This is a genomic window from Paenibacillus sp. BJ-4, from assembly GCF_020404765.1.
Lineage (GTDB): Bacteria > Bacillota > Bacilli > Paenibacillales > Paenibacillaceae > Paenibacillus.
In genome coordinates this window covers 1-57,671 of sequence record NZ_JAIVEM010000057.1, presented here as the reverse complement: position 1 = coordinate 57,671, position 57,671 = coordinate 1, and the positions used below count along the sequence as shown (strand labels likewise).

The 57,671-nt window shown below is 47.1% G+C and carries 52 protein-coding genes, 1 tRNA gene and 2 other annotated features (1 of these 55 running past the window's edge); of the genes, 4 read left to right on the top strand and 49 right to left on the bottom strand.

Annotated elements, in window-relative coordinates; genetic code table 11:
* From pheA to LCF57_RS10545, 43 genes are all read right to left on the bottom strand, one after another.
* Positions 1–368, bottom strand: the beginning of a protein-coding gene (pheA, locus tag LCF57_RS10755) for a prephenate dehydratase (RefSeq protein ID WP_226000680.1). It extends 532 nt beyond the left edge of the window; only the first 368 of its 900 coding nucleotides appear in the window; it begins with the start codon at positions 366–368; the stop codon falls past the left edge of the window.
* The gene (thrB, locus tag LCF57_RS10750; protein ID WP_226000679.1) at positions 365–1,333 is read right to left on the bottom strand and encodes a homoserine kinase; all 969 of its coding nucleotides are present in this window, start codon (positions 1,331–1,333) and stop codon (positions 365–367) included. Before thrB ends, pheA begins: the two co-directional genes overlap by 4 nt.
* Before the next feature lie 27 nt (positions 1,334–1,360).
* Positions 1,361–2,647, bottom strand: coding sequence for a homoserine dehydrogenase (locus tag LCF57_RS10745; protein ID WP_025718675.1), 1,287 nt, complete (start codon positions 2,645–2,647; stop codon positions 1,361–1,363).
* A 43-nt stretch (positions 2,648–2,690) separates the two neighbouring features.
* Positions 2,691–3,128: an ACT domain-containing protein gene (locus LCF57_RS10740; RefSeq protein WP_007431685.1), complete on the bottom strand. Its 438-nt coding sequence runs from the start codon at positions 3,126–3,128 to the stop codon at positions 2,691–2,693.
* Between the two features lie 155 nt (positions 3,129–3,283).
* On the bottom strand, positions 3,284–4,594 hold the full coding sequence (gene obgE, locus LCF57_RS10735) for a GTPase ObgE (RefSeq protein ID WP_226000678.1): 1,311 nt from the start codon (positions 4,592–4,594) through the stop codon (positions 3,284–3,286).
* Between the two features lie 13 nt (positions 4,595–4,607).
* Positions 4,608–5,345, bottom strand: a complete 738-nt coding sequence (locus tag LCF57_RS10730) for a Spo0B domain-containing protein (protein ID WP_318840666.1) — start codon at positions 5,343–5,345, stop codon at positions 4,608–4,610.
* 147 nt (positions 5,346–5,492) lie between these two features.
* A complete protein-coding gene (rpmA, locus tag LCF57_RS10725) occupies positions 5,493–5,810 on the bottom strand; it encodes a 50S ribosomal protein L27 (protein ID WP_068500009.1) in 318 nt (105 codons plus the stop codon).
* 5 nt (positions 5,811–5,815) lie between these two features.
* The gene (locus LCF57_RS10720) at positions 5,816–6,154 is read right to left on the bottom strand and encodes a ribosomal-processing cysteine protease Prp (protein WP_226000676.1); all 339 of its coding nucleotides are present in this window, start codon (positions 6,152–6,154) and stop codon (positions 5,816–5,818) included.
* A gap of 13 nt (positions 6,155–6,167) precedes the next feature.
* Positions 6,168–6,479, bottom strand: coding sequence for a 50S ribosomal protein L21 (gene rplU / locus LCF57_RS10715; RefSeq protein WP_013311592.1), 312 nt, complete (start codon positions 6,477–6,479; stop codon positions 6,168–6,170).
* 13 nt (positions 6,480–6,492) lie between these two features.
* Positions 6,493–6,580 (bottom strand) — a sequence feature (ribosomal protein L21 leader region).
* 98 nt (positions 6,581–6,678) lie between these two features.
* Positions 6,679–7,863: an Rne/Rng family ribonuclease gene (locus tag LCF57_RS10710; RefSeq protein WP_226000675.1), complete on the bottom strand. Its 1,185-nt coding sequence runs from the start codon at positions 7,861–7,863 to the stop codon at positions 6,679–6,681.
* A gap of 49 nt (positions 7,864–7,912) precedes the next feature.
* A complete protein-coding gene (locus LCF57_RS10705; protein WP_226000674.1) occupies positions 7,913–8,791 on the bottom strand; it encodes a M50 family metallopeptidase in 879 nt (292 codons plus the stop codon).
* A complete protein-coding gene (locus tag LCF57_RS10700; protein ID WP_226000673.1) occupies positions 8,784–9,629 on the bottom strand; it encodes a M23 family metallopeptidase in 846 nt (281 codons plus the stop codon). The genes LCF57_RS10705 and LCF57_RS10700 overlap by 8 nt, the downstream gene beginning before the upstream one ends.
* A 366-nt stretch (positions 9,630–9,995) precedes the next feature.
* Complete coding sequence (gene minD, locus LCF57_RS10695) at positions 9,996–10,793, bottom strand: septum site-determining protein MinD (RefSeq protein ID WP_025718690.1); 798 nt, start codon at positions 10,791–10,793, stop codon at positions 9,996–9,998.
* 3 nt (positions 10,794–10,796) lie between these two features.
* On the bottom strand, positions 10,797–11,459 hold the full coding sequence (gene minC / locus LCF57_RS10690; protein ID WP_226000672.1) for a septum site-determining protein MinC: 663 nt from the start codon (positions 11,457–11,459) through the stop codon (positions 10,797–10,799).
* A gap of 82 nt (positions 11,460–11,541) precedes the next feature.
* Positions 11,542–12,072, bottom strand: a complete 531-nt coding sequence (mreD, locus tag LCF57_RS10685; protein WP_226000671.1) for a rod shape-determining protein MreD — start codon at positions 12,070–12,072, stop codon at positions 11,542–11,544.
* Entirely contained in the window at positions 12,072–12,890 is an 819-nt protein-coding gene (mreC, locus tag LCF57_RS10680; RefSeq protein WP_025718696.1) for a rod shape-determining protein MreC, read from the bottom strand. Before mreC ends, mreD begins: the two co-directional genes overlap by 1 nt.
* Positions 12,891–12,945: 55 nt before the next feature.
* Positions 12,946–13,980 (bottom strand): rod shape-determining protein, encoded by a 1,035-nt coding sequence (locus tag LCF57_RS10675; protein ID WP_013311600.1) that lies wholly within the window; start codon positions 13,978–13,980, stop codon positions 12,946–12,948.
* A gap of 105 nt (positions 13,981–14,085) precedes the next feature.
* Positions 14,086–14,778, bottom strand: coding sequence for a RadC family protein (gene radC / locus LCF57_RS10670; RefSeq protein WP_025718700.1), 693 nt, complete (start codon positions 14,776–14,778; stop codon positions 14,086–14,088).
* A 13-nt stretch (positions 14,779–14,791) separates the two neighbouring features.
* Positions 14,792–15,400 carry a Maf family protein gene (locus LCF57_RS10665; protein WP_226000670.1) on the bottom strand — a complete coding sequence of 203 codons (609 nt, stop codon included), beginning with the start codon at positions 15,398–15,400 and terminating at the stop codon, positions 14,792–14,794.
* A gap of 22 nt (positions 15,401–15,422) precedes the next feature.
* Complete coding sequence (locus tag LCF57_RS10660; protein WP_007431701.1) at positions 15,423–15,665, bottom strand: DUF4321 domain-containing protein; 243 nt, start codon at positions 15,663–15,665, stop codon at positions 15,423–15,425.
* A 121-nt stretch (positions 15,666–15,786) separates the two neighbouring features.
* Positions 15,787–17,058, bottom strand: a complete 1,272-nt coding sequence (locus tag LCF57_RS10655) for an SPOR domain-containing protein (RefSeq protein WP_226000669.1) — start codon at positions 17,056–17,058, stop codon at positions 15,787–15,789.
* 167 nt (positions 17,059–17,225) lie between these two features.
* Positions 17,226–18,605: a UDP-N-acetylmuramate--L-alanine ligase gene (gene murC / locus LCF57_RS10650; protein WP_226000685.1), complete on the bottom strand. Its 1,380-nt coding sequence runs from the start codon at positions 18,603–18,605 to the stop codon at positions 17,226–17,228.
* A gap of 6 nt (positions 18,606–18,611) precedes the next feature.
* A complete protein-coding gene (locus LCF57_RS10645; protein WP_226000668.1) occupies positions 18,612–19,988 on the bottom strand; it encodes a bifunctional folylpolyglutamate synthase/dihydrofolate synthase in 1,377 nt (458 codons plus the stop codon).
* Between the two features lie 36 nt (positions 19,989–20,024).
* Positions 20,025–22,691: a valine--tRNA ligase gene (locus tag LCF57_RS10640; RefSeq protein ID WP_226000667.1), complete on the bottom strand. Its 2,667-nt coding sequence runs from the start codon at positions 22,689–22,691 to the stop codon at positions 20,025–20,027.
* A gap of 53 nt (positions 22,692–22,744) precedes the next feature.
* Positions 22,745–23,029: a binding site (T-box leader), on the bottom strand.
* Between the two features lie 71 nt (positions 23,030–23,100).
* Entirely contained in the window at positions 23,101–24,366 is a 1,266-nt protein-coding gene (locus LCF57_RS10635) for a LysM peptidoglycan-binding domain-containing protein (protein ID WP_318840664.1), read from the bottom strand.
* A gap of 125 nt (positions 24,367–24,491) precedes the next feature.
* Complete coding sequence (locus tag LCF57_RS10630) at positions 24,492–25,421, bottom strand: RluA family pseudouridine synthase (RefSeq protein ID WP_226000665.1); 930 nt, start codon at positions 25,419–25,421, stop codon at positions 24,492–24,494.
* Positions 25,418–26,722, bottom strand: coding sequence for a glutamate-1-semialdehyde 2,1-aminomutase (hemL, locus tag LCF57_RS10625; protein ID WP_226000684.1), 1,305 nt, complete (start codon positions 26,720–26,722; stop codon positions 25,418–25,420). The genes LCF57_RS10630 and hemL overlap by 4 nt, the downstream gene beginning before the upstream one ends.
* Before the next feature lie 32 nt (positions 26,723–26,754).
* Complete coding sequence (gene hemB / locus LCF57_RS10620; protein ID WP_226000664.1) at positions 26,755–27,753, bottom strand: porphobilinogen synthase; 999 nt, start codon at positions 27,751–27,753, stop codon at positions 26,755–26,757.
* Positions 27,754–27,801: 48 nt separating this feature from the next.
* Positions 27,802–29,358, bottom strand: a complete 1,557-nt coding sequence (cobA, locus tag LCF57_RS10615) for a uroporphyrinogen-III C-methyltransferase (RefSeq protein WP_226000663.1) — start codon at positions 29,356–29,358, stop codon at positions 27,802–27,804.
* Positions 29,359–29,362: 4 nt separating this feature from the next.
* Positions 29,363–30,289, bottom strand: a complete 927-nt coding sequence (gene hemC / locus LCF57_RS10610) for a hydroxymethylbilane synthase (protein WP_152379204.1) — start codon at positions 30,287–30,289, stop codon at positions 29,363–29,365.
* Position 30,290: 1 nt separating this feature from the next.
* Positions 30,291–30,938, bottom strand: a complete 648-nt coding sequence (locus tag LCF57_RS10605; RefSeq protein WP_318840663.1) for a bifunctional precorrin-2 dehydrogenase/sirohydrochlorin ferrochelatase — start codon at positions 30,936–30,938, stop codon at positions 30,291–30,293.
* A 7-nt stretch (positions 30,939–30,945) separates the two neighbouring features.
* Positions 30,946–31,773, bottom strand: coding sequence for a cytochrome c biogenesis protein CcsA (gene ccsA / locus LCF57_RS10600; RefSeq protein ID WP_226000661.1), 828 nt, complete (start codon positions 31,771–31,773; stop codon positions 30,946–30,948).
* A gap of 16 nt (positions 31,774–31,789) precedes the next feature.
* A complete protein-coding gene (hemA, locus tag LCF57_RS10595) occupies positions 31,790–33,184 on the bottom strand; it encodes a glutamyl-tRNA reductase (RefSeq protein WP_226000660.1) in 1,395 nt (464 codons plus the stop codon).
* 247 nt (positions 33,185–33,431) lie between these two features.
* A complete protein-coding gene (gene speD, locus LCF57_RS10590; RefSeq protein ID WP_226000683.1) occupies positions 33,432–33,830 on the bottom strand; it encodes an adenosylmethionine decarboxylase in 399 nt (132 codons plus the stop codon).
* 268 nt (positions 33,831–34,098) lie between these two features.
* Positions 34,099–34,686, bottom strand: a complete 588-nt coding sequence (locus tag LCF57_RS10585) for a non-ribosomal peptide synthetase module (RefSeq protein WP_226000659.1) — start codon at positions 34,684–34,686, stop codon at positions 34,099–34,101.
* Positions 34,687–34,992: 306 nt separating this feature from the next.
* Positions 34,993–35,604: a ribosome biogenesis GTP-binding protein YihA/YsxC gene (gene yihA / locus LCF57_RS10580; RefSeq protein WP_226000658.1), complete on the bottom strand. Its 612-nt coding sequence runs from the start codon at positions 35,602–35,604 to the stop codon at positions 34,993–34,995.
* 18 nt (positions 35,605–35,622) lie between these two features.
* Positions 35,623–37,959, bottom strand: coding sequence for an endopeptidase La (gene lon, locus LCF57_RS10575; protein ID WP_226000657.1), 2,337 nt, complete (start codon positions 37,957–37,959; stop codon positions 35,623–35,625).
* Positions 37,960–38,069: 110 nt separating this feature from the next.
* Positions 38,070–39,797, bottom strand: a complete 1,728-nt coding sequence (gene lonB, locus LCF57_RS10570; protein WP_226000656.1) for an ATP-dependent protease LonB — start codon at positions 39,795–39,797, stop codon at positions 38,070–38,072.
* A 218-nt stretch (positions 39,798–40,015) separates the two neighbouring features.
* Positions 40,016–41,134, bottom strand: a complete 1,119-nt coding sequence (gene ispG / locus LCF57_RS10565) for a flavodoxin-dependent (E)-4-hydroxy-3-methylbut-2-enyl-diphosphate synthase (protein ID WP_226000655.1) — start codon at positions 41,132–41,134, stop codon at positions 40,016–40,018.
* Positions 41,135–41,243: 109 nt separating this feature from the next.
* Positions 41,244–42,500 (bottom strand): ATP-dependent protease ATP-binding subunit ClpX, encoded by a 1,257-nt coding sequence (clpX, locus tag LCF57_RS10560; protein ID WP_025717714.1) that lies wholly within the window; start codon positions 42,498–42,500, stop codon positions 41,244–41,246.
* A gap of 12 nt (positions 42,501–42,512) precedes the next feature.
* Positions 42,513–43,103 (bottom strand): ATP-dependent Clp endopeptidase proteolytic subunit ClpP, encoded by a 591-nt coding sequence (gene clpP, locus LCF57_RS10555; RefSeq protein WP_016324659.1) that lies wholly within the window; start codon positions 43,101–43,103, stop codon positions 42,513–42,515.
* Between the two features lie 405 nt (positions 43,104–43,508).
* A complete protein-coding gene (tig, locus tag LCF57_RS10550) occupies positions 43,509–44,822 on the bottom strand; it encodes a trigger factor (protein ID WP_226000654.1) in 1,314 nt (437 codons plus the stop codon).
* Positions 44,823–44,965: 143 nt separating this feature from the next.
* Positions 44,966–45,901: a hypothetical protein gene (locus tag LCF57_RS10545; RefSeq protein WP_226000653.1), complete on the bottom strand. Its 936-nt coding sequence runs from the start codon at positions 45,899–45,901 to the stop codon at positions 44,966–44,968.
* Between the two features lie 234 nt (positions 45,902–46,135).
* Between LCF57_RS10545 and LCF57_RS10540 the strand changes: the two genes are divergently transcribed.
* A tRNA-Arg gene (locus tag LCF57_RS10540) sits at positions 46,136–46,209 on the top strand.
* Positions 46,210–46,481: 272 nt separating this feature from the next.
* Positions 46,482–47,240 (top strand): exodeoxyribonuclease III, encoded by a 759-nt coding sequence (locus LCF57_RS10535; protein ID WP_226000652.1) that lies wholly within the window; start codon positions 46,482–46,484, stop codon positions 47,238–47,240.
* 93 nt (positions 47,241–47,333) lie between these two features.
* On the opposite strand, the gene LCF57_RS10530 is transcribed toward LCF57_RS10535, so the two are convergent.
* The 4 genes from LCF57_RS10530 to LCF57_RS10515 all read right to left on the bottom strand — a co-directional run bounded on the left by LCF57_RS10530 (position 47,334) and on the right by LCF57_RS10515 (position 51,818).
* Complete coding sequence (locus LCF57_RS10530) at positions 47,334–48,680, bottom strand: GH1 family beta-glucosidase (protein WP_226000651.1); 1,347 nt, start codon at positions 48,678–48,680, stop codon at positions 47,334–47,336.
* Between the two features lie 24 nt (positions 48,681–48,704).
* Positions 48,705–49,523, bottom strand: coding sequence for a carbohydrate ABC transporter permease (locus LCF57_RS10525; protein ID WP_226000650.1), 819 nt, complete (start codon positions 49,521–49,523; stop codon positions 48,705–48,707).
* Positions 49,523–50,416: a carbohydrate ABC transporter permease gene (locus LCF57_RS10520; protein WP_226000649.1), complete on the bottom strand. Its 894-nt coding sequence runs from the start codon at positions 50,414–50,416 to the stop codon at positions 49,523–49,525. Before LCF57_RS10520 ends, LCF57_RS10525 begins: the two co-directional genes overlap by 1 nt.
* Positions 50,417–50,489: 73 nt before the next feature.
* Positions 50,490–51,818 (bottom strand): ABC transporter substrate-binding protein, encoded by a 1,329-nt coding sequence (locus LCF57_RS10515; protein WP_226000648.1) that lies wholly within the window; start codon positions 51,816–51,818, stop codon positions 50,490–50,492.
* 297 nt (positions 51,819–52,115) lie between these two features.
* Here LCF57_RS10515 and LCF57_RS10510 point away from each other — a divergent pair, with 297 nt between their 5' ends.
* Positions 52,116–53,156 (top strand): LacI family DNA-binding transcriptional regulator, encoded by a 1,041-nt coding sequence (locus LCF57_RS10510; protein ID WP_226000647.1) that lies wholly within the window; start codon positions 52,116–52,118, stop codon positions 53,154–53,156.
* A gap of 106 nt (positions 53,157–53,262) precedes the next feature.
* On the opposite strand, the gene glpK is transcribed toward LCF57_RS10510, so the two are convergent.
* Positions 53,263–54,756 (bottom strand): glycerol kinase GlpK, encoded by a 1,494-nt coding sequence (glpK, locus tag LCF57_RS10505; RefSeq protein ID WP_226000646.1) that lies wholly within the window; start codon positions 54,754–54,756, stop codon positions 53,263–53,265.
* Between the two features lie 31 nt (positions 54,757–54,787).
* Positions 54,788–55,609 (bottom strand): MIP/aquaporin family protein, encoded by an 822-nt coding sequence (locus LCF57_RS10500; RefSeq protein ID WP_226000645.1) that lies wholly within the window; start codon positions 55,607–55,609, stop codon positions 54,788–54,790.
* Between the two features lie 409 nt (positions 55,610–56,018).
* Between LCF57_RS10500 and LCF57_RS10495 the strand changes: the two genes are divergently transcribed.
* Positions 56,019–57,497 carry a PTS transporter subunit EIIC gene (locus LCF57_RS10495; RefSeq protein ID WP_226000644.1) on the top strand — a complete coding sequence of 493 codons (1,479 nt, stop codon included), beginning with the start codon at positions 56,019–56,021 and terminating at the stop codon, positions 57,495–57,497.
* Positions 57,498–57,671 lie beyond the last annotated feature (174 nt).

Below are 57,671 nucleotides of genomic sequence, written 5' to 3'. Positions count from 1 at the left end.
AATTCCTTACACTGGGGAAGCGCTACGGGATGAGACATTATTTTGACTATTTTGCTCAAATCCAGCTCGCCCCGGTCATTGGTAAATTCACTACGATGTCCAATAAGGTTTTGAATGGAAGGATATACCCATTCCGCTTGCATCTGAATGTCCACCTCATGTACAAGCCAATCCATGTGTAAACTGACAGAGCCATCAATCGTATTCTCAATGGGAATTACACTATAGTCCGCTTTCCCACTGTCTACAGCCTGAAATACGTCCGCTATGTGCTTATAAAATAGTAATTCACAGGGCGTATCTCTTAGCAGATATTTAATCGCTTCATGAGAAACGGTCCCCTCTGGAAGAAGTGCAATTCGTTTCATTTCGTAAGTTCCCCTTTTATCATATCCATAAAAGGAAGTGTATTCCCTTCCGTATATACTTTAACGCCTTCACTCTCCGGACGCAATTTTAAAACCGAGGCATTGATGCCCTGTTTACTCATCGTATCCGTTAAATACTGTTCCAGCTCTGCCTTCCGATTTTCCCGACGATCGGTCAACGCCAGGAGTGTCGGTCCAGCCCCGCTGAGAGCCACACCCAGGGCACCATGATGGTGCGCATTCTGCAGGATCTCTGTCATACCCGGTACAAGCGCTGCGCGGTAAGGCTGATGAAGCCGATCACTCATCGCTTCAGCGATCAACTCTGTTCGGCCCGATGCCAATGCTGCTACAAGCATCGAAGCATGACTTACATTGTATACAGCATCCTGCAGAGATACATGCTCGGGCAGCACCTCTCTGGCTTTGGACGTAGACAATTGAAACTCTGGAATAACCACCGTAACCTCCAGATTAGCATCCGGCTCAATCCGTAAGTGCTTGGCATGCTTGCCATCCCACACGGCAGTAATAATGCCACCAAACAGAGAGGCTCCAACATTGTCTGGATGCTTTTCAATAGCGCTTGCCATGTCAAACAGCTTGGAATCCGACAGAGGCGAGCCAATCAGCGTATTAGCGGCCACTAGAGCGCCTATAATAGCGGAAGCACTACTGCCCAAACCACGAGTAAGCGGAATATCCGAGTACATCGAAATATCCAGTTCAGGAACAGCTACACCAGCTTCCCGAAAAACCATTTGTGCTACTTTGTAAATTAGATTTGTTTTATCTTGCGGAACACCATTCATTTCATCTCCGTACAGATGAAAAGCCGTCTGTTCTGCCTCTTTCAATTCAATCCATGCATATAAGGACAACGCCATGCCCAATGTATCAAAACCGGGGCCCAAGTTAGCGGTACTCGCAGGCACACGCACTCTTGCTGTTTTCAAAACGGTCATACGGATGATTCCTCCTGCTTTTATTGACTATCCTTCTACCCGATATACACTCTTGATGCGACGGATTACATCCAAAGTTTCAAAATGCTCCAGCACCTTTTTCATACTCGCTTTACTGGCCAAATGAGTCACAATAATAATTTCAGCATCGGGATTAACCTCATTCGGTTGCTGCACGACAGAGGCCAGACTGACGTTGAATTCAGCAAATACCTGCGTAATCCGTGCCAACACCCCGGCTTTATCATCCACATGCAAAAGCACGAAATTTTTAAAATACACATCTTCGTCATTGCTGATTTTTTTGGGGTTGTAAGGTACGATTGCTTTTAGCCCATTTACGCCGAGTTTAAGATTTTTCACAACAGCTACCAGATCCGCCACAACCGATGTAGCCGTCGGCATTTCGCCTGCACCCGCACCGTAAAACATGGTTTCACCCACTGCTTCACCATGCACATACACTGCGTTGAATACCCCGTTCACCGAAGCCAATGGATGCTGCTTGCGTACCATTGTCGGCTGAACGTTGATCGTAAATTCATCGCCCTGACGCTCTGCAATGCCAAGCAGTTTCATTTCGTATCCAAGTTTTTTGGCAAAAGCGATATCCTCACTAGTTACCTTCGAAATACCGCTGACACTCACATCCTTGAGCTCTACATTGGAACGGAAGCCAAGCGTACCGAGAATAGCCATTTTACGAGCTGCATCCAGCCCCTCCACATCTGAAGTCGGATCAGATTCAGCATATCCAAGCTCCTGCGCTTCCTGAAGAACCTCTTCGTACGAGGCTCCCTCCTGGCTCATTTTAGTTAAAATGAAGTTTGTCGTACCGTTCACAATTCCCATAATACGGGTGATGCGGTCGGAGGAAAAACCTTCAATTAACGTACGAATGATCGGAATCCCGCCAGCTACGCTGGCTTCATAAAAAATATCGCATTGCTTTTCCTGCGCCTTAGCTAATACTTCGGAGCCATGCAAAGCCATTAAATCCTTATTTGCTGTTACGATATGCTTTCCTCGCTCTAGTGCTTCCAGAATGTACTCCTTGGTCTGACCAACGCCGCCCATGACTTCGATAATGACATCAATGTCAGGATCACGAATGACTTCCCATGGGTCCTCAGTAAGCTTAGCGCCATCCACTTCAATGGAGCGATATTTGTCTATATTTTTTACAGCAATTTTTTCAATAATGATAGGCGAACCAACTTGTCTGCTCAAATCTTCCTGATTTCCTTCTACGATTCGAACAACTCCCGTTCCTACCGTACCTAAACCCAACAATCCTACTTTGACCGGTTTCATCCATTCCCCTCCTGCTAACTTTTATCTAATGGGCGGTATGCCCTTAACCTTGCCCGATCAGGCGGACACGTTTGACGCCAGAGATGGTCTCCAAGCCTTCCAGCAGAACACCCAGCTCTTCACTCAGTCTGGACATTTCCACCGAGATAACTACGTTGGCTCTGCCTTGCAGCGGAATGCTCTGCTGAATGGTCAGCACATTGCCTCCGTAATCTGCCACCCTTCCAAGCACTCTGGACAACATGCCGGATTGATGTTCCAAATCAATGGAAATATTGACAATTCGCTCACGCTCCAGCTGGTTAACCAAATGAATGCCATCTTTATATTTATAAAAGGCGCTTCGACTTAGCCCAACTTGCTCCACGGCGTCATGCACGGTTTTTACATCTCCTGAAGCCAACAGCAGTTTAACCTGTATAGTTTTAACAATAGCTTCAGGCAAAATATCTTCCCGTACCAAGTAATAGCGCTCTTTCACGAACGTCCTCTCCTCAAAGACTTATGTTTTTGTATAGAGGACATTATATCGAAACTCGTGAAAATCGGCAAGCTAACTTTACAAAAAAAGGCTACTGCCATCTATAGGGGGTTCCTATAGTGCAGTAGCCATTCATCTCAACCATTATTTTATTCCTAGTAGTAGCTGCTGCCTTCCACGAATTCGAACTCGAAATCAGCAATGCGTACAGAGGTACCATCTGTGGCACCACGTTTACGCAGCTCGGCATCCACACCCATATGGCGCAGCGTTCTTGCCAATTTTAAAATGGCATCATGCGAATTCAACTGCATACGCTTCATCATGCGCTCAATTTTGGGGCTGTGCACTACGAATGTGTCGTTCTCACGTACAATTGTAAAGCCTTCGTCTTCTGCCGTATCCAGCTTAAATACCTTACGCTCATTAACTTCTGCTACTTCCTCAACGATCGGCTCGTCCGGTATTTGATCCAGCAAATCAGCGGCCCGATAGAGCAGTTCTTTGACACCTTGGCGTGTCAGTGAAGAGATAGGCATAATTTCCAAGTCTGGACGCACAGAAGCGATCTGTTCTTTGAATTGTGCCAGTTTTTCTTCTGCTTCCGGCATATCCATTTTATTCGCTGCCACAATTTGTGGGCGCTCCTCCAAGGCAGCATTATATTGCTTTAATTCGTCGTTAATTTTAGTCCAATCCTCAAACGGATCACGCCCCTCAGAGCCTGCCATATCTACAACATGGATAATTATTCGTGTCCGCTCAATGTGCCGTAGAAATTCATGTCCCAGCCCAACACCTTCATGGGCTCCTTCAATTAATCCAGGCAGATCAGCCATCACAAAGGTACGATGATCGCCCACATCCACAACCCCCAAATTAGGGGTAATCGTTGTAAAGTGGTATGCGCCAATCTTTGGCTTGGCAGAGGATACGACTGACAGTAATGTGGATTTTCCTACACTAGGGAAACCAACCAGGCCCACGTCTGCCATCACTTTTAGCTCAAGAGTAATATAACGCTCTTGTCCCTCTGCACCATTTTCAGCTAGTTCAGGCGCTGGATTACTAGGCGTAGCAAAACGAATGTTCCCGCGTCCTCCGCGCCCTCCTTTAGCTACGACAACCTGCTGCCCATGGCGCGTCATATCTGCCAATACTTCACCCGTATCATCATCTATGATAACCGTTCCCGGTGGTATACGTACGATCATGTGCTCCGCATTAGCTCCGTGTTGGGCTTTGTTACGACCTTTCACCCCACGCTGGGCTTTAAAATGTCGTTGATATCGAAAATCCATCAACGTACGCAACCCTTCATCTACGCGGAAAATCACATCTCCACCGTTCCCTCCATCACCACCACCTGGTCCACCTTCAGGAACGTATTTCTCACGGCGAAACGCAATTAAACCGTCTCCACCGTCTCCACCTTTAACAAAAATCTTCGCTTTATCTACAAACATGGTTACACCTTCCTTATGTCTGGCACTCCATCCGAATTTGAAGCATTTCACCTGTAGGGAGCTTCTCTGTTCGAATGCGTTCACTTCCTTGTATGGGTTTGACCTGCTTTAATAAATTCGAATCGGCAGGTATATCACTTCCTTCAAAGCGGACAATAACATCATTTTGATCCATACCGAAAAAAAGTGTCAATCTGCGCACTTCTCCCCAGGACGACCGGCCGCCGCCATATTGATACGCACGCACCGTTTCTATGACGGCCGAGGCAAGCGACTCGCCGTCTTCGGGAGACATGACAGCGTCCAACTTTAACTGCTCCTCCACCTGTACCGACAACTGTAAGTTTCCGGCGTTTACGCGAAAAGACTGCAAATAAAATACCAGTGAAGGAATACCCAACTTGGATATTTTACTGTCCTCCGCCACGCGCTCTTTTATTGTTTCCACATAAGCAGCTGATTTATCATGCTTATTCATACGAATATAACCATAAAGCACCTGTAAGTCATTCATCCAGTCATGCCGATGATGGTTAAGCGTTGCGATAGCTGTACGCTCCAAGGAACGCAAAGCAGCTTTCCGCTCATACTCAGCCTGTCTACGTGTATACCACATGCCAAAGCAAGCGGCAACAACAGACCACAAAGCTAATATGATAATCGTTAAACCTTCAGGATAGAGCAGTGAAAAAACCAAAGGAATCAGAATGGAACCCAACGCCAAATAAGGCGCTCTTATCCGCTGGAACATGGCTTCTCTCCGTTCTGCCATAATTAAATGGATTATTGAAAAACCTTAATCCAGTATAGCACAGACTGACTTTCCAGTTCATTACCATCATGCAAAAAAAGCCTCCGACAAAAGTGCCGGAGGCTTTTCAGCGTGTGTAAGCCGCTATTAAGCTTCTACAGTAGCTGCTACTGGAGCAGCGTCGATCGGGTAGATGCTCACCTTTTTGCGATCACGGCCCCAACGTTCGAACTTCACAACGCCGTCCACTTTCGCGAACAGAGTGTCGTCCTTACCGATGCCCACATTCGTGCCCGGATGAATTTTCGTTCCGCGTTGACGAACCAGGATGCTACCGCCGGTAACTGCTTGACCGTCAGCACGTTTCACGCCAAGACGTTTCGATCTGCTATCACGTCCGTTTTTCGTGGAACCTACACCTTTTTTCGATGCGAATAATTGAAGATCCAATGTCAATTTCAACATGATGTCTACCTCCTTCTTTGTTTATTTTCTATTTGAATATACTTACCATATGATTCAGCAATACTTGTCAGCATAATCACCATGGACTCCAGCAACAGTTGAACCTGTGCATTCGCAACATTATGACTTTCAGGGGGAAAACACGCGCTCAAAAAGCCGTTTTCCATTTCTGTTTCCATTTCAACATCCGTAAGAGCTTCAATCGAATTGACGGTTCCTACAGTTACCGCTGAAACGCCAGCACATACAATATCCTCGCCAGACTTGGCGTAATTCGCATGGCCTTTAATAGAAAATCCCTGTATGCTGCCATCCTCCAGTCGTGTAATGCGCACGATAATCACTTATCGCACCCTCTTACGCTTGGATTTTTTCAATCGTCACTTTCGTGTACGGTTGACGATGACCTTGCTTCACATGGTAGTTCTTTTTAGGTTTGTATTTGTATACAATGACCTTTTGACCTTGACCATGCTTCTCAACTTTAGCTGTTACAGAAGCTCCGGAAAGAAGCGGTGTACCTGCTGTCAAGCCATTGTCGCCAGACACTGCCAGAACACGGTCGAACGTTACAGTTTCACCATCATTAGCTTCCAACTTCTCGATGAACAATACGTCGCCCTCTTGAACTTTGTATTGCTTACCACCTGTTTCGATAATTGCGTACATTTGCTTGCACCTCCTTATGTCTCAGACTCGCCTAATAGCAGGTGGCAGATTTCCTTGGGATACTGCACTTCAGTACCTGATTGGAGCGGTTACAGCATGTGCAGCCAATCTTACGCATCACACATACTAAATGATTGTAGCACAAGCTTCGTCCACATTCAACCTCTAATTTTGAAATGGTTATGATTTACGAATTGCTCTACATCGGCGTCTTTTCCTCACGCACCTTTTTACGGGTCATTTCCAGCAGCCCTAAACGCGTCCAGCCCACAACATATGATTTGGTCCGATCCTTCTTCAGCCTAGCCTCCAGCACAGAGGATACTTCCCGACGGTTCTCCTCTTGCTCCATGTCAATAAAATCAATGATGATAATACCACCAATATCACGTACACGCACTAGCCGGGCAATCTCTTCGGCGGCTTCGATGTTAGTTCGGGTCACCGTCTCTTCCAGATTACTGCCGCCCGTAAACTTTCCGGTATTCACATCAATAACGGTCAATGCCTCCGTGTGATCAATGACAATGTATCCGCCGCCCTGAAGCCATACCTTTCGCGCAAAATCACGTTCCAACTGCTCATTGATACCATAGGCATTAAATATCGTTTCTTCTGCACTACTGAATATACTCACATGAGCTTTCGCCGGACCAATCTGTTGCAGCATGATTTCTGCATCCTTTGCTTGCTCCTCGCTGTCAATGACCAGCTCATCCTGTTCTGGTGTAAATACATCCCGAATCAAGCGTTGAACGATACTCAAATCCCTGTGTAATTCACATGGAGCGGAGCATTCACCAGCTTTACGCTGAATGAGTACCCACTGCTGACGTAGCTGATCCAGATCATTTTCAATCGCCTCTATACTCATTTCCTCCGAAACGGTACGGATAATAATCCCTTCCTCACCCGTGCGCAGTTGCTCCCCCATTGCTTTCAAACGGGCACGTTCTCCCTCACGCTCTATTTTCTTGGATACAGCCACATAGTCGGCGCGGGGCATATATACGATCCAACGACCTGGAAGTGAAAAATGAGTCGTCACTCTGGCTCCCTTGCTCCCAACAGCCTCTTTTAATACCTGTACTACAATTTCCTGACCCACCTTTAACAGTTCAGAAATGGACGGCTTTACCTGTGGCTGCTTGTCCAAATGGGCATGAAGTACGTCATCCACATATAAAAAAGCATTCTTTCGTTGTCCAATGTCAACAAAAGCAGCTTGCATACCCGGCAACACATTGACTACCCTTGCTTTGAAGAAGGAACCTAAAATTCCCCGTTTTCGTGGCAGCTCAGCCGCATATTCAACCAATCGTCCCTCTTCCAACAGTGCCATTTGTGTCATCTGCTGCTGGCATTGTACAATCATTTGCTTCATGGTTTTTCAACCTCTCTGAATACAGCCTCTTCCTCAACTCTTAAAACATTTATTTGGGCTTGGGTTCCTCACCATCTGGCGGACGTGCCGCAAAATAAGAGCGAATAAGGCGCTGCTCCGGCAGTACGGCTACAATCCGTCCCTGTTCATTCATCACGTAAACCATATGATACCGATCTCTTCTAAAAAGACGCAAAACAGGCTCCAAATGTTTCACTGGCAAGGAGACAATAGGTAAGGCAATACTTCCCTTAGCTGCTTCGCGGTAAAAAAGCTCGTCCCTCCCCAGCAAAAAACGTATAAAGCGGTAAGGGATATTACGATAATCCACAATATTAGAATAAAGCAAAAAAATCCCTACCGCCAGCAGATTTAAATGCACAGATTCATTTTGTCTTAACAATGGAAAAATTCCGTAGATGCAAAATAGCAAGCTCGTCACGATACTGGCCCGAAAAGTCCACACTAATGTACGGTGATAAGAAAGAAACAAGCTGATCAGCGACTGTAGTATTTTCCCACCATCTAGCGGTAAAATCGGCAACAAATTGAACAGTGCAATAACTGCATTTCCCTGAATGATATAATTTACATAATCATGCTCAACCCCGTTCACATTTTTGAGCCATAAAAGGATGATGATCATGATTCCATTTTGTAGGGGACCTGCCAACGCTATGACGATTTCCTTCCACGCACTGAGCTTGCCCTGATCCTCAATGACCGCCACTCCTCCAAAGGGGAGCATCTGTATGGAAAGCACTCGCGCGCCCAACAACGAAGCGGCTGTCGCATGACCGAGCTCATGGATAAACACCAGTGTAAACAAGGTCATGATCTCAATAAAATGTCCAGTCAACACAGAGGTCAGCATGACCAGTACAAACAGTGGATGCAGTGATAAGGTCACACCCCGGACATTAATCAAGAGCTACCACTTCCGTTGGATCAATATATTGATCCCCCCTCTGCATTGCAAAAAACAGAGTCACCGCCTCATTGGCGCTATGGCTTGCTGGAAGTACACCGACCTCGTCCCCCTCCTGAACCCAGTCGTTTACCTTTAGGGTAGAGCGGGAAAGCCTTCCATATGTTGCTGTAATACCACCCGTGTGACGAATTGTAATTGTAATTCCACTTTTGGGATGATTCAAAATGTCCAATACACGTCCTGCATCTATACTTTTAACAGCGACTGCCCCATTGTTGGTAGCATTCGGTGTAATTTCCACACCTTTAAGGCTTAGTGCAAACGGCTGTGTTACGTCGCCTTCAATCGGCGGAAAGGCCTTTCGCCCCGCATTCACCTTGTGCGTTTCAGTCTCTTCGCCAAAAATCGGCAAAAAGGAAGGGGCCCCGTCAAAATAAGTTCCATACCATTGTCTAGCGGCTGCAAAATCCAAATCCTTATTCAAGGAATCTGCGATAAACATTCTCAAATTCACCGCATAGGGAATATCCCAGCGAAACAATCCCCATACCATTCCAAATAATACAGTTGCCATTACTGTTCTGCGCCAAAAAGAAGTCCAAAAAGACGGGCGACGATTCTCTCCGAAAGATTGACGCCAGCGTTGCCGTTCGTTTTTCCACTCAGTTTCCGGATCTCTGGGCAGATTTGCACTGATTACGGGCAATGGCTTCATTTCTCTATTCCCGAACCTGTCCTGATATACACCAGAGGAATGTGGTTTGGATTGCCCTTCCGCGATTAGCTGTTGTATACGTTCTTCTCTGCGCTGCTTGATTCCGGAATTTTTATTCATCCTGTTCAGCCCCCTCAGCGAGGTATGTTTGATACATCTTATGAGGACGGGCTTCAACTTATGTTGTCCAGTTCGGGATTACGCTCCTGAAAAATCAAAAAAACCGGCGTAATTACACCGGTTGCAGGGGTATATGGAGGATAGCGAGACAAGACAAAAACATTTACATAAGACTACCACTTATTTAAGTGCCCAGTATTACAAATAAAAAGATTGCATGGCTTTAAAAAGCCTGCGAAGCGTTCGCCTTTGCCTGTGAATTCCAACCATTTATGGTTTCATACAATTCACGGAATTCATAGGCAACAGCGATCATAAGATTAAATCACACGCGGAGCGTCTCCCAACTAAAACTCACGGTTTTACTCATCCACCCATACCAAAAAATTTCTTAAAGCGTGTCATTACGCTTTTCTTTTGGTCCATCTGCATAAGGGGCACCGTATCGCCCAAAATCCGTCTCGCAATGTTGCGATAAGCGATCGCTGCTTGTGAATCTGGATTCATGACAGTAGGTTCTCCCGTATTGGCTGCTTTGATCACCATTTCATCATCAGGAACGATCCCAATGAGGTCTATGCTAAGCACTTGTAAAATCCCATCAATATCCAACATATCCCCAGATTTAACCATGCTGTTACGAATACGGTTAACCACCAGCTTGGGTGAAGTCACATGTGAACTTTCCAGCAAACCAATGACCCGGTCGGCATCGCGTACGGCAGCATTTTCCGGGGTAGTTACAACAATGGCCTGATCCGCCCCGGCAATGGCATTTTTGAAGCCTTGCTCAATACCAGCAGGGCAGTCAATCAATATATATTCAAAATCCTTTTTAAGCTCCAAAATAATATCCTTAACCTGCTCAGGCGTAACAGCACTCTTGTCCTTAGTTTGAGCGGCAGGCAGCATATACAGCTCCTCAAATCGCTTATCCTTGACCAGAGCCTGATTTAAACGGCAACGACCTTCGGCTACATCAACCAGATCATAAATAATCCGATTTTCCAGACCCATTACCACGTCCAGATTACGTAGACCGATATCGGTATCCACCAGGCATACCTTTTTGCCAAGCAGTGCAAGCGCTGTTCCTATATTGGCTGACGTCGTCGTTTTACCGACGCCGCCTTTTCCTGAAGTGACGACGATAGCCTCTCCCATGTGCTACACCCCTTTGAACACGTTAAAATCGCGGCCCAGACGCACGATATTGCTCATTTTATCTATTTGCATAGCGCCATCCTTGAGATACGCAAACTCCATGCCAGATTCACGTGTCTCCCATTCGTCTGGTGGACGGCTGATCATTTCGGAAATTCGCAGTTGTGTCGGTGCAAAATAGGAGGCCGCGATAATCGCTTCGCTGTTTCCCTCCATGCCTGCGTGCGCCATGCCGCGCAGAGCGCCGAGGACATAGATATCACCGGTACATGTTATAATTCCGCCCGGGTTTACATCTCCCAAAAAAAGTAGATTTCCATTGTGATGAAGCACTTGACCTGACCGGATAATCCCTGTCACCGTGTGAATAGGAGGCTTTCCCTGCACTTCGGCAGGTAGCCCGGGCGATTCTATAGACCGTATGAGCAGATTCCCCTTCTGCCTCAAAATCTCCAGAATACTTTCCTTCTGTTCCTCTGTCACTTCCCGGCTTCCCAGCTTAATATCCACATGAATGATTGGGCCTGTTAAAATATTTTGATGACTGTGCTCCAGCTTAAAACGCAGCTCACCTAGCAAATCCTCAAACTCGCATTGATCGTCCAGCAGGAATACCAGGCCGTCTTTGATGCCTTTAATCGTGACATGATTCGATTTTACTGCCATTAGCCTGTCCCTCCTATTTCAATCATTTCGTCCCCGGGACGTCAAATCCCTGCTAACCCGGACAAAATGTGTGTAAAAAGACCTAGACAGCTTCTTCTTTTTTCACACGCGTACCCAAACGCTGCAATTGCTTGCGAACGGGGACATAAATAATGAGGGCAAACAGAAAATGGATAAACAAATCAGGAATCATATACTGAGCTAGCGCCCAGTCGAAAGTCTGATGGTTCAGCTGGAACAGCTGATCAATGCCAAAAAGTATAGAGTCCAGCAGAAAACTTCCAATCAACACAACTGCCATCATAATGGGCATCGGTGCACGCCTGGCTGTAAAAACAAGTCCCAATAAGTATGCAGACAACCCCATTGCAAAAGAGTAAGGCCCAATGATAAACCCGTAATAGACTACATCATGAATAAGTCCAAATACAATACCCAGCACTAATGCGGTATGGCGGCTGTAATACACAGATACAAACAAGATTACGACATATACGAGATTAGGCACCATCCTTGAATGCCAGCTATCGGGAAGAAGCCACGGAAGAATCGTTCCTTCGGCTATAAACAACACAAACAGCAGCAGTATTAAGACCTGACCGCGCATCTTCATTATTCCGGTACCTCAGGAGTGTACAAAACGAACAGTTCCTTCCAATCCACAAAGCTGGCTGCCGGTTTAATAATCGCTGTCCGTGTTTGACCAAACTCCCCAACCTGAATTTTTTCAACTGTACCGATCTGCAGGTTTTTACGGAATTTCCCGCCTCCACCAGACGTAATAATCTGATCTCCCTTGGCAATGGGATCATCTTCCGAAATTTTTGTCATTTGAAACGTATTAGTAACAGGATCATAGCTTTCTACCATGCCAAATGTTTTTTCTTTCCCTAGTGCAGTAGCAGCGATTGCATAAGAGTTTGGATTTTTAGGGTCCAAAGTAGTCAGTAACGTCACTGTAGAGGTGAAATTTGCGGTTCTGCTAATAACTCCTACAAAGCCTTCCATAGATCTTACTTCCTGGCCGACTCGCGCTCCATCCTTTTCCCCAATATCGATGACGAGTGTTTTGGAATCATTGCTGACACTGTTCACTTGAGCAACACGCCAATCATAATTGTCTTTCGCCATTTGCTCCTTAGTAAACTTCAATTCTTCCTTATATCTAGCATTAGTCTCTTTAAGATTGCGGGTTTGAATTTGCTCTGTAGTAAGCTGTGCCACCGCAATTTTCAAACGTTCGTTTTCTTTATAGATGCTCCGCATATTTCCGATATCTTCAAAGAAGCCCGCTATTGCTGAAGCGGGCCTGTAAAAGATACCTTGCACAAAGCCAATTGAATCTCTGGCGAACTTCTCTGGCCAGGTTAAGGAACTTCTCTGTCCAAGTGTAATCCCCATAAGGGCAATAAACAGAACGATTCCGATCAATAGAATAAATAGTCTTTTATTGCCAAACAGCTTAAACAGTTCCTACACCCCCGATTCAACGTTTGGAACGGACGGCAGAACTGCTCCGCGATTTGAACAAATGGATATTTTCAAGTGCTCTGCCCGTACCAATCGCTACACAGTCCAGAGGATTTTCCGCTACGATCACCGGCATTCCGGTTTCACCCGCCAACAGCTTGTCCAGGTTACGCAAAAGTGCTCCACCGCCAGTCAGTACAATTCCTCTGTCCATGATGTCTGCCGCTAACTCGGGAGGACATTTTTCCAGTGTTACTTTGACCGCATCCACAATCGCATTCACTGTATCCGACAACGCTTCGCTAATTTCATCGGAAGTAATCGTAATTGTCTTCGGCAATCCTGTCACCAGGTCGCGTCCACGGATTTCCGATGTCTCCACCTGCTCTAGTGGCATGGCCGAACCAACTTCCATTTTCAGCTGCTCTGAAGTCCGCTCACCAATCATCAGGTTATATTGGCGCTTCACGTACTGGATGATGGACTCATCCATTTCATCACCAGCCACACGCACAGAACGACTTGTTACAATGCCACCCAAGGAAATGACTGCAACCTCGGTTGTACCTCCACCGATATCGACAACCATACTGCCTGTAGGCTCCCACACAGGAAGATCGGCGCCAATTGCAGCTGCAAACGGCTCCTCAATCGTGTACGCCTCCCGCGCGCCTGCTTGCTTCGTCGCATCTTCAACCGCACGCTGCTCGACCGCAGTAATGCCTGAAGGTACGCAAACCATCACGTTTGGATGACGTGGAAACAATGAACGTTGGGCTTGCGCCTGACGAATAAAATATTTGATCATCGTTGCTGTCGTATCAAAGTCAGCAATGACGCCATCCTTCATCGGACGAATCGCACGGATATTCCCAGGTGTGCGACCAATCATTTTTTTCGCAGATTCACCCACAGCTTCAATGGTTTTTGTATCTGTACGCAAAGCGACTACAGATGGTTCACGAACCACAATTCCTTTTCCTCTTACGTATACCAGCGTATTTGCCGTCCCCAAATCAATTCCCAAATCTTTTGTAAAGCCACCCAGCATGATGTAATCTCCTTTTCTCTTCCCTGAAATCTGTTATCCATGTATAAACGGTTTATTCAGGCCGGCTTAGCCGGTCGTATTTAAATGTTTGATTTAAATATTATATTATATCAGACCTTGCTCCTTCAAACTTACAAAGGTCCCGTCCCCGATCACAATATGATCGAGCACGTCGATACCCACAATGTTGCCCGCATCCATCAGGCGGCGGGTCAACTGGACATCCTCCGGGCTTGGCTTCGGATCACCGCTCGGATGGTTATGAGCACAAATAATCGAAGCACTACTGCATTTGATTGCCGCCCGAAACACTTCACGAGGATGCACGATGGCGGAATTCAGGCTGCCCATAGATAGTGTTTCCTGGGCAATGACATGATTTTTAGTATTTAGGAACAAGCATACAAAATGCTCTTTCTGCAAATAACGAAGCTGTTCAAACAGCAGATCTGCCACATCCCGCGGGCAACTGATCACGGGGGTCTCCAAATGGCGAGATAATGCTAATCTGCGCCCCAGTTCGATACCCGCTTTTAGCTGTATCGCTTTAGCATTTCCAATGCCCTTAATCTGGGTCAACTCGCTCAGACTCATATCCACCAGTTGACGCAAGTTCCCCGCCTGCTGTAAAATACGCTGCGCCAAATGCACCGACGACTCATTTTGTGTTCCTGTACGCAGCAATATTGCCAGCAACTCCGCGTTACTCAAAGCATCTGCCCCATATGTCATCATGCGCTCTCTTGGTCGTTCTTCATGGGGGAGGTCGCGAAGCATCGGTATTGGCGACTCCAACATATGTTTATCCCCTTTAAGGACGCAGCACATTCACTCCAAAATCGGACAGCATGTCCGACAGCAGTGAAAGCGGCAATCCTACGACGTTAAAATAACAACCCTGAATCGATTCCACCAGCGTAGCACCCATACCCTGAATGCCATACGCTCCTGCTTTGTCAGACGGTTCGCCTGTATTCACATACGCCACTATTTGCTCATGGCTCAAAGGTTTCATTGTAACCTCCGTTTGGCGATGTCTGACAAGCGTTTTGCCGGTTACGGTATGTATGCAGGCCACCCCGGTGTACACAAGGTGTGTTCTTCCCTGCAATGCAGTCAGCATACGAACCGCGTCCGCATGATCAGCAGGTTTGCCCAATACCAAGCCATCCAGCACGACAATGGTATCACTCCCAATCACCAGTCCAGCTTCTTCGGACTGTGCGGCAACGTTCACGACCGCTTCGGCTTTACGTGCCGCAAGGGTCTCCACAATTTGCTGAGGCGTCCAGCTCTCAGGCGTGCTCTCATCCGCATGACTCGGCATCACCTCAAAGGGGAGTCTCAAAAATGCGAGCAGTTCCTTCCTTCTCGGTGAAGTCGATGCCAGAATAATGCGGGGCGTAATTTTCCCGTCCATAAGGGAAGCTCCTTTTCATCAGTTAGAGCCTGCGATACAGCCAGAACGCGGCGATGATGCCGATCAGACTAAGCAGGCTCAATTCAAAATTTATCGTTATGTTGTAACTGATAATATCCAGATCCGCTCTCGGCGACCAGGATATCGTAGTGGGGTGGGTCAGAAAGGAAAGGACTTTGAACGATTGAAGGGCCTTGGCAATCCATGCGCCCAAAAGCCAACCGAGCAACAAAAACAATATAAGCATTCCTACATTTTTTTTCATCCTGATCTTCCCTCGCCATTTTTTGACACCTTCATTATTATACGGTGATTTGTACTGCAATACAAACAGAAATCCGGCATGGGGAACTATTTCCAGTTCCCTGCCGGAAAATATGGTTAGTCTATTGTTTTATGAATTGGATAAATTCATTCTCACGCAAAACATATTCCATCATTGAGGACTGAATCTCCCAAATGTGCTCCTTGGCTGTGTGCTTGTTATACTCTCCAAGTGCAGAGATTGCACTGTTCATCGCCTTTTCCAGCGAAGCCGCAGAGGCGGCCGCTTCCTTCGGAAGTCCGGAGGGAAGCGCAGCGATATTTTGCGTCCACTGCTGATGAAGATCATTCAGCTCCTTCATTTCGGAGACGGGCACGGCAGTTGGACCGCCATCTCCGAGCAGAGATGAGCTAAGTCCGCTCAGTTTGCTTACTAATGTGCTGCTTAACTGAAAAAAGGCAGTGAGCTTTTCACCTTCGCCTGCATAGGCGGCTTTTTCCAATCCAGGCAATCGAAGCTCCCGAACATACAGTTCGACGCCCTGCGTCTTCAATTGATTGCTGAGCAGCTTGGCCTGCTCCCTGTCTGGTGATATTCCTGCATAAACCCGATTTTGGTCCTCGGTATCCCCTCCGGCAGCAATGCCTGCCTTCAACAGTTCTTCTTTGGCTTGCAAGGCCCGTTCTGGAGTGCTGAAAACCCCGTACTGCAGCAAATAATAGGTTTGTGGAGGCACTTGAGCCGCTACGACATTGACGGGGTTAGTATTCTCTTTTGCGGACGGTGTGCCTGTGCTAACAGATTCATTAAAGACTGGTAAAGCCTGCTCTGCTGAGGATTCTGATCCCGGGACTATTCCGCCTCCGTTAAACAGCAGCAACATGATATATCCAAACATTCCTCCAGTCACCAGCGCGCTGGCTACTGAGCCGATCAGCTTCCATCTGGAGGGGTGGGGCGGACGCTTCCGGTACTCTTGACTGTAATGATAAGTTTCCTCACCTCTCCCCTCTTCCTGGCCATCTGGCAGAACGTCTGCATCTGACCAGGAAGCCGCTGAACGGCCAAAGGGGTCGTCCCATCCCTCCTGTGTCCTCAACGATGAAGCAAAACGTCGGGTTGTAGCACGTTTCTTATCACTCACAGGTTCATCAAGTTTTGCTTCTTGCTCATGTTCAATATTTTCTCCTATCCCGCTAATCCGTTTTGTGCTTTCATGCGGGTTAACGCCTTGAGGCTGCTTCTCATTTTGATCTAATCCCGTATCTCTAATCGTTTCACTCCGTTCGCTTGCAATTGGCCCGTTTTTGTACGGAAGCACCTGTAGCTTTTCCTCCCGGCTTGTCTCTGGCAGCTGTTGATCGAACCGGAATGTCATCTTGGCCTTGTTCACGGATGCACTCCCTCCTTGTCCCATACTTCCTCATAGTTTGTTGTATGAGCCAAGCTGAGAAAATATGCCTCCAGCAATACAAAAAAAGGTATCCCGAAACATATTCAATGTTCGGAATACCTTTGTATAATTGTCATTCATCGGCATAGCTTAACATGTTGTACTTATTACGCTTGAGGCCCGCGAAGATGGCGCGCTAACGCGTCGCCCGCTTTCCAGATGTCTCCTGCACCCATCGTCAGTACAAGATCACCAGGCTGTAGTCGATCTTTCAGTTCCTCGATCACAGCTTCTTTGGTCGGCAAATAGATCGCATTGGCATTGCTGTTTTGGACGATCAAATCCACAAGTTTGGAGGAATGCACGCCTTCAATCTGTTTTTCTCCCGCTGGTGAATAAATGTCGGTAATAATGACTTCATTCGCTTCACTAAACGCACGGCTGAACGCATCTAGCAGGAAAAAGGTACGGCTGTAGCGTTGCGGCTGGAACACAGCAATAATACGCTTGCCTGTCGCTCTTGCTGCACTAATCGTAGCCTCAATCTCTGTTGGATGATGCGCATAGTCATCAATAATCAGAATGTCATTGCTTTCACCCAGCACTTGAAAACGGCGCTTGGCTCCGTGAAATTCCAGAATGGAAGCAGCGATTTGATCGAATGGAATCCCTGCTTCCAAGCACGAAATTACAGTAGCCATCGCATTGTACATGTTGTGTCTACCCGGTACAGACAATTCGATCGTTCCGAGCGCTGTCCCTTTACGGCTCATGGTAAAGCTTAATCGACGGTCGCCTAATTGGATATCTGTCGCCATATAATCTGACTCATGCTCCACTCCGTAGGTAATGACCCGAGTTTGAAGCTGCGGTATCATCTCGCGGATGTTCTGATCATCTGCGCATACAATGGCCGCACCATCTGGCCGTATTTGACTCAAAAACTGTACATAGGCGCTTTTCAAACGATTAAAGTCGCCATCGTAATTTTCCAAATGATCTGCTTCGATGTTGGTTACGATACCTTGCCACGGATGATATTGCAGAAAAGAGCCATCGCTCTCATCCGCCTCAGCAACAACAAACTCGCTTTTACCTGCTTTGGCATTCGTACCCAAATTCGTGATTTCACCGCCAATGATATACGTTGGATCGACATTACATCTCTCCATAACCAAGGCAATCATCGAAGAGGTTGTCGTTTTACCGTGCGCCCCTGCAACAGCCACTCCCTTACGTTCGTTAAGCAAGCGAGCCAGCATCTGTGAACGGTGCAGAGTTGGAATATTCAATTCTTCCGCTGCCACCCGTTCCACATTGTCACGAGACAATGCCGTTGAATAGACGACGATATCCGCACCCGCAATATGTTCAGGGGTGTGTCCGATATATATTTTTGCGCCTTTTGCCGCCAATTTTTCTGTCAGCTCTTGTGATGCCACATCTGAGCCAGTTACGGTATAACCCATCTCCAGCATGACCCGAGCAATCGCGCTCATCCCGTAGCCGCCGATACCGATAAAATGAACATGTTCCGAAGTAATCAACAAATTTCACCAACCTTTTTCCGAATCGGTTTGATACATAAGGGTAGCCCGTACATCCGCAATGAGATACAGCGTGCCGGACACTACCCCCAGATCCTCCGCTTCCGTATGTGACTGAAGCAGGGCAAGAGCCTTTTTCCAGTCACCTTCTACAATAATTTTCAAATCCGTTTTGGCATAAGACGGCCGCAGCTTCTCCACGAGATGAGCCAATTCAGCGGCATCCATTTTGCGGCGAAAATCGGGCTCGGTCAGGATAAGCGTATCCACTAGTGGCAGTATATGCTGCAAGTATGCTTCATGATGCTTGTTTGACAGCATCCCCATCATTAAAACCAATTTTCGGTACGAATACAGCTGAGGGAGACTCTTTGCAAGCGTCTGTGCTCCTTCTGGATTATGAGCTCCGTCAATGACAATTCTCGGCGAGGTGCTGACTTGTTCGAGACGCCCTGCCCAGGCCGTTTGTCTAAAGCCCTTCAGCAGTTCAGCATCGTCCAACACAAAGGCCATATATTGACGAAGAACCTCCAATGCCATCATAGCTCCTGCCGCATTAGCACACTGATGCTCACCTAACAACGCAATGTCGATTTTCATATGTCGGAAGGGTCCCGTGAACGAGAAGATCTGACCCGATTCGTCCCCGTTCAGCCGTTCATACGTAAACTGTTCTCCTGCCAAATACAGGGCAGCTCCCTGTCTTGCCGCCGTTTCCCGTATAACCTGAATAGCCTCGGGTTGGGTAACGCAACTTACGACAGGTACGCCTGGCTTGATAATACCGGCCTTTTCCCTTGCAATCTGATCGAGCGTATCTCCCAGAATATCCGTATGGTCATAGCCTACATTCGTGATGATCGAGACGATAGGACTCACGATATTAGTTACATCCATCCTTCCCCCGAGACCTGTCTCCCATACCACAACATCTGGAAAAGACACCGTAGCATAGTATAGAATAGCCAGCGCTGTCGATACCTCAAACATCGTAGGTGATCCCAATTCACTGGCTGCTATTTCTTTGACCAACGGGTACAAGCGATTGGCAAGCAAAACCAGCGTCTCATCAGGAATATCGGTCCCGTTGAATTGAAAACGGTTCGTAAAACGTGTGATGTACGGAGACGTAAAAGTCCCGACATCGTAACCGCATTTCATTAGGACGGAGGTCAGAAAAGCACAGGTTGAGCCCTTGCCATTGGTACCCGCAACATGCACAAATTTCAAATGACGCTGCGGGTCACCCAACATACTCATTAGCTGTTCGATTCGTTCCAGTCCGGGTCTGATTCCAAACGGAATTAATCCGTTAATCCATTCCACTGCTTCATCATAGCTTTGTAAAGGAGCAGCTTCGCTGCCCTTGTTTGTATCTGACATCCTCTTCACCTTCAGGTCATTTTATAGTGAGTGAAATTATCCCTTGAGTTCTTCAATACGTGCGATAACTTTGGCGCGCTTATCTGAGTAATCAGCTTGTTTCGCCTTCTCTTCCTCGATGACTTTGGCTGGTGCCTTAGCCACGAAACCTTGGTTGGAAAGCTTTTTCTCCACGCGCTCCACTTCACTGTTCAAATGCTGAAGCTCTTTTTCCAGTCTGCTAATTTCCTGGGCAATATCGAGCAGTCCGGCCAATGGCAGGTATAGCTCTGCGCCGCTGACTACAGATGTCATGGCTTTATCTGGAACGGAGAATTCCAATCCAGCGTCGAATTCGGACGTATTACAGAATCGGCGTACATATTCCGCATTGCGGTTAATGATATCGAGAACGGCTTGATCACCGGGTTTTATGAGCAATTCAACCTTCTTACTCATCGGCACGTTGACTTCAGCGCGGATATTGCGCACGGCGCGAATCACGTCGATCAGCAAATTCATTTCAGCTACCGCATCCTTGTCCTCAAAAGCCGGATCATACACAGGCCAAGCGGCCAGTGTAATCGTTTCGCCTTCATGCGGAAGATGCTGCCATATTTCCTCGGAGATAAACGGCATGAACGGATGAATCATCCGCAGTGTCCGATCCAGTACATATGCCAGTACAGACTGTGTTTTCTTTTTCGCCTCTGCGTTGTCGCCATAAAGGGAAAGCTTCGCAAACTCAATGTACCAATCGCACAAATCATCCCAAATAAAGTTATACAGAAGGCGGCCTGTCTCGCCAAATTCATAAGCATCTATTAGACGCGTAATGTCGCGTGAAGTTTCGTTTAGACGGTGGAGAATCCAACGATCAGCAGTGCTCAAATCACCGGTAATGTCGATATCGGCCGCAGTAACACCCTCCAGATTCATCAGTGCAAAGCGGGATGCATTCCAGATTTTATTGGCAAAGTTGCGGGCTTGCTCCACTCGTTCCCAACGGAAACGAAGATCTTGTCCAGGCGTACTGCTGGTGGAAATCATATAACGCATGGCGTCCGTGCCATATTGGTCGATTACGTCGAGCGGATCAACACCATTGCCGAGGGATTTGGACATTTTTCTACCGTCCGCATCACGAACCAGACCATGCATGAGCACGTCCTTGAACGGAATCTCTTCCGTAAACTCCAGTGCGGTAAAGATCATCCGCGACACCCAGAAATAAATAATGTCATAGCCTGTAACCAGGACATTGGTCGGGTAATAGCGTTGGAGATCCTCAGTCTGCTCAGGCCAGCCCAGTGTCGAAAATGGCCACAAAGCAGAGCTGAACCATGTATCCAGCACGTCCTCATCCTGTTTCAGCTTTCTGCCAGCATATTCAGGCAAGGTTGTAGGGTCCTCTACCGAAACAATAATTTCTCCGGTTTCTTCATCGTACCAAGCTGGAATACGATGTCCCCACCACAATTGACGGGAAATACACCAGTCACGCACATTTTCAATCCAGTGCAGATAAGTCCGTTCAAAGCGATCCGGTACAAAGTTTACGCCGTTGCCAGCCTTCTGCACTTCAATCGCTTTAGCTGCCAGAGGCTTCATTTCCACGAACCATTGTGTAGACAGATAAGGCTCTACAACTACACCTGTACGCTCGCTGTGACCTACCTGGTGCACATGCTCTTCAATACGAATGAGTACGCCCTGCTCCTTCAGATCAGCGACGATTTGCTTACGGCAATCGCTGCGATCAAGGCCCTGATATTTGCCTGCCTCGGCATTCATCGTTCCTGTTTCGTCCATTACCGTAATTTGTGGCAGCTGGTGACGTTGCCCCATTTCAAAGTCATTCGGGTCATGAGCTGGTGTAATTTTAACCGCGCCGCTACCGAAATCTTTATCTACATAATCGTCCGCAATGATTAGAATTTCCCGCCCGATAATCGGAAGCACCAGTGTTTTGCCGATCATTTGCTTATACCGTTCATCTTCCGGATGTACAGCAACAGCTGTATCGCCCAGCATCGTTTCAGGACGGGTAGTGGCTACCGTAATAAATCCGCTACCGTCTTTCAGTGGATATTGAAGGTGATACAGATTGCCGTTCACCTCTTTGTATTCGACTTCAATGTCCGACAATGCCGTACGTGCAGCAGGGTCCCAGTTAATAATGCGTTTACCGCGATAGATCAGGCCTTTTTTGTACAGCTTTACGAATACCTCGCGTACTGCTTGGGACAGCCCCTCATCCAGCGTAAAGCGCTCACGAGAATAGTCGAGAGAAAAACCCATTTTCTCCCATTGATTATGGATATTATCCAAATAAAGATCCTTCCATTCCCATACCTTCTCCAAAAACTTCTCGCGGCCCAAGTCATAGCGTGTCAGACCTTCTTCGCGCAGCTTTTGCTCTACCTTAGTTTGCGTAGCAATACCCGCATGGTCTGCCCCTGGCAGCCACAAGGCATCATAGCCCTGCATACGCTTGGCGCGGATAATAATATCCTGCAAGGTAAAATCAAGAGCATGTCCAATATGCAGCATGCCTGTCACATTCGGTGGTGGAATAACGATTGTAAAAGGCTCTGCCTCCGGATGTTGTCCGGCGCGGAAATAGCCTTTCTCCATCCACGTTTTGTACCATTTTTGCTCTGCTGATTTTGGATCATACGTTGTTGGCATTTCCAAGGTTGTCTTGTTGTCTTGTTCTGACATATCAGGATACCCCCATGATTTTTCAATTGGCAAATAAAAAAAGCCCTTCATCCTCAAAGGACGAAAGGCTGTTCTTTCGCGGTACCACCTTTGTTTCACCCCTCGTGTATGTATCCACTGATCCATTACACATGGTGTGACACTTTATGCAGATAACGGTTGCGGACCGGCCTTATTCTACCGTGAACCTCGTACCTTCCGTTGGAATGAAATGAGGAACCGTTCAAACAGGCGACTCCCGGGTGACTTCGGCCAGTAGCTTCCTGCGGAACCTCACAGCGCTGCAATTCCACTCTCTGAAGGGCTTGCTGCCTACTCTTCCCGATCTCAGTCTTTCAATAGCTATACCACATCATACATTTCCCATTGACTATAGTCAACACCCGCTGCGCATTTTTCAGCTGCTGAATCAAGGGATGTACAATACCTGACCTTCTTCCACATGATGCTCCGCCAATCTGTTATACAATTGAAGCTCCCGTGTACTGAGCTGATAGCGGTCAGCTATCGTTTCCAGTGTATCCTCACGTTGCACGATGCATAAGCGGACCTTGCGGAAAGGCGTTTCATCCTGCGTATGGAAAAACAGGTTTTTCCACTTGGCATCCTCTCGCTCTTCTTCGGCTTTCTGATCCTGTTCCTGCGGCTGTTGCTCCAATTGAGACTGGTATTCCGCTTCCTTCACCGAACGGCTGGATTGGAGCAACGATGAGTAGACAACCGTGTCCGGCTCGTCTGCTCCTTCGTCCTTTTTGCTGTTGAGCGCCACACGCATCTCTGGCTTCTCGTCGGGAAAGGTATCATGGACCGCATGATCCACCTGTTCTGACGCTTCAGGCCTAAAATCATTCACCTGGCTCGTGTCCAATTGCGGCTCCAGATAGCCCCCCGGCTCTGCTGAGGAATGATCTTCAGACTGCAAAGGATCATGCACCACATCAGAAGATGCAGCAGATACCTTCGGTTCACTTCCCGTCCATGCTTCCTCCTGCTGAAATCCCCATACTTCCGGTGCAGCATGCTCGTGCTTTATCTCGGGGGGGCTATCTTCAACCGCTTTCCCCGTCCAAGTCTCATTGAATCGATTGGAGTCTACAGCTGGTTCATAAGCTTGCTCTTCCGATAACAAATTCCGTTCTTCATGGTCCAGTGACGGCTGTTCCCAGGAAGCAAACTCCTGTTGAGTAGAATAACCACCTTCCTGCCGATGCTCTCCATCATTGGGAAAAGATTGAGTCGGATGCTCGGGTGCATGCACCACGGTAAATTCCTCATCCAGCCAAACCGCCGTCTCCTCGGCATGCGAGCTTTCCACCCCATGCAACGAAAGAACGCCAGTGATATTCAGACTACGCAAGGAGAGCAGGTCCACATCAAAATTTTCAATTTCGACTGAAATATCTTCCAATCTTCCTACCCGGTTCAGCGGAATGGTAATTTCCACGGGTATCATATGATGAAGCTCGTTCGTTACCTCTTCAGGTGTACGGTACACGCCCTCCAGCAGCAAATGCCCTCGCAAAGCGGCATGGTCGCCGTGGGTTACAACCTGAATGCGTGGCAGAAGCTCAATTTCCTCCAACTCAGCAATCCCGGCAGCTTCCTCCGTCAAATGAATGCGTTCATAAATATCAAAACGCAAGCCTTGCGGCTGATCATTCTGTTGTTTATTCAAGGATGGCATCCTCCTTTGGGCAGCCTCCGCACATCCTCTGACTCCTGTCAGGCGCACGGAAACTCCATATTGCAAACCGTTTCTAGGTTCAAGTATATGCGCCAAAATAGAAGGCATGCCATCTTTTATAGCTGTTTGTACAGCTTTTGCAAATCATCCGGCCAAGCATCCGCCACGGTAATCGTATCGTCGCTGAGCGGATGACGGAAGGTAAGACGCTCTCCATGCAGCGCCTGCCTGCCAAAATCAGCCGCCCTGCCTCCGTATAATACATCCCCGAGCAGCGGGAAGCCAGCATGACTAAGATGAACGCGAATCTGATGGGTTCGGCCGGTATCCAATGTCAGATATACAAGACTGATCGCGCTTGGACCACTCCCCCATACCTCACCAAGTTCCACATGGGTAACTGCCTTTTGTCCCGTCGGAGATACACGGCGACGCTGCTTGTGATGCCTGTCCTTGCCAATCGGCCAATCCAATGTCCGCAGCGATGCAGGTACTTCCCCTCGTACCCAAGCGACATAACGGCGGTCGATATCCTTGGCTCGCATTTGCTCGTCCAGCTTGAGCAACGCGAATTCATTTTTGGCATATAGCACCGGGCCTGTCGTATCCACATCCAGACGATGCACATGTCGTACCGCTGCATGAATGCCATTGATTTCATAATAGGATGCGACAGCATGATCCAGCGTCAGCGGACCATCCTTTACACCGCCGTCTGGATGGACCGCCATACCTGCTGGTTTGTATACAACCAGGCAAAAATCGTCCTCATACAGTACCTTCAAATCATACCAACGAGGGATGACGCCAAGATCCATTACAGGAAAAAGGGCCAGCCGTAGCCGGTCCCCTGTAAGTTCAATCCCTTTTTCGTGCCGTAGTCTGCGCCACAGCTTGTCTGGTAAACCCAAACGGTTCAGCAACCAGTCGTCTACAGCCTCAGCGTGGTCTACAATCTCAACGCGATTTTTATCAGCTGCAATTTCCCGTCCTGGTGTGATTTCCAGCCAAGGTCCCCTTCTTTTCCAGCTACCTTGCCAGCTCATAGACGTTTGAGCGCGCGATAGTTCGCTTCAATAGTGGCGTCAATATCCCCAACCGTATGCACACCTGATACAAACATGCCCTCGAATTGAGATGGAGCCACACTGACTCCCTCATTCACCATTTCGGTAAAATAACGGCGGAAGTGATCCTGATTACTCGTTTTAGCCGTATCAAAATTAACAACCTTCTCGTCCGTAAAAAATGGACACACCATGGAACCTACACGGTTGATCGTGACTGGAATACCCAGCTCACGCGCGTTACGTTCGAATCCAGCCTGAAGCTGTGCTGCCCGCTCTTCCAGCCGATCATATACTTCTGGTGTCAGCAATTTAAGTGTCGAATAGCCTGCTGCCATAGCCAATGGATTTCCGCTCAGCGTACCCGCTTGGTAGATTGGCCCGGATGGTGCGATTTGCTCCAGAATGTCGCGACGTCCGCCGTAAGCACCTACAGGCAGTCCACCACCAATAACTTTGCCCAGACACGTAAGATCCGGCGTCACACCAAAGTGTCCTTGAGCGGAATGAAGACCCACCCGGAATCCAGTCATCACTTCATCAAAAATCAGCAGACTTCCATATTGCCGGGTTACCTCACGCAAACCTTCCAAAAATCCAGGCTGTGGCGGTACAACACCCATATTGCCTGCTACCGGCTCGACAATAATCGCGGCAATCTCTTCGCCAAATTTCTCAAAAGCCAGCTTCACCGAAGCCAAATCATTATAAGGAACGGTGATCGTATGTGTGGCCACGACTTCCGGTACACCCGGACTATCGGGCAGACCTAATGTCGCAACACCAGAGCCTGCTTTAATCAGCAAGCTGTCCGCATGACCGTGATAAGAGCCTTCAAATTTAAGGATTTTGCTGCGTTTCGTAAATCCACGTGCAAGTCGTATCGCACTCATGGTCGCCTCGGTTCCCGAGTTGACCATACGAACAAGTTCCATAGAAGGAACACGCTCACATACGAGCTTAGCCATTTCAGTTTCCGCCAACGTGGGTGCGCCGAAGCTGGTTCCTTTTACAACAGCAGCCTGTAAAGCTTTAACCACTTCGGGATGTGCATGGCCCATAATAAGCGGTCCCCATGAACATACATAGTCTATGTAGGATTGACCGTCGATATCATATACACGCGATCCTTCCCCACGGTCGATATATACTGGCGTAATGCCCACGGATTTAAAAGCCCGAACTGGACTGTTTACGCCACCCGGAATATATTGTTTTGCCTCATCAAAGGCTACTTTAGAGCGCGTATCCTTACGAACTGTTCGTTGCTCGTCATTCATTTTGACCACTCCTGTTTTTTTTAAAATTACACTTATTGCTTCAACCATCTTGCTGCATCCTTGGCGGAATAGGTAATAATCATATCCGCACCTGCACGCTTCATGCTTGTCAGAATCTCCATCACCATTGCTTTTTCATCAATCCAGCCTTGAAGGGCTGCCGCTTTGACCATCGCATATTCACCGCTGACGTTGTAAGCCACCAAAGGCAGATCAAATTGATCCTTAATGGTGCGCATCACGTCCAGGTAAGAAAGAGAAGGCTTAACCATCAGCATGTCCGCACCCTCAAGCACGTCAGATTCTGCTTCTCGCAACGCTTCACGCGCATTGGCAGGGTCCATCTGATAGGATTTGCGGTCACCAAACTGCGGGGCAGAATCTGCGGCTTCCCGGAAAGGACCGTAAAAAGCAGACGCATATTTGACGGAATACGACATAATCGGAATATGTGAGAAACCTTCCTGATCCAGTCCTTGCCGAATGGCCTGCACAAAACCGTCCATCATATTGGATGGGGCAATAATATCCGCGCCTGCTTTAGCCTGGGAAACTGCTGTACGTACCAGCACTTCTAGGGATTCATCATTCAATACTTCGCCACATACCTCACCATCATGTTCATGCATGTGTACCATACCGCAGTGTCCATGATCCGTAAATTCACACAAACAAGTGTCGGCTACAACCAGCAGCTCGGGATAGCGGGACTTGATCAAACGAGTAGCCTCCTGCACAATCCCATCGTCCGCAAAAGCCGAAGTCCCCAAACTATCTTTGGTTTCCGGTATGCCAAACAAGAGCACAGCAGGAATGCCCAGCTCGCTAATTTCCTTCAGTTCTTCCTCCAGCTGATCCAGAGAAAAACGGTATACGCCAGGCATGGAGCTAATCTCCTGCTTCACCCCAGTGCCAAATGTTACGTAGATCGGTTGAATAAAATCAGTCGGACTCAATACAGTCTCACGCACCATACTGCGGATCGCAGCCGACTGGCGCAAACGACGATGTCTCGTAAAAGGTACACTCATGATTGCAAACCTCCATATTTTTATACATTCATTTGGTAAAAGCACAAATTATAATGTCACTATAGTACTTGATTGTTTCCAGTCACATAGCGATTGGATCAGACTTTCAATGGTCGCCTTCTCCGACATAAAGCTGACGGTCAAACCGGCCTGGGTAGCCGTCTCACCAGTCAAGGGACCAATTACAGCAATCGTAACTCCCTCCAGCAGCGACACTGGATCATCTACCCCCATTTGCCTGAGCGCTTCCAGAAAAAAGGTTACGGTTGAGGAACTGGTAAAAGTAATGGCGTGAATGGCGCGTTCCTCAAGCAGCTTGAGCAACTCATCATCCTGAGTGTTGGCCGCCAGCACCGTCTGATACAGATTAGCCTCGGTCACCTCAAGCCCTATCTCTCTTAGCTTTTCTGACAGCCAAGACCGAGCGAGATCACCTCTGGGAAGGAATACGTTCTGCCCTACCTGCAAATCCTGTTTAAACGCTTCGAGCAAGCCCTCTGCCTGAAAAGGACCTTCGATCTGTTCTGCCATGATTCCATGCGTTCGAAGTGCGGCTGCTGTAGCTGGACCAACTGCAGCAATACGCGCTTTGAACAGCGCACGTACATCCATGCCCTGCTCCTCTAAGTGATTAAAGAAGTATTCCACTCCATTAACGCTGGTAAAAAACACCCAATCGTATTCAGGCAGTCGGGCAAATGCCTTTTTAATTTGTTGTTTCGTCGGCTCGTCCGAAGGGACTACCGTCTGGATGACAGGGAATTCATAAGGCTCGCCACCGAGCTCCTCAATCCGGCGAACCAAACTGCTGGCCTGGGCGCGTGCACGGGTAACTAAAATCCGCTTGCCGAATAGAGGCATATCCTCAGCCCATTTTAACTGTTCACGCTGATTGACCACTTCTCCAACAACGATGACAGCGGGAGGCTGAAAATTAGCAGCCTTTACCTTGGCCTCGATATCCGCCAGCGTACCCACCAGTGTATCCTGCTCCGCACGGGTTCCCCAACGAATCAAAGCCACGGGTGTATCCGACGGTTTGCCGTGTTTCATCAGTTGCTCACTGATGTAGCCAATCTTCGCCACACCCATCATAAAGATCAGTGTGCCCGTTGCATTCGTTACTTTATCCCAATGAATACTTTTATCGAGTTTATCCGGACTTTCATGCCCCGTAATGATAGACAGCGATGAGGCCATATCCCGGTGTGTAACCGGAATGCCCGCATAGGCGGGTACGCTGATTGCTGAAGTAATGCCGGGTATGATTTCATAGGAAATACCGTGTTTACGCAGCAGCCCAGCTTCCTCTCCAACCCGACCAAAGATGGTAGGGTCTCCCCCCTTGAGCCGAACAACCGTTTTTCCTTCCAACGCCAAGTCCACCAGCAACTGATTGATTTCCTCTTGCTTCATGGTGTGACGATCCGGCAGCTTGCCGACATATATTTTTTGCGCACCTGGCTTCATCAGCCCCAAGAGGCGCGGACTTGCCAGTCTGTCATATACAATGACATCACCCAGTTGAATACATTCCCATCCCTTGACCGTAATTAATCTTGCGTCTCCGGGCCCTGCGCCAACTAAATATACCTTCCCCGCCATATCATCATCCCCTTACCTGTGCCAGAATCTGTTCTGCTCCCTTGGCAATCAAGCTGGACGCTACCGCTTCTCCCAGCTTTTGCGGATCTTCTCCCTGGAGCGTTTCTTTCAAAATAATCTCGCCATCCGGCGAGCCTACCATGCCCGTAAGGCGGATTTCTTGACCAGCCCAGACGGCATGAGCCCCAATCGGCACTTGGCACCCCCCATTCAGTACACCAAGAAAGGTTCGTTCTGCAGCAACCGTAGCCGAAGTATCCCGGTCATTGTAAAGACGCAACAATGACAGCAGCTCTTCATCGTTGGCGCGACATTCAATACCGAGCGCTCCCTGTCCTACAGCCGGCAAACAGGCTTCCTCTGGAATATAGGCTGTAATTCGCTCTTTCCAGCCCATTCGGTGTAAGCCTGCCGCTGCCAAAATAATGGCATCAAACCCTTCCGTCTCCAGCTTTTTCAGACGGGAATCAATATTTCCACGTACAGGCTCTAATTGTAGATCAGGTCGCATGGCTTTGATTTGACTGGCCCGGCGCAAACTGCTCGTGCCTACTTTTGCTCCTTGAGGCAAATCCTCCAGGCTCTTGGCCCCGAGTGTAACGAGGCAATCACGTGGGTCCTCTCGGCGCGGTACAGCGCCGTTCACAAGACCTTCCGGCAATTCGGACGGCATATCCTTCATACTATGTACTGCCATATCAATCTCACCAGCCAGCATGGCCTGCTCGATTTCTTTGACAAAAAGTCCTTTGCCGCCTACTTTCGACAAGGTCACATCCAATATTCGATCGCCCTTGGTCAGTATTTTTTTCACGTCAAACTGCAAAGCCAATCCATGCTCCGCGCACAGCGCATTCAAATCCTCAATGACATGACCGGTCTGCGTTAGCGCAAGCGCGCTCTGTCTGCTCCCTACCACAATTGTTCGCATGTTATTCCTCCTGATTTTGCGCAATCCATAGGTCTATCTCTTTTTCGGTCCAAGCAACAAATTCATGACGTCGTATTTGATCCAAAATTCCGCTGTTCGCCAAACGCCTCAGAAGTTTGGCTCTCTGCTGCGGAGAACTTACAGTACGTTTGATAATCTGTCTCATTTCGTACATAAAATCCAGATATGGCTCATATTCACTACCAAATAATGTATCTAAAGCTGATGTAATATCGGTGGTCACAGCCGGGCCTGCCCCTGCAGTGGAAACACTGATCGTCAGCCTCCCCCGCCGAAGGATGCCTGGCGTTATAAAGTCAGTCTCTTCCAACCGGTCCGCCACATTTACCAGTATACCCCTTTGTCTGGCCTCATGCGCAACTGCATGATTCACTTCTCTCTGATTCGCCGTTGCATATACAAGAAAGGCTCCCTGGAGGTCGCCCTCGCGATATACGCGATTTACCCAGTGGAGCTGCTTGTGATCGGCCAGAACCTGTAAATCCGGCGTTATATTCGGGCTGATGACGGTAATGCATGCCCCGCTTTCTATCAGCCCCTTTACCTTGCGTTCTGCTATACTACCGCCACCTACAACACAACAGATCTTATTTTTACAATTCAACGAGATGGGGACAAAATATTGCAAACGGTATTCACTCTCCCGTCCACTGATGAAATACAGACCAGGAATTCAGCAAAAAGTTAAGAATTAATAGCGTATAGCCCACTAATGCCCACTTTGCCATCACGAGGCCTGAACGCTGATTCAATCTTTTGCTCACTAAAAATACAATATACACGCACAAGGCTATCGCTGTCATCATCACTTTGGTATCCAGTAAAAGACGCCAACGCTGCTCGGCAATAATAGAAATGACTGCAACGACAATGGAGACTCCGAGTAAAGGAGTACCGATCAAGAGGGCCTTATGCGTATACCGATCCATCATTTCGAGACTAGGCAGACGCCTGATCGTATCATTCCATTTTTTTACTTTCAATTTACGATGCAAAAACAGATATAAGCCCGAAAATACAGCCGCTACCGTCATTGCTACAAAACCGAGATTAGCCAACGCAATATGAATGAGAAGCAGCCCATGCACTGTATGCCAATTTGCGAGCGGGTTGTCGGTGGGCTCCATCCATATTTTATTGAGTACAAGCACTGCGAAGCTAATAATATTAAGCAGCAATACCGCAAATTCGGAACGATGATAACGTGACAAAATCAAAGAAATCAGCACTAAAATAAAGGAAAACAGAAATAAAAAGTCGTAGGTCACAAAAATAGGAAGGTGCCCCTCGTTCCAGGTTCTTATTCCCATATATACAAGCTGGAGCAAAAGAACGACAACAAGAAGCCCTGTACCTGTCCGTTTGGCATTCGCATTACGTCGAATCCCATCCGAGAATACAAACAGAAGGCTCAGGGCAAAAACATAAATCATTGAATCATATATCAGCATGCCTGAAGCCACGTCTGTTCACCTACCCTTACAGGCCGGCCGGCGCTAACGACGCTGGCGAGGCTTGAACCTGACCAGATGTTTCATGAACACCGGCCTCCGGTTTCATTAACGCGGATGCATCGCTTTTATCTACTTTCTGAGCGGCGTCCTCCAAACGATCCTCCAGAGCAAAAATGTGGCTAAACATCTCCAACGCCTCATTCCCCTGCTTTTGGACTGCCAATTCCTTCACCCGATTGATCGGATCATGCATCATCTGGTTCAGCATGCTCTTCGTCAAGCGGCTAATCACTTTGCGTTGCCGTTCATCCAGCTCTGGAAGCTTGTTGAACAAGCTTTCCAGTGTATCCTGGTGTACGGATTCCGCTTTTTCCTGTAAAGCACGAATCACAGGGCGCACTCCCATCGTTTTCAACCATTGATAAAATTCGCTAAGCTCGCCTTCGATCATATGCTCGATTTTGGTTGCCTCGGTACGACGCATTTCCAGATTGCTTTCCACGATACCTTCCAAATCATCAATATCGTATAGAAAAACGTTCGATAATTCTCCAATAGCCGGTTCCAGATCACGCGGAACCGCGATATCGATCATAAACAAAGGGCGGGACTGACGTCGTTTCATGCTGGCTTCAACCCGATCCCGATCGAGTATATATCCTTGGGCACCTGTCGAGCTGATCACAATGTCCACATCGGTCAACCGATTAATGCCTTCCTCCATCGTAACCGGCGTTCCGTGAAACTTGGAGGCCAGATCTTCCGCACGAGACAAGGTCCGATTCGCCACAATAACCTCAGCTGCTCCGCCACTGTAAAGATGCTTAACGGTAAGCTCGCTCATTTTACCTGCACCGAGAATCAGCACTTTCTTATCAGTAAACATACCAAAAATTCGCTTGCCCAGCTCAACTGCTGCATAGCTGACAGATACGGCGCTTTCTCCAATAGACGTCTCCGAATGGGCACGTTTGCCCAATGTGACGGCTTGCTTAAACAACATATTAAACCACGTAGCCGTAATTTTTTGTGATTGAGCCTGAAGAAAAGCATTCTTCACCTGTCCCAAAATTTGAGTTTCCCCAATGACCATCGAATCAAGACCACATGTCACCCGGAACAAATGCCGGATCGCTTGCTCGTCCTCATATATATATAAATGCTGTGTAAATTGATCACGCGGAATGCCGAACCATTGCTCCATAAAACTGCGTATAAAATAACCGCACATATGAAGGCGGTCTACCACGACATATATTTCAGTTCGATTGCAGGTTGCGACAACTACGCCCTCCAACACACTTTTAGTAAGTTTGAGTTGTTCCAGCGCTTTTGGTAAATCTTGTTCTGCAATTGTAAAACGCTCTCTGACTTCCACAGGCGCCGTACGATAATTCAACCCAACAACGACGATGTGCATTGCAAATTCACCTGCCTAAACTGTAATAAGAATAACTACTGGTCTCATAAACTATGTTAATTATATCACAGAAGTCCGAATCTCCTTGGACTGTTTTATGAATTGTTTATGAAAATTATATGGCTTACATCAACATCTGACACGCTCTGTATCATTTGATTTAGTGAGAACCACTTTTAAAACAAATAACCATGGAAAATTCCATGGTTATGATATAGGACACGCAAATAGCTCCATAAGAAACGAATTACACCAATTCAGCGCGCTTGCTCTCCGGTGACTCCACCTGAAGCTCTCCCAGGCCGCGAATCAGCTTCTTCGCATATGTTCTTTCCGGTTTTAGGACGGATACCAGGTAATCGATAGCCAGTTGCGGATCAACAGTCTCACCGCAGGTATAACAATCAATAGCGGCAAATCCTCTCTCAGGATACGTATGAATAGAGAGATGACTCTCCGACAACAGTACAAGCACAGTAGCTCCCTGTGGTTCAAATTGCTTGGATTGAACAGACATCACCGTTGCTCCGCAAGCTTCAGCAGCCTCAACTAATTGAGTTTCCAAAAACTGCGCATTATTTAGCAATTCAAACTCAACACCCCAAGTATCTACGGCAACGTGTCTTCCGAAAGTTGAGTATTCCAATTCCATCTTTCGGTTCCCCCTTCCTAGGAATAAAATGTTTGAAAAAAATTTCATCCGCTAGGACCTACGTCATTCACTTCCCGAGGGATAACCTCTCGCAACATTCAATGTCCTGAGTGAATCCTGGTTCCTATATTCATTTTCAACGAGATTAAAAATAACATCAATGTACAGCAAATGCAATCATTTTTTTGGAATAAAAAAGCCCCTTCCCGTAGCGAAAGGGACTGCTCTGCATAACGATTCATTTCTGCATGCCCAAGCCAATTTAAGCTTCCAGTGCAAACAACCTGGAGCAGTTCATCCGAAGCTTGTGGTCAATCTGTTCCAGCTCCGAGGACGTTCGAGCCAGATTCCGTTGATCTAGTAACGAATTAATGAGATCATACACGGCTGATATTTCATTTTCCACGTTTTGATGCTGAAAAAGCTGTTGTAGTTCATGTACCGTATTCTTATACTCGAACACCAGCTTGGTGCCTTCGCCATTCTTTTCCATAATTTTACGAACAGTGCCTTCGTTATAAAAATACACCATCGTGAATCCTTGATACATCCGGTAAACAATCCCCTCACCCTTAAAGCGGATAAAAAGTTTGCGTATAAACAAGGTTAGTTGCGGATGAATTAAGCGGCAAGTTAATTCACAGACATATTCTCCCTCTCTGGCTTCAAAAAACAAATGAACTTCCTCACCCGCAGCATGCTCCAGAACGATTTCCTGACCCCCGTTATCCAGCACTTTAATTCGGTAATGCACTTGGTGATCATCCACTGCCTGCAAAAATTCATCCATTTGAGTTTCCGACAAGGTCAAAGTGGTTTTTACATACTCTGTGGCTAACCGCTGAGCCATACCAATCTCCTCAATTCTTTCCTGAACCTAAAGTTCGAGCTTTACCATTTATTATACATCAGACCAATAACGCTTTTCTTTCGGACCAATCCATAAAAATCGGTCATTCATGAGAAATAAACGGAAAATACCTTCATTGGGGTGCTATTATCCCCCATATGCTCACTTTTCTGCTAGAAATCCGCGTGATTGCTCCGTTATATACATTATTCCTACCAGCTTAATAAGTTTTAATTATTTTGAAATTTATACATCACTCTGAATTCTACACACTACGAAAAAGGACGCCACAAGGGCGCCCTACATTTATAATTCCGTCTGTTCTTCGTCGTCATTCCCTATATAGCCGGAGATGACAGACCACAGTTCTTCCTTACCCATACCTTCTTCGGAGGAAAAGGGGATGAACAATCCCCCAGGGAGTATTCCAAGTTCCTGCCTAATGACTTTATAATGCTTTTCCCGTCGTGTTTTGGGGATTTTATCTGCCTTTGTACCTACAACACAAACGGGAAGCCCGTTATGACGCAGCCAATCATACATCATGATATCATCCTTGGACGGCGGATGGCGCAAATCAACCATTTGAAGCACCAGCTTGAGCTCCTCCCGCTCCAGCAAATAAGACTCAATCATCTGCCCCCAGGCTTTGCGAGACGTTTTGGATACTTTAGCGTAACCGTAGCCGGGAAAATCGACAAAATAGAGATCATCATTAATCCGGTAATAATTAAGCTGTTGGGTTTTCCCCGGCGTAGAACTGGTACGCGCCAAATTTTTGCGGTTAATCATCCGGTTAATCAGTGAAGACTTTCCGACATTAGAGCGCCCTGCCAGAGCGATCTCTGGCAAAGCGTCTACTGGAAACTGACTGGGACCAACCGCACTAATAATAAATTCTGCTTTTGTTACTTTCATTGTGTCCTTAATTCCTCTCTAATGTACCCTTGCCTGCTCAACCAAAGCATGCTTTAGTACCTGATCCATATGGGCAACAGGAACAAATTCAACATCCTGTCGGATACTGTCGGGAATATCCTTTAAATCCCGTTCATTATCTTTGGGAAGTAGAATTTTTTTGTAGCCTGCCCGGTGAGCTGCCAACGATTTCTCTTTCAAACCACCAATCGGCAACACGCGACCGCGCAGGGTAATTTCGCCCGTCATCGCCACATCCTTCGATACATGACGGTTGGTCAAGGCCGAAATCAACGCCGTAGCAATGGTGATTCCCGCAGAGGGTCCATCCTTCGGAATCGCTCCCTCAGGAATATGAATGTGAATGTCGTTTTTCTCATAAAAGTCCGGTTCAATACCCAGTTCAATCGTTTTGGAACGAGTATAGCTGAATGCCGCCTGTGCGGATTCCTTCATCACGTCTCCAAGCTTACCCGTAAGAATCAGTTTACCGCTGCCGGGTACGACTGTCACTTCAATCATCAGCGTTTCACCACCGACCTCTGTCCATGCCAAGCCTGTAACCGTACCGATCTGATCCTCCAGCTCCGCTACGCCGTAACGGAATTTGGCGATCCCCAAATAATCTTTCAGATTATCCGGTGTGACTTGAATCGGTCCTTCCCCACCGGATACAACTGACTTCGCAGCCTTACGGCATAGGGAAGCCAGTTGCTGTTCGAGATTCCGTACCCCAGATTCACGGGTATATTCGCGAATGACACGCAGCAGCGTATCCTCCCCGATAACCAACTGCTCCTCTTCCAAGCCATGCTCTCTCTTCTGCTTGGGCAATAGATACCGATTGGCAATCTCCAGCTTCTCCAGTTCGGTGTAACCAGGAATATAAAGTGTCTCCATACGGTCCATGAGCGGGCGCGGGATATTGTGTGCAGCATTGGCTGTTGTCACAAACATCACGTTGGATAGATCAAATGGCAACTCAACAAAATGGTCGCTGAACGTATTGTTTTGTTCGGGATCAAGCACTTCCAGCAATGCAGCTGAAGGGTCTCCCCGAAAATCGGAAGCCATTTTATCAATCTCATCCAGCAAAAAGACCGGATTAGACGTTCCTGCCGTCTTCATTCCCTGAATGATACGCCCAGGCATCGCACCAACATAGGTCCGGCGATGACCGCGAATTTCCGCTTCATCCCGCACGCCACCGAGGGAGATGCGGACAAATTCCCGTCCCATGGATTTGGCAATCGAACGAGCCAGCGAGGTCTTACCAACCCCTGGCGGACCTACGAGACATAGAATCGGTCCCTTAATGGTCTTTACCAGCTTGCGCACAGCCAAGTACTCCAGCACCCGTTCCTTGGGTTTATCCAGTCCGTAGTGGTCTTGATTCAGCACCTCCTCGGCCTTGGCAATATCGAGGTCATCATCGGTAAACGTATTCCATGGCAAGCTTAACAGCCAATCGACGTAATTGCGAATGACGCCACCCTCGGCGGAGCTTGCAGGCATTTTTTCCAGACGGTCGATTTCCTTTTCGATCTTTTCTTTCACTGAAACAGGCAACTCCAGCTCACTCAACTGATTGCGCAGCTCTTCAACTTCCCCTGCACGGCCTTCCTTCTCGCCAAGCTCCTTCTGAATCGCCTTCATTTGTTCACGCAGATAATATTCCTTCTGCGTCTTTTCCATTTGCTTTTTCACGCGCTGGTTGATTTTACGTTCCAGCTCCAGAACCTCGCGCTCGTTGTTCAAAATATCCAGAAGCTTCTCCAGACGCTGAGTTACGTCGATTGTCTCCAGAATATCCTGCTTTTCCTTAATTTTGAGCGTCAGATGGCTTGTGATTACGTCTGCCAGCCGTCCAGGCTCCTCAATATCGGATACCGCAGCAAGTGTCTCGGGCGTTACCTTTTTGGACAGATTGATATAATGCTCGAACTGGGTCAGTACAGTACGCATAAGCGCATCCGTCTCAGGCTGCACATTTTCTGCCTCATGCAGTTCCTTGGCCAGTACCTCGTAATATTCTTCATTGTCCGTATATTGAATAATCTCGGCACGTTCCAGCCCCTCCACCAGCACCCGAATCGTTCCGTTAGGGAGCTTGAGCATCTGGCGCACCTTGGCTACCGTGCCGACTCGAAAAATATCCTCTTGTGTGGGTTCTTCAATATTTACCTCTGATTGAGAACACAGGAGAATCAAATTGTCTTCAACCATCGCTTTTTCCAAAGCCTTGACCGATTTTTCCCGGCCCACATCGAGATGCAGAACCATGCTCGGGTAGACCAGAAGTCCTCTTAAAGGCAGCAAAGGAAAACGACGACCTTTTGTCTTGGTGGGTCCCATCGCTTTCGCACCTCCAGTGATTCTCAGGTTCCGGATTTTACAATCCTCACGTTGTTATCTTTCATATTTTATCAAATGTTAAATAAAAAAACCAATGAAAGGGTCGCTTATTAGCAAGATCCTGTATCAGATATCGCCCCATTATGCGTTCCATCAGCCTGTAACAACGAAGATTGGGCTGGGCGAAAAGTCTCAATTGGCGCATGCACAGGTGATTCCGACGTCATTGCTTCCCCGAACACATGGCGGAATACTTCGGTAACCGACTGTACGGGGATGACTTGTAAGCCCTCAATACTGTCAAAAAGAGCTTGCCAGTTTTCCTGGGGAATGATCACTTTTTTGGCTCCTGCCTGAAAAGCCGCCTCGACCTTGGCTAATACGCCGCCAATCGGTTTGACACGGCCGTGGATGCTAACCTCTCCAGTCATCGCAATTTCGTGATCCACCGGAATTCCCCGCATGGCGGAAGCAATAGCTGTCGCCATGGCGATTCCTGCCGAAGGACCGTCTACTGGCGTGCCCCCGGGAAAGTTGATGTGCAGATCGTAATTCGACGGAGACAGTCCGATTGTGCGCAAAACGGTCAACACATTTTCCACAGAGCCTTTAGCCATACTCTTGCGGCGCAGTGTACGAGAGCCACCTCCAATTTCCTCCTCATCCACTACTCCCGTAATATTGTAGCTTCCCTTACCTTCAGGAACTGGAACCGCCGTAACCTCAATTTCCAGCAGCATTCCCATATTCGGGCCGTATACAGCTAATCCGTTAACAAACCCGATTTGCGGTAAACCCGGTATCTTTCGATCAGGACGCGGTTGAATTTGGCTGCTTCCCGCAACCCATTCCACATCAGACGCATTGAGACGTTCCCGCTTCTCGGTAAGTGCCAAACCAGCAGCAAGCTGAATCATATTGACGGCCTCCCGACCGTTCGTAGCGTAACGCTGTACAACCTCTACTGCCTCGGGACAAGGCCCAAAGCCCAGCTTGTGGACAGCATCCTCAGCAATACGAGCAATCTCCTGCGGCTGAAGGGCACGGAAATAAATTTCCATACACCGGGAGCGGATGGCAGGTGGAAGTTCATGCGGTGAACGGGTCGTCGCACCTACCAAACGAAAATCCGCTGGCAAACCATTTTGAAAAATATCGTGGATGTAGGCAGGAGTATTTGCATCTTCCGAGTTGTAATACGCACTCTCCAAAAATACCTTGCGGTCCTCCAGCACTTTCAACAGCTTATTCATCTGCGTCGGGTGCAATTCACCAATTTCATCAATGAACAACATGCCACCATGCGCCTTTGTTACAGCTCCAGGCTTGGGTTGCGGAATACCCGCTACCCCCATAGCACCTGCCCCCTGATAAATGGGATCATGCACCGAGCCAATTAACGGGTCCGCAATACCACGCTCATCAAAACGGGCTGTCGTGGCGTCAATCTCCGTGAATTTCGCATCAGCCTTGAATGGAGAGGACAAGTTTTTCTTCGCCTCTTCCAGCACTACGCGCGCAGCAGCCGTCTTCCCTACCCCCGGCGGGCCATAAATAATGACATGCTGGGGATTCGCACTACATAGCGCCGCCTTGAGCGCACGCAGTCCATCCTTCTGCCCGACGATATCCTGTAATGTTGCTGGTCGCGTGCGTTCAGCCAGCGGCTTGGTAAGTGAAATGGAGCGCAGTTTGCGCAGCTTGTCCAACTCCTTCCGGGACTCTCGGTCCACCGCACTACGGTTCGTTTTCTGGCTCCGCAGGAGATTCCAGAAATACAGACCGATGACAATCCCGAAAAACATTTGTACCAACAACAAAATCATAGTCAAGTCCATTGTATTTCCTCCGTTTCTCATCTCAGCAAATTGAAAAATGCCGCTCTATGAAAGACAGTATTTCCTTTTCCACGATAGCTAAACGGCAGTCTCTCAAAAGATCAGGGAGAAAATACAAAAACACCGCGAAGAACAATTCTATAGCAGAACTGTTCTTCACGGCGATGATATCATGACCATAAAGTATGATTATACTTCTGTGCAAAAACTGATTTTGCCTATACTTTCTCAGCTGTATGGCGTTCTTCGCGTCCAGGAATTTTACCTGTCTCTTCATAAGCTTTGACGATGACATCAATTTCTTTTTTCAGTTCATCAACCATATCCGCTTCGGGTACTTTGCGGATCATTTTACCGTAACGGAACAAAAGTCCTTCCCCACGTGCTCCCGCAATGCCGATATCAGCTTCCTTCGCTTCACCGGGACCATTCACTGCACAGCCCAGCACCGAGACTTTAATCGGCACCTTGAGTTTTGCAATATAGTCCTCTACCTCGTTGGCAATAGAGAACAGATCAATGTCCAGACGTCCGCAAGTTGGACAGGAAATCAATGTAGCCGCATTGGTGATCAGTCCAAACGTTTTGAGCAGTTCCCGTGCAACCTTCACTTCTTCCACCGGATCGGCACTGAGCGAAATACGCATCGTGGAGCCGATGCCTGATGCCAGCAAGGCACCCATACCCGCCGCACTTTTAACCGTTCCGGTAAAGAGCGTACCTGCTTCGGTGATGCCCAGGTGGAGCGGATACTTGATAATTTCAGCTGCTTTCGTATAAGCGGCAATCGCCATCGGTACGTCAGACGCTTTCAGAGACACGATAATATCGTGAAAATCAAGCTCCTCCAGAATACCGATATGGTACAGCGCGCTTTCCACCATCGCTTCTGGCGTAGGATAGCCGTACTTATCCAGCAAATGCTGCTCCAATGATCCGGCATTGACACCGATCCGAATCGGAATTCCTCTTTCCTTACATGCTTTAACAACAGCTTCTACTTTTTCGCGTCGACCAATATTACCTGGATTAATGCGGACCTTGTCAATTCCATTTTCAATCGCCAATAGAGCCAGCTTGTAATTAAAATGAATGTCCGCGACGAGCGGAATATGAATCCGTTTTTTAATTTCTTTAATGGCTGCGGCTGCTTCCTCATTGTTGACGGTAACCCGCACCAGTTGACATCCGGCTTCTTCCAAACGAAGAATCTCGGCTACAGTAGCTTCCACATCTGCTGTTTTGGTTGTACACATACTTTGGATGATGACTTCATTGCTGCCGCCAATCGTCAGATTCCCGACTTTAACGGGACGTGTGTCTTGTCTTAAGAACATGTACTTTTCTCTCCCATTAACACCAAACCTCCACCCCTTAAAACCTCATAAGGTTTAGTGAAGTGGAGATCCGGCTTCTCATGTTGTAGAGATCGCGAAGTATCAATCCTTAGGCGCTCTCTTCTTGTTTTTTATCCTTATCTGTACCACCGAGTTCCGGTGCGATTTTGTCTTTTACTACCTGCTCATTGATAACGCATGTCGTTACATCCTCACGGGAAGGAACTTCATACATTACATCAAGCATAATACCTTCGATGATCGCGCGAAGACCACGGGCACCCGTGTTACGCTTGATCGCCTCACGAGCAATGGCTTCCAGAGCATCCTGCTTAAACTCCAGTTGCACATTATCCAGTTCCAGCAGCTTCTGATATTGCTTGGTTAACGCATTTTTCGGCTCAGACAAGATACGAACCAATGTTTTCTCATCAAGCGGCTCCAGCGTAGAAATGACTGGCAAACGTCCTACGAATTCCGGGATCAGACCGAATTTCAACAGGTCCTCAGGCAATACCATTGAAGTATATTCGCCTGGCTTCAGATCTTTTTGTTCGCTAGTAGCATTAAAGCCGATGACCTTTTTACCGATACGGCGTTTGATCATTTGCTCCAGACCGTCAAAGGCACCACCGCAAATAAACAGAATATTTGTGGTGTCAATTTGAATAAATTCTTGGTGCGGATGCTTGCGACCACCTTGTGGAGGTACAGAGGCAACCGTGCCTTCCAAAATTTTAAGCAGCGCCTGTTGCACCCCTTCTCCCGATACGTCACGCGTAATGGACGGGTTTTCGGATTTACGGGCTACTTTATCAATTTCGTCAATGTAGATAATACCGCGCTCGGCTTTTTCCACATCATAATCGGCAGCTTGAATCAATTTCAGCAAAATGTTTTCAACGTCTTCACCCACATAACCAGCTTCCGTGAGGGAAGTGGCATCTGCGATAGCAAAAGGTACGTTCAAAATTTTAGCCATGGTTTGCGCTAGCAACGTTTTACCCGAACCTGTAGGTCCAAGCATCAGAATGTTACTTTTTTGCAATTCCACATCATCAATTTTGTTTTGTGTATTAATACGTTTGTAATGGTTATATACCGCTACAGACAACGATTTTTTCGCTTGATCCTGACCAATGACATATTGGTCCAAAATGTCACGGATTTGCATTGGTTTCGGAATGTCTTTCAGATCCACTTCTTCCTCATGACCCAATTCCTCTTCCACAATCTCCGTGCACAGCTCAATGCATTCGTCACATATATATACGCCTGGTCCGGCAACAAGCTTGCGAACCTGATCTTGAGATTTGCCGCAGAAAGAACATTTTAATTGTCCTTTTTCATCATTAAATTTAAACATAGAGCCACCCCTTTACAGATTAATCGGTTTAGACAGCACCTGGTCAATGATACCATATGCTTTTGCCTCTTCTGCTTCCATGAAGAAATCCCGGTCAGTATCACGTTCGATTTTTTCGAGGGGCTGACCTGTACGCTCTACATAGATTTGATTCAGCTTGGCACGTGTTTTGATAATCCAGTCCGCATGAATCAGCATATCGGAGGCTTGCCCCTGAATGCCGCCGAGCGGCTGATGGATCATAACTTCACTGTTGGTAAGTGCATATCTTTTGCCTGGTGCACCCGCTGTGAGCAGCAAAGAACCCATACTTGCAGCCATGCCTACACAGATCGTCGATACGTCCGGCTTAATAAATTGCATTGTATCATATATACCCATGCCCGCAGTTACAGAACCGCCCGGCGAGTTAATATACAAATTGATATCCTTCTCTGGATCTTCCGCAGAAAGGAACAGTAACTGTGCAATGACGAGATTGGCGACATCGTCATCAATCGGGCCACTCAGGAAAATGATGCGATCCTTAAGCAACCGCGAGTAAATATCGTAAGACCGTTCTCCTCGATTCGTTTGTTCCACAACCATAGGGACGAGACTCATCACGACCAACCTCTTTTCTTAATTAAAATGAACACCTGTATTCATCCGCTTCCTTAAGTCCCATTAAAACGAAAGCGGCGAGCATGAAACGGGAACACCTTACAAAATATTTTAACATGTTCAGAGTCTTGTGTCATATTTGCATCCGCTCATCTAGTAGTACGGCTGTTACATGCTCTGCCAAGACCTTCTCATATTTAACCATGTTTCGTATGTATGTGCAAATGTACGGTAGTGACTTATGTAAAACAAGAAAACACCACTCACAGCGTTTTCCATAAACGACTAAAATTTGGGTTACCCAAGGTAAAAATAAGGCACGTAACTTTCACTACGTGCCTTATCCCTATCTAATTACTACGTCGCAGCCTGTTAGAGCATACATCGTATATTTTATCGTTTGAATTACTCAGCAGCTGCAGCTGGCGCTTCAACTTCTTTGCTATTTTCTACCAGCAAAGCAATTGTTTTGCGCAGTGAGATCTCTTCTTTCAAGTTTGCGAACGAGCCGTTACTTTCCAGAATGCTGCGGATTTCTTCAACAGAACGTTTATAAGCATCAGCCATGTTTTTCAGCTCTTCATCAATTTCCGCTTCGGAAACTTCGATGTTTTCTGCTTTAGCCACTTGCTCCAGCACGAGGTTGTTACGTACGCGCTTCTCAGCATCAGCTTTCATTTGCTCTTCCAGATCTTCCTTGCTTTGACCGGAGAAGCCGAGGAACATTTCAAGGTTCATGCCTTGGCTGCGCAGACGGTTGTCGAAATCGCGAACCATGTTTTGCACTTCACTCTTGACCATTGCTTCAGGAATGTCGATTGTTGCGTTCTCAGCAACTTTCTCCACTACAGCACCCTCACGAGCTGCTTTAGCTTCGTTTTCCTTACGCTCCAGCAATTGCTTTTTCAAGTCTTCCTTGAATTCAGCCAGTGTGTCAAATTCACTTACATCTTTAGCAAATTCATCGTCCAGTTCAGGAAGAACTTTGCGTTTCAGTTCATGAACTTTCACTTTGAATACGGCTTGTTTACCAGCAAGGTCAGCAGAATGGTAGTTCTCAGGGAACGTTACTTCAACGTCCTTGGAATCGCCAGTGTGCAAACCGATCACTTGATCTTCAAAGCCAGGGATGAATGTGTTGGAGCCCAGCTCCAGAGAATACTTCTCAGCTTGTCCGCCTTCGAACTGTACGCCGTCTACGGAACCATCGAAGTCGATAATAGCTGTATCGCCGGATTGAGCAGCATCTTCATCAACGACAACCAATTCTGCATGACGTTGTTGCAGGCGCTCCAGCTCTTGAGTCAATTCTTCGTCGCTTACTTCAAGTTTGCTTACAGGCACTTCTACGCCTTTGTAATCGCCCAAAGTCACTTCAGGTTTAACTGTAACCTTCGCTTTGAATTTGAAAGATTCGCCTTTAGCAAATTGATCAATTTCAACATCCGGGCTGTCAACCGGGAAGATGTCCGTTTGCTCTACAGCTTGGCCGTAAGCTTCTGGCAGCAGGAAGTCAATTGCATCCTGATACAAGCTTTCAATTCCGTAGCGTTTTTCAAAAATAGGACGTGGTACCTTACCTTTACGGAATCCTGGTACACTTACTTGCTTTACCACTTTATTAAAAGCTTTGTCGAGTGCAGCGGCTACACGATCCGCGTCAACCTCAACTTCAAGAACCCCAAGGTTCTTCTCTATTTTCTCCCAAGTTGCTTTCATTTTATGCTTTCCCCTCCAACAAAATCTTCACTTAGTTTTCATTACAATCAACGCACACAAAATAACCACTATAGTATATCTAACATTACTGTCTTTTTCAAGAGCAGCCCTTTGAATGCTTTACAGGTAAACGTTTCCGGGCATTAAGGAGTATTCATTCCTGCAGCTACAAATAGCCGCATCGACCGATACGCCTGCTCAAAACGGAAGCGTAGCGCATCTGTAATGCCGTAAATAGCACGTGTTTCTTCCTCATTGCTGTGTCCACTCAAACTCTCCGAAACCGTCTGATGGAGAGCTGCCGCCCAAATATCCGGCATTCCGTCCTCCTCCACCAGCATCGATCTGTAATCATTCGTACCGTATACAGCCATCACAAACTGGGACCACAACTCCTGCGCAAAATAAAACAGCGTAGGCTCATGCACCTCGGTCTGATCGGCCACCCGTTCCAAGATACGCATAATCTGTTCAGGAAAATCACCCGGCTGAAGCGGAACGGTCTCAATATCGATCTCCGCTTTTTCATCTCCCCGTCTGATTTCTATCGTCCCTTCCATTCCGCGTCGTCGCAGTGTTTGCAAAATACGGAATTGGAGGAGAGGATGGATTTCCCGTTCCTTTATCCAGCGAAGCAAGGCAGCGTCAATTTCCGGTAGCTCCAGATAGGACAACTGCTCAAGTGCTAAAATCGTCTGTTCGGATAATGGTTCATCCATAGCCATCTGCAGCAGCTTATTGCCATACCCTGCATCCTGCTCTTGCTTAAAGCGTGCATGACGACGAGCCAATTCTACTTCATCGACCTCGTCTTCTTCCGCAGCGCCCTTTACTCCCTCACTGTCAGCATACTGTGGAAAGGCAGCTTCCAGCCATTGTAATAGAGCTTCCCATTCATCGTATTGTTTCTGCTCCTGTCCCTGACACTGCATTAAAAAACGCAGCATCGCCATCGCCTCTCCGTAACGTTCGTTTTCAAGCATCACAGTAAGTTGAATTTGATAATAGTCCAGTGTCTTCGGAAACAATACAATATTATTTTCTTTTGTCGTCACCTTGGAGTCCTTTATTAAAGGCACCCCCTCTCCTCCGTAAGCTAAAGTATTTGTAGATTATATGAGAAACAGCAGTTTAAGTCCAACCACTCGTCTTCAACATATTCACCTGTATTCTAACATACCCTTTTATAAGGCAAAAAAAACCACACCTACTCTGAATTTATGCTGCACAAAGGCTAAAACAATCAAATAATATAAAAAAAGACTTGAATCTTTCTTACCCATGTGATATATTAATGTTCGCTTGAATTTTATGTCCCAGTAGCTCAGCTGGATAGAGCAACGGCCTTCTAAGCCGTCGGTCGGGGGTTCGAATCCCTCCTGGGACGTACGTACTGAAGAAGCTTCCTAATTTCCTAATTAGGAAGCTTTTTTTGTTGCAACAGTATGAGTACCTCCTGGGACACAGAATGTCATGGCCTACGTATCGCTAGCCTAAGCTTCGCAGTCTCGACCGTTAGAGAGCATTCCTTTTTAGATCCAAGTAATATATTACAAACTATTTTAATGTAGAAAAGCTGTTTCATTATATATGCTTACCTCAACCGAGGAGATATTCAATCATACCGCTTGACCGCGATGAGTAATAAGGAGATCAACAATGAAATTAATATCTTGGAATGTTAATGGTTTAAGAGCCTGTGTGACCAAAGGATTTTATACTTATCTAAAAGAAACGAATGCTGATATTTTTTGCGTTCAGGAAACCAAGCTTCAAGAGGGCCAAATCCTCATGGAGAACATGGAGGAATACACACAGTATTGGAATTATGCCGAGAAAAAAGGCTACTCCGGTACGGCTATCTTCACCAAAATCAAGCCGCTTTCCGTGCATTACGGACTTGAAGAAAACGGGGAGCCTGAAGGTAGAACCATTACTCTGGAATTCGAGGAATTTTATCTGGTTAATGTATATACTCCGAATACCAAACGAGATCTGTCGCGACTACCGTACAGACTGGAATGGGAGGACCGTTTTCGCAGCTATCTGCAACAGCTGGATGCATTGAAGCCTGTCATTGTTTGTGGTGATCTCAACGTGGCTCATCAGGAAATTGATCTGAAAAATGCAAAAACCAACTATGGAAATGCCGGTTTTACGCCTGAGGAACGGGAGCGAATGTCGCAGCTGCTCGACGCTGGATTTACAGACACTTTCAGATACTTTTATCCTGACCGGACGGATGTTTATTCCTGGTGGTCCTACATGCCGAAGGTGAGAGAACGGAACATCGGCTGGCGGATCGATTACTTTCTCGTCTCGGACAGACTTCGCCCGCTATTGATAGATGCAAGCATTGATTGCCATATTACGGGCAGTGACCACTGCCCTGTTATACTGGATATGCAGGATATTTAGCATAGTCCTCCTTACACGAGTCTTTATGCAGTCTTAAAAGCCGTCATGCTCTGTTATTGGAGCATGACCGCTTAAATTATTACGATCATCTGTTCAAAACCCGTTATTCGCCATCACTTGCTTGAACCACAGCGCACTTTGTTTAGGTGTCCGTTCCTGTGTTTCGTAATTGATATGTACAATACCGAAACGTTTGCTGTAGCCCCAGGCCCATTCAAAGTTATCAAAGAAAGACCAGACAAAATAGCCTTGAAGCTGCCCTCCCTCTGCAATGAAGCGATGACATGCCTTTAAATGCTCCTCAATGTAGCGCTGACGCCCGGTGTCCTCAATTTTCCCATTCATCAGTTCATCCTTCATCGCTGCTCCGTTTTCCGTAATTAGAATGGGCAAACCCTTGGTAAAATCCTTTTCAATCCGAGTCAGTAGCTTATAAAAGGAGTCGGGATGAATCTCCCATCCCATATCTGTCACCGGTTGCTCAATGCGTACCTGCTCTACCTGAAGCAACGAGGCGTCTGTAGTCGCTCGAATGACGCTGCGGGCATAGTAGTTGATGCCCAAAAAATCCCCCGGCTGTTGAATCAGCTCCATATCACCAGGCTGTACAAAATCCATTCCATTCAGATGCGCCCCGTACCATTCCACCATATCCTCTGGATACTTCCCGTTAAACAACGGTTCGGCAAACCAACGATTAATAAATCCATCTCGCCGGACGGCAGCGGCTGCGTCCTCGGGTCGTTCAGTGGCTGCATCCACATGTTCCATGTTCAGTGTAATGCCAATCATACCTGTAAGACCCTTTTGCTTGTGCAAATTCATGGCTATCCCATGACACACCAGAACATGATGGGCGGCAGTAAAAGCTTCCTTCCAGTTCTGATGACCGGGGGCATGCTCTCCTGTACCATAGCCCAAAATAGAGGCGCAGTATGGCTCATTTATCGTATTCCACCAGCTTATACGCTGTCCAAATCGATCCATGATTACAGACGCATACGTTATAAAATGCTGGATAATTCCGCGATTCGTCCACCCCCCCTCATCCTCAATCCACTGCGGAAGATCCCAATGATACAGCGTCAGCATCGGAATTAGCCCGGCCGCCTCAATCTCATCCAGCAGGCGCTCATAGAAGAGTAACCCCTGTTCGTTAACCACGCCGGGTGTGGGAATAATGCGCGGCCAGGCCACGGAAAAACGGTAATGTAAAAAGCCCAGCTGCTTCATTAATAGCACATCTTCCTTAAAGCGGTGAAAATGGTCACAAGCTATATCTCCGCTGTCACCGCCCATCACCTTCCCGGGTACTTGACAGAAAGTATCCCAAATGGAAGGTGTTCTTCCTCCCTCAGCTGCACCACCTTCAATTTGATAAGAAGAGGTCGAGGTTCCCCACATAAACGTGGCTGGAAATAAAAAGGTATTCTCACTCATACTCGGTACCATCCTTTCAGTAAATCAAGACTTCACAGCTCCGGCCATTGCACCGCCGACAATAAAGCGCTGGAGGAAAATATACAAAATAACCAGCGGTAGTGTAACAATCAGGATGCCGCAAGCGAGCAGCGGCCAGTTATTCATGTATTGTCCGTAGAAGGAGAACAATCCTTTGGTCACCGGTTGATACGCGGGATCAGATAAATAAATGGTAGGACCTATAATATCGTTCCACGCCCCAATTGCCGTCAAAATGATGCCTGTCGCTAGCACCGGCTTCATCAGCGGTACAAGAATCGTAAACAAATAGCGTGAATATCCGCACCCGTCCATTGCAGCCGCTTCATCCAGCTCCCGGGAGACAGACTTGATATATCCCACAAACATCAGAAAGGCAATGCCGGTACCTGTTGTTTTCAGCAAAATAAAACCAAGCTGCGTATTGTAAAGTCCCAGACTATTAATGAGAGCAAATTGCGGAATCAGCGGATTCGGAAGATACATGGATATCAGGAAAAACACATAAAAAAAGGTGCTGAACTTAACGTATCCCCGCGCCAGCGGGAAAGCCGCAAACACGGATATCACCAACGTTAATAGCGTAGATACTCCCGTATACAAAATACTGTTCCACATGTACTGGGAGAAATTTCCTTTTTCCCAAGCGTCCATGAAATTCTCAAAGCTCAGACTTTTGGCTATAGCCACAGGATCCATCAGATACTCACTTTGAGTCTTCATTGATACATTAAAGAGGTAGAAAAGCGGGAATAAATATAACGAAAGCATGAGCAGTACGATGATGTAGCTCAGAATTTTTGTTCCTTTGGTACTGCTCATTACATTTCCACCTCTCTTCTGCGCAAATAATACAGAGCAATCATCGACACTGTAAATACGAACAAGAACTGGATCATGGCTACTGCGGAAGCAAGGCCGTAATCGGCCGTCCCGGTACCGAAGGCTGTTGCATACACATCAAATGCAAGTGTCGTCGTGTTGAATTTACCACCTGTCAGCACATAAATAATGTCAAAGGTTTGCAATGCTCCGATAATGGACAGCAGCATATTGACGGTAAAGGACGGCGCAATCATCGGAAAAGTAATATTTTTGAACGCTTCCCACCCGGAAGCACCGTCCATATACCCCGCTTCATATAAATCACTGGGAATGGATTGGAGTCCGGCCAAGAAAATAGTCATCGAGTAACCCATGTACATCCAGACTTGCACAAAAATAATCAGTTCAAATGCAATATTGTAATCCCCAAAGAAGTTGGAGCTGGTTCCAAAAAAGTTCATCAAGGCTTGTGCAGGACCGCCAAGCGGATTGGCAATCAGCTGCCAGATCAGGCCGGATACCGTTACTCCGAGCACAACGGGCAGGAAAAATACAGCGCGGTAAAACACATCACCTTTGAGTTTTTTATTAATAATGATGGCCATGAACAGCCCTACTGCATTTTGAATCACAACCACCGCTACAGCAAAATATAAGGAACGACCCATGGAAGCGATACGATCTCCTGAATCGGAGGAGGTAAAAAAGGTCGTATAATTCTCAAATCCGACAAAATTCCACGTCTGTCCCGGAACCCCTGAAGCATTTGTAAAGGAAAACAGTACGGTTACCATTGAGGGACCAAAGCCAAGAAGCAAATAGAGCAGCACCGGAATACTCAGCAAAAGATAGGGCATTAACCGGGCCGCGCCCTTTCCGAAGGGATACATGGGCCTCACACCTCTTTACATTATTATGAAGGCTTTACAGATGCCAATCTGCGTTCATGTAAAGCCCGTTTATTTATTTAGGGGCTGCTGCATCCCAGTCTGCCTGAGACTTTTGGGCAAGCTCCAAAGGCGTCTTTAATGGACCGGCAGGCGCGAGAAATTCCACATGTACGCTGGAATCCTTAATGTACTGTCCAACATTCTTACGATTGATAAATAGCTGATCCCAAGAGTGCTTGAAGTTTTCCAGCGAAGGCTGGATTTCATTCACAAATTCACTACTTATCTTCACATCAGGCTGTGTTGGCAAAAATCCGGCGGCGTTCACAAAATCGGTATAGTTTTGCTTCTCAGAGAGCATTTCAAGCCATTTGATCGCATAATCCTTGTTTGGTGACTTTTCCAATACCATCCATGTCATATCGTACTTGCCTGCAAGGTTTTTATTTTTGGCGGGATCATTGCTGCCCGGAATCGGGAAATAACCAAATTTCATCTCTGGATTGGCTGTCTGGATCGTAGTTGCATCCCACGTGCCATCTGCAATCATGGCTACACGTCCTGTAGCAAATAAGCTTGGCAAGGTTCCATAGTCAATCCCCATAAATCCACCGATGGCATTGTTCATCAGAACTTGTGTTTTTTCCAGCACCTCAAGCTGAACCGGGTCTGTCAGCTTCGTCTTCCCTGTCCACAGCCCTTTGATATATTCCAGCTGATCATCATGAATAGAGGCCTGAAGCCCTTGGACAGCAAGGTTAATAGGCCATACATCCTTACCGCCGAAACCAATCGGTTCCACACCGTTAGCCTTGAGTACCTTCATAACATTTACCAGCTCATCCCATGTCGTGGGCACAGCAAGATTATATTTTTTAAAAATCTCTTTGTTGTAGAACAAACCTGTCAGCGCCACCTTACCCATATTTACACCGTATACCTTGTCCTTATAGGTCATGGCATTTTTGACATCTGTAGGGTTATAGTTTTTTATAAATGCTTGATCCGACAGGTCGGCTATTAGTCCTCCGTCAATCCATTGCTTCCACATTGGATCTGCTGCTCCCTTTGACCATTCCTGCGGAGCACCTACGAAGCTGAATTTCAGAGGAATAATGTCTGCATCACCGGATGAACCAGCATTCATACGCGTTTGCATCAGTTGGTCATAGGTTGAGTCAGCAGGTACCGTCGTATACTCCACCTGAACATCTGGATACTTCTCTTCAAACTTTTTATTAAATTCCTTTATATAGTTATTAATATTTTCCTGCTGCCAATGAATGATCTTCAATGTGACCTTTTTATTCCCGTTCTGTACAGCGTCGTTACCTTTACCGCAAGCAGCCAATACTACAATTAAAGCGGTTACAAGAAGTAATAAAAAACTCTTTTTTAGCATTGCAGAATCCCCCCCAAATAATCTTAGAATAAATGCATTTCCACATTACGAAAGCAGTTTCGTTATTTGCATTTATTATTATGTAACGAATGACTTGTATTTGTAAATAGAGATTTGCGAAATATCAAAAAAAACATGAACTACCGCGAAAACAAACTTATTTTTCCATAATATATTAAACTCCAACTTAAACAGCAGTGTTGACTCTCCTCTATGAGATAGCATAGAATACGAGTAATTACTAAATTCAGAATGCAAAGTCAATTTAACTAAACTGGTTTAGCCGTGGAGGATTTCATGAATATAAAAACAATAGCTCATATGGCAGGCGTTTCGGTAGCAACCGTTTCGAAAATCATAAACAATTACACGGATATCAGTGAGGAAACCCGGCAGAGGGTGCTTAAAATAATGGAGGAAACGGGTTATAGACCCTCCTCCTCGGCTAAAACGCTGGCTACCAAAAAATCAAATTTAGTAGGCGTTATATTCGCTGGCAAGTTGAATGTCGATTTTAGCCATCCTTTTTTTGTAGATATCATTAATGTCTTCAAAAAACAGATTGGCTTGCTCGGTTACGATCTACTGTTTTTCTCAAATGAAAAATTTCTGGATAATGGAGAGGACTATTTGGCTCGCTCGAAATATTTTTCAGTGGACGGGTGCATTATTATTGCTGGAGATGAAGTGGAAAAGAGCGTTTTTGATCTCGATGCCAGCCCCATCCCCTGCATCGGTGTCGATATTGAATTAACCGGAGCCAGCTCCTGCTACATTATGTCTGACAATCAGAAGATCTCAATGAAGGTTGTTGAGCATTTTTACATGAATGGCTACCGCGATATGGGTTTTATAGGCATTGAACGCCCATCCTTGGTGATTAAAGAGCGAGAAGAAGCCTTTATCACTTCACTAAAACGGTTTAGTCTTGATGTCAGACCCGAATGGATCGTGTATGCTAAGGACTACGCGGCAGAAGATGGATACCAGATAGCAAAGGCGTGGATACAGCAAGGAGATTTACCAAAAGCTATTTTTGCGGCTACTGACCTGCTTGCTTTTGGTGCCATCCGTGCTTTCAAGGAAAGCGGCTTGAGGGTGCCCGAGGATATTGCTGTGGTGGGATGTGATGATATAGAAGCCTGTCGTTACACCGATCCTCCACTGACCACTGTAAAACAAGACAAACAAAAAATAGGCCGCCTGGCCGCTATGGTGCTGTTTGACCTGATGAACAAACAAATGGAGACGAAATGTATTAAAGTAGAACCGGAGCTAGTCATTCGTAGCTCTTGCGGAGCCCGGCAAAATTGGAACCATACGGTGGTTAAGGGCTAGTACACACCTTAAAGCCCAGACATAATTGTGCACCGCAAGATGGACACTTTTTCTCAAAGTATCCATCTTGCGGTGCATTTTCTATTTTAATCTGAGTAACTATAAGCTATTTGTAGGCCATCGCCGCGCTCACGGCCTTTTTCCAGCCTTCATACAGGCTGGCTCGCGTGGCCTCATCCATAGTAGGAACAAATGAACGCTCTGCCCTTACACGCTTGCGAAGCTCATCCATACTCTTCCAGTATCCAATAGCCAAACCTGCCAGACATGCGGCACCCAGTGCCGTCGTCTCATGAATAACAGGCCGCTCCACCGTAGCATCCAAAATATCGCTCTGGAATTGCATCAGAAAATTGTTCAGCACAGCGCCTCCATCCACTCGCAGCATTTTCACTGAAATACCAGAATCGATCTCCATTGCTGTAAGCACATCCTTGGTCTGATAAGCAAGTGACTCCAATGTAGCACGGATAAAATGCTCCTTTGTAGTTCCCCGTGTCAGTCCAAACATCGCTCCACGCACCTCGCTATCCCAGTAAGGACTGCCCAGTCCGACAAAAGCAGGTACAAGATACACCCCTTCTGTAGATGATACACGGGCCGCATAGGGCTCACTATCCTTCGCTTCCCGGAACATGCGCAGACCGTCGCGCAGCCACTGGATCGCAGAGCCTGCTACAAATACGCTCCCCTCCAGCGCATATTGCACCTTGCCTTCCTCCAGCCCCCATGCGATGGTCGTAATGAGACCATGCTTGGATTCCACAGGCTGATCCCCCGTATTCATCAGCATAAAGCAGCCTGTGCCGTAAGTGTTTTTGATCATCCCTTTTTCGTAACAAGCCTGGCCGAACAAGGCTGCCTGCTGGTCACCCGCTACACCAGCAATCGGTATATTCTGACCAAAGAAATGATAATTCACCGTGTGCGCATATACCTCAGAGGAAGGTCTCACCTCTGGCAGCATGATTTTGGGCACACCGAGAATGTCGAGCAGCTCTTCGTCCCACTTTAGCTCATAAATGTTGTACATCAGCGTCCGAGCTGCATTGGAGTAGTCCGTCACATGTGCCGTTCCACCGGAAAGCTTCCAGATCAGCCACGAATCAATCGTGCCGAATAACAAGTCGCCCCGCTCCGCCTTTTCCCTCGCACCCTCCACATGATCCAGTATCCACTTCACTTTGGTACCGGAAAAATACGGATCGATCAATAGCCCCGTTTTGCTGTGAAACAGCTCCTCATGCCCTTGCTGCTTCAATTCCTCACAGATGTCCGAGGTTTGGCGCGACTGCCATACGAGCACGTTGTACACAGGTAACCCCGTATTTTTATCCCATACGGCTACCGATTCTCGCTGATTGGTAATACCGATGGCGGCAATTTGGTTTGCTTTTACACCGGATTCGGAAAGACAGGATGCAATGACTCCCAGAATGGAACTCCATATTTCATTTGCATTCTGCTCTACCCAGCCGGGTTTGGGAAAATATTGTGGAAATTCCCGTTGAGCCGAGTACACCACATCCCCTTCGCGATTAAACAAAATCGCTCTTGAGCTTGTCGTTCCTTGGTCCAGTGACAAAATATATTTTCCCATTGTTCATCTCTCCCCTGTAAATCTATCGATTTTATACTGTAAGCTTGTTGGCTTTATAGCTTTTGTAAGTACGACTGAAGCGGAAGGTAACCAGCAGCACAATCACAATGATGCCTAACATAATCCAGAAAACCGGACTTACATATCCTTTAAACACTGCCTGGTAAAACAGCCCTCCGAAGGAGCCTCCCAACAGCGGTCCTACAATGGGTACCCAGGCATATTTCCAGTTGGATGCTCCCTTGCCGGGAATCGGTAGTAAATAATGTACAAGACGTGGGCCAAAATCCCTTGCCGGATTAATCGCATAACCTGTCGTTCCGCCAAGGGATAAACCGATACTCACTACCAGAAAACCCACAATCAGCGGCTGCAGGCCCTCTGTAAAAGAATTGGCACCAAGCGACTGCAAAGCAAGAACAAAGATGAAAGTACCTATCATTTCACTCAGCACGTTGGCAAACGGATGATCCATAGCCGGTCCTGTGGCAAATACACTGAGTTTGGTTGCTGCGTCCTCCGTCTCTTTCCAATGGGGCCAATAATGTAAAACCACAACCACAGCACCCGCCATGGCACCAAGAATCTGAGCCACAATATACCCGGGAACGTCTTGCCATGGAAAGGCACCCTGAAATGCCAACGCCAGTGTAACTGCCGGATTCAAATGCGCTCCGCTGATTTGACCTACCGCGTAGACTGCAATAGCAACCGCGAGCCCCCACCCCATTCCGATGACAATCCAGCCGGAAGCGTGGGCAAATGATTTTCTCAGGGATACCCCTGCGCACACTCCGCCACCCAGGACAATCAGAATCATCGTCCCTACAAATTCGGCTACGTATGGCGACATATAACCTACCTCCTCAATAGACCACCCAATTTTAATCGCTTTCATCGCGCACCAAAAAAAGAAAAACCATCACAAACCGCTCCCGTGCTTTAGCATAGGATGTCTGCGTGGCTCTCTTGTCTCCGTCACGATTATTAACTTAAATTTGATATTATATAAGGATGTAAGCGATGTCAACTACGAATTTACGTTGTTCTATGGTTCAAAATAATCGTTGACCATGTCAGATTCTCCGCTTTATGATGTAAAAAAATGGGTAGTCAAACATTCCGTCATAGGACTGAACCCGTCGCTATAAGCTAGAAAACAAAAGGAAAACAGGCCAGCTAAGCGGCTCTTTTTTTGTAGTCGGCACATATTTCAGAGAGAACATGTTGTTCCCAAACTGAATGATGAAGGGAAGAAGGTTATGCTGAAATTATTGCAAAAAATCGGAAAGTCGTTAATGCTTCCGGTAGCCACACTACCCGCGGCGGGAATTTTGCAGGGGCTGGCTCTGATCAACTATGAGAAGGATATTCCGCTTGGCTCTGCGGTAGGTGGTTTTTTGAATCATTATGTTACTCCTTTTTTGAACGAGGGCGCGGGTGCCATTTTCGGCAACCTGGCATTAATCTTTGCCATCGGTGTTGCGATCGGTCTGGCAGGGGATGCTGTAGCCGCACTATCTGCAGTCATCGCCTATATGGTGCTAACCCGTATTTTGGCGGCAGTACCGGGCATTTTCACGTATATCCCCGATGACGTGAAACTAGATATGGGGGTGCTCGGTGGCATTTTCATTGGTGGCTGGTCCGCTTATCTGTTCAAAAAATATCACAACATCCAGCTTCCAGATTGGCTCGGCTTCTTCTCCGGTAAACGTTTCGTCCCCATGATTACCGCCTTCACCACCATGATTTTGGCCGTTTTGCTCGGTATGATCTGGAGCCCGGTACAAGATGCGATTGCGACCTTCGGCAACTGGATCGTCGGCTTCGGCGGAATAGGGTCGATGGTGTTCATGATTGCCAATCGACTGCTGATCCCGCTCGGTCTGCATCATGTACTAAACTCAATCGCGTGGTTTCAGATTGGTAACTATACGAATGCAGCTGGCGAGGTTGTTCATGGTGACCTGACCCGTTTCTTTGCAGGCGATAAATCAGCTGGTCTATTCATGTCCGGTTTCTTCCCTATTATGATGTTCGCTCTCCCGGCAGCCGCTCTCGCATTCATCCATACGGCCAAACCTGAAAAACGTAAAGCGGTCGCTTCTATTTTCATTGGATCTGCGCTCGCATCGTTTTTGACCGGAATTACCGAGCCCCTCGAATTTTCCTTTATGTTCGTTGCACCGTTGCTTTATGGCATCCATGCGCTGCTTACAGGTCTGAGTGGCCTGATCATGTACCTTCTGGATGTCAAGCTCGGCTTTTCTTTTTCAGCAGGACTCATCGACTATTTGGTCAACATGAAGCTATCCACCCACCCGCTGCGAATGATTGCAGTCGGTCTGGCCTTTGCGGTCGTATATTATTTCCTATTCCGGTTTATCATTATCAAATTCAATCTCAAAACCCCTGGACGTGAAGACGACGTAGAAAACAGCCTTCTTTGGGATACAAAGCAATCCATATCCATTGAAAAGCCAGAAGTCCTATCTGACGGTCAAGCAGGCTATGCTGGGAAAATACTGACTCAGCTTGGCGGTTCGGGCAATATCGAAAGCATCGATGCATGTATTACACGGCTGCGGCTGATTGTCAAAGACGACAAAGCGGTTAACGATCAAGCTCTCAAGCAGCTTGGAGCTTCGGGAATTATCAGGCTTGGTAACGGTGCGCTGCAGGTTATTTTCGGTACCCGGTCCGAAACGCTGAAAGATGAAATACAGCGGTTGATGTAGTAAGCTCATGTTCGATAAGCTCTTGAATTCCTTCGCTGCTTCTTTACACAAAAAGGGTATCTCTTCAATCTGGTATTATCCCCTTCAAGTAGACACTCAAAAAAGTCCGCATGGTATCATGAGGATTGAGTGAACTTGAAGGGGATATTTGTATGGCTAAAAAAGGACAGAAAT

Excerpts from the sequence above, each read along its gene's own strand:
- thrB (WP_226000679.1), bottom strand. The coding sequence starts at position 1,333 with ATGACCGTTTTGAAAACAGCAAGAGTGCGTGTGCCTGCGAGTACCGCT.
- LCF57_RS10745 (WP_025718675.1), bottom strand. The coding sequence starts at position 2,647 with ATGAAACCGGTCAAAGTAGGATTGTTGGGTTTAGGTACGGTAGGAACG.
- obgE (WP_226000678.1), bottom strand. The coding sequence starts at position 4,594 with ATGTTTGTAGATAAAGCGAAGATTTTTGTTAAAGGTGGAGACGGTGGA.
- LCF57_RS10730 (WP_318840666.1), bottom strand. The coding sequence starts at position 5,345 with ATGTTCCAGCGGATAAGAGCGCCTTATTTGGCGTTGGGTTCCATTCTG.
- rpmA (WP_068500009.1), bottom strand. The coding sequence starts at position 5,810 with ATGTTGAAATTGACATTGGATCTTCAATTATTCGCATCGAAAAAAGGT.
- rplU (WP_013311592.1), bottom strand. The coding sequence starts at position 6,479 with ATGTACGCAATTATCGAAACAGGTGGTAAGCAATACAAAGTTCAAGAG.
- LCF57_RS10710 (WP_226000675.1), bottom strand. The coding sequence starts at position 7,863 with ATGAAGCAAATGATTGTACAATGCCAGCAGCAGATGACACAAATGGCA.
- LCF57_RS10700 (WP_226000673.1), bottom strand. The coding sequence starts at position 9,629 with ATGAATAAAAATTCCGGAATCAAGCAGCGCAGAGAAGAACGTATACAA.
- minD (WP_025718690.1), bottom strand. The coding sequence starts at position 10,793 with ATGGGAGAGGCTATCGTCGTCACTTCAGGAAAAGGCGGCGTCGGTAAA.
- minC (WP_226000672.1), bottom strand. The coding sequence starts at position 11,459 with ATGGCAGTAAAATCGAATCATGTCACGATTAAAGGCATCAAAGACGGC.
- mreD (WP_226000671.1), bottom strand. The coding sequence starts at position 12,072 with ATGAAGATGCGCGGTCAGGTCTTAATACTGCTGCTGTTTGTGTTGTTT.
- LCF57_RS10675 (WP_013311600.1), bottom strand. The coding sequence starts at position 13,980 with ATGCTGGGTGGCTTTACAAAAGATTTGGGAATTGATTTGGGGACGGCA.
- radC (WP_025718700.1), bottom strand. The coding sequence starts at position 14,778 with ATGTTGGAGTCGCCAATACCGATGCTTCGCGACCTCCCCCATGAAGAA.
- LCF57_RS10665 (WP_226000670.1), bottom strand. The coding sequence starts at position 15,400 with ATGGACGGGAAAATTACGCCCCGCATTATTCTGGCATCGACTTCACCG.
- LCF57_RS10660 (WP_007431701.1), bottom strand. The coding sequence starts at position 15,665 with ATGAAAAAAAATGTAGGAATGCTTATATTGTTTTTGTTGCTCGGTTGG.
- LCF57_RS10645 (WP_226000668.1), bottom strand. The coding sequence starts at position 19,988 with ATGTCAGATACAAACAAGGGCAGCGAAGCTGCTCCTTTACAAAGCTAT.
- LCF57_RS10640 (WP_226000667.1), bottom strand. The coding sequence starts at position 22,691 with ATGTCAGAACAAGACAACAAGACAACCTTGGAAATGCCAACAACGTAT.
- LCF57_RS10630 (WP_226000665.1), bottom strand. The coding sequence starts at position 25,421 with ATGAGCTGGCAAGGTAGCTGGAAAAGAAGGGGACCTTGGCTGGAAATC.
- hemL (WP_226000684.1), bottom strand. The coding sequence starts at position 26,722 with ATGAATGACGAGCAACGAACAGTTCGTAAGGATACGCGCTCTAAAGTA.
- hemB (WP_226000664.1), bottom strand. The coding sequence starts at position 27,753 with ATGAGTGTACCTTTTACGAGACATCGTCGTTTGCGCCAGTCGGCTGCG.
- cobA (WP_226000663.1), bottom strand. The coding sequence starts at position 29,358 with ATGGCGGGGAAGGTATATTTAGTTGGCGCAGGGCCCGGAGACGCAAGA.
- hemC (WP_152379204.1), bottom strand. The coding sequence starts at position 30,289 with ATGCGAACAATTGTGGTAGGGAGCAGACAGAGCGCGCTTGCGCTAACG.
- hemA (WP_226000660.1), bottom strand. The coding sequence starts at position 33,184 with ATGCACATCGTCGTTGTTGGGTTGAATTATCGTACGGCGCCTGTGGAA.
- LCF57_RS10585 (WP_226000659.1), bottom strand. The coding sequence starts at position 34,686 with ATGGCTCAGCGGTTAGCCACAGAGTATGTAAAAACCACTTTGACCTTG.
- yihA (WP_226000658.1), bottom strand. The coding sequence starts at position 35,604 with ATGAAAGTAACAAAAGCAGAATTTATTATTAGTGCGGTTGGTCCCAGT.
- lon (WP_226000657.1), bottom strand. The coding sequence starts at position 37,959 with ATGGGACCCACCAAGACAAAAGGTCGTCGTTTTCCTTTGCTGCCTTTA.
- lonB (WP_226000656.1), bottom strand. The coding sequence starts at position 39,797 with ATGGACTTGACTATGATTTTGTTGTTGGTACAAATGTTTTTCGGGATT.
- ispG (WP_226000655.1), bottom strand. The coding sequence starts at position 41,134 with ATGTTCTTAAGACAAGACACACGTCCCGTTAAAGTCGGGAATCTGACG.
- clpX (WP_025717714.1), bottom strand. The coding sequence starts at position 42,500 with ATGTTTAAATTTAATGATGAAAAAGGACAATTAAAATGTTCTTTCTGC.
- clpP (WP_016324659.1), bottom strand. The coding sequence starts at position 43,103 with ATGAGTCTCGTCCCTATGGTTGTGGAACAAACGAATCGAGGAGAACGG.
- tig (WP_226000654.1), bottom strand. The coding sequence starts at position 44,822 with ATGAAAGCAACTTGGGAGAAAATAGAGAAGAACCTTGGGGTTCTTGAA.
- LCF57_RS10535 (WP_226000652.1), top strand. The coding sequence starts at position 46,482 with ATGAAATTAATATCTTGGAATGTTAATGGTTTAAGAGCCTGTGTGACC.
- LCF57_RS10530 (WP_226000651.1), bottom strand. The coding sequence starts at position 48,680 with ATGAGTGAGAATACCTTTTTATTTCCAGCCACGTTTATGTGGGGAACC.
- LCF57_RS10525 (WP_226000650.1), bottom strand. The coding sequence starts at position 49,523 with ATGAGCAGTACCAAAGGAACAAAAATTCTGAGCTACATCATCGTACTG.
- LCF57_RS10520 (WP_226000649.1), bottom strand. The coding sequence starts at position 50,416 with ATGTATCCCTTCGGAAAGGGCGCGGCCCGGTTAATGCCCTATCTTTTG.
- LCF57_RS10515 (WP_226000648.1), bottom strand. The coding sequence starts at position 51,818 with ATGCTAAAAAAGAGTTTTTTATTACTTCTTGTAACCGCTTTAATTGTA.
- LCF57_RS10510 (WP_226000647.1), top strand. The coding sequence starts at position 52,116 with ATGAATATAAAAACAATAGCTCATATGGCAGGCGTTTCGGTAGCAACC.
- glpK (WP_226000646.1), bottom strand. The coding sequence starts at position 54,756 with ATGGGAAAATATATTTTGTCACTGGACCAAGGAACGACAAGCTCAAGA.
- LCF57_RS10500 (WP_226000645.1), bottom strand. The coding sequence starts at position 55,609 with ATGTCGCCATACGTAGCCGAATTTGTAGGGACGATGATTCTGATTGTC.
- LCF57_RS10495 (WP_226000644.1), top strand. The coding sequence starts at position 56,019 with ATGCTGAAATTATTGCAAAAAATCGGAAAGTCGTTAATGCTTCCGGTA.